Consider the following 56,299-nt stretch of genomic DNA (forward strand, 5'->3'; position numbering starts at 1 on the left):
CATCGCTTCGCTGGCGCTGGCAGCGCCGGGCAGCAGGGGTAGGCCCTCGGCCTCGCAGGCGGCAATCCGGGCGTCGGTTGCACCGGGCGAGACGCCGAACTGCGCGCCCGCTTCCTTCGCTGCTCGCACGTCATCGGGTGTGACCAGCGTACCCGCGCCAACAACACCGCCGGGCACCTGCGCCATGGCGCGGATGGCGTCCAACGCGGCAGGCGTACGCAAGGTAACCTCGAGCGCGGGCAGACCACCGGCCACGAGCGCTTCGGCCAGCGGGCGGGCCTGTGCCGCATCGTCGATCACAAGTACCGGGACAATGGGTGCCAGGGCGCAGATTTCGCGGGTACGTTGGGTTTTGGATGTCATGGCTCAGGCTCCGAAAATACTAGCGCCAGCATCGGCTGAGCCGACGTTGCCGCGGAACGCCGCAAACAGGTCCCGCCCGGTGCCGTGTTGGTTGGCCGAAAGGTCGGCGGTGACTGGTGTGCGGTCCAGAACGCCGGGCGTCAGAATCTCCAACTCCCCCTTCACTGCGTCGACGCGCAGCAGGTCGCCGTCCTGCAGATACGCGATGGCACCGCCATCCAGCGCCTCGGGGCAGACATGGATCGCAGCGGGGACTTTGCCGGACGCACCGGACATGCGGCCATCGGTGACCAGCGCCACCTTTTGTCCCCTGCCCTGCAGGATCGACAGGATCGGCGTCAGCGAGTGCAGTTCGGGCATGCCGTTGGCCTTTGGACCCTGAAAGCGGACGACGACAATGACGTCACCGGTGAATTCTCCGGCCTTGAAGGCGGCTTTGACCTCGTCCTGATCGTGGAACACGCGGACCGGAGCCTCGACCACCTGATGTTCGGGGGCGACGGCGGAGACCTTCATGACGGCGGTACCCAGATTGCCGGTCAGGCGGGACAGGCCGCCGGTGGGTTGGAACGGGTCTTTGGCCGGGCGCACGATCTTTTCGTTCAGGCTGTGGCCCGCGCCGTCTTCCCAGATCAGTTCGCCACCGACCAGCTTGGGTTCTTTGGTGTAGTTGTGCAGGCCCTGCCCCGCAACGGTCAGCGTATCGGGGTGCAGCAGGCCGTCTTCCAACAGGGTTCCGATACAATAGCCCAGACCGCCTGCGGCGTGGAAATGGTTTACGTCGGCCAGACCGTTTGGATAGACCCGCGCAACCAGGGGAACGACAGCGGAAATGTCGGAAAAATCCTGCCAATCTAAAACGATACCGCCTGCCCGCGCCATCGCGATCAGGTGGATCAGCAGGTTGGTCGAGCCGCCGGTGGCCATCAACCCGACGATGCCGTTCACAAAGGCGCGCTCGTCCAGGATCTGATAGACCGGCGTGTAGTTGTTGCCCAACGCACTCAGCGACAGGGCGCGACGGGCTCCCTCTTCGGTCAGCGCGTCGCGCAAGGGTGTGTTGGGATTGACGAAGCTGGAGCCCGGCAGATGCAGGCCCATGAATTCCATCAGCATCTGGTTGGTGTTGGCGGTGCCATAGAAGGTGCAGGTGCCGGGGCCGTGATAAGCGGCCATCTCAGCGGCCATGAGCGCATCGCGCCCGACCTCTCCGGCGGCGAATTGTTGGCGGACCTTGGCTTTTTCGTCGTTGGGCAACCCGCTGGTCATGGGACCGGCTGGCAGGAAGACCGCCGGCAAATGGCCAAATGATTGCGCACCGATCACCAGACCGGGGACGATCTTGTCACAGACACCCAGAAAGACGGCAGCGTCAAACGTGTTGTGGCTGAGGGCGACCCCTGTGGCCAGAGCGATGACATCGCGGGAAAACAGCGACAGCTCCATTCCGGCCTCGCCCTGCGTGACGCCATCGCACATGGCCGGTACGCCTCCCGCAACCTGCGCCGTGCCGCCTGCTGCGCGGATCGCATCGCGGATCAGGGCCGGGTAGCGTTCGAACGGCTGATGGGCGGAAAGCATGTCGTTATAGGCCGTAACGATCCCCAGATTCCCGGCGGTTCCGGTGACCATGGCCTGTTGATCCGGTCCCGCGCTCGCATAGGCGTGGGCCTGACCGCTGCAGGACAGATGTGCGCGGGCCGGGCCTTTTGATCTTGCCTGCTCCATCCGATCCAGATGAGGACCGCGCAGGGGCGCGCTGCGATCAATGATCCGTTGGGTGACATCGGTGATGACAGAGTGAACCATGTTTAACCTCCGATCTGACGCCAGCGGCGACCATCGCGATGCATCAGCATCAATGCTTCCTCGGGGCCAGAGCTGCCCTGATCGTAACGCGCCGGGCGGTCACCGCGGTTTTCCCAGCCCTGTATGATCGGGTCGACCCAGGCCCAGGCGGCCTCGGCCTCGTCCCCGCGCATGAAGAGGGTCTGATCGCCGCGGATGACGTCCATCACCAGACGCTCGTACGCGTCCGGCGCTTGTGCTTCGGCGCCCAGGGCGTCAGCAAAGCTCATGTCCAGCGCCACATCCGACAGGCGGAAACCGCCCGGACCGGGATCCTTGATGGTGGTTCGCAGTGTAATGCCTTCGTCCGGTTGCAGGCGGATCACCAATACGTTGCCGCGCAAGTGACCGACATTGGGGAAAATCGTGTGTGGCGGGTCACGGAAAAACACCGCGATCTCGGATTCACGGGCGCGCAGGCGTTTGCCGGTGCGCAGATAGAACGGCACGCCCGCCCAGCGCCAGTTGCCCAGATGGACCTTCAGCGCGATGAAGCTTTCGGTGCGGCTGGCTGGGTTGCCGACATGATCGACATAGCCGCCTTTGCCATGAACCGCCCGGTATTGACCGCGGGCAATGTCGGCCGGTGCGACGGGTTCCAGCGCCTCGATCACCTTGACCTTTTCGTCACGTACCGAATTGGGTGAGAATTTCGAAGGCGGCTCCATCGCCGTCAGGCACAGAAGCTGGACCAGGTGGTTCTGGATCATGTCACGCATGGCGCCGGACTGATCGTAGTACGCACCGCGCCCCTCGACCCCTACCGTTTCGGCCACGGTGATCTGAACGTGATCGATATGGGTGGAGTTCCAGAGCGGCTCGAACAGGGAATTGGCAAAGCGCAGGGCCATCAGGTTCTGCACGGTTTCCTTGCCCAGGTAATGGTCGATCCGATAGATCTGATGTTCCTCGAAACAGGCGCGCAGCCCCTCGTTCAGGGCGCGGGCCGAAGCCAGATCGTGGCCAAAGGGTTTTTCCACCACGATACGGCTGTCCGGTGTGGCCAGGCCGTTGTCCTGCAGCCGCTGCGCAATCCCGGCAAACAGGCTGGGCCCCACCGACAGATAGAACGCCCGGACAACATCGTCGCGCAGGACCTTGCCCAGCTTGTCCCAGCCCTTTTCACCCAGCGCGTCGACAGGTACGTATTCCACCCGCTCGAGAAAACGATCCAGCGTTTCTGCTTTGAACTCGGGCGCGAATTCCTGCATCGATGCTCGCACCTGATCGCGGAAACCGTCGCTGTCCATTTCCGTGCGGGCGGTGCCGATGATCCGCGCCTCGTCCGGCATCTGCCCGACTTCGAAACGGTGGTACAGGCCCGGAAGGATCTTGCGCTGCGCCAGATCGCCTGATGCACCAAACAGCACAAGGTCGAACGGGTTGACGGGAATTACGCGTGAAACCATGACCGGGCTCCTTCAGAACACATTCGGATCACCTTAGCACCAGATCGCTGCAATACCGGTATCGTAGGTTATGTTATCGCTAACACTCGTGAGGTGAATAGGCAAAGCAGGCGCAAAGATCAACCCTGATTTCGCAACCACTCCATAACCGAGGGCCGCACCGACTGTTCGCCGCGATGCCGGGCATCGGCGATGATCTTGCGCACTTCCTGCAGGTTTGCCCGCAGCAGAACGCTTTTGACCGGGCCGATCGAGGCAGGACGCATCGACAGCGACCGGATGCCCATGGCCGCAAGGCACAGCGCCTCGACCGGGCGCCCGGCGTCCTCACCGCAGAAACTGAGCGGTGTGTTCGAGATGTTGCAACGCTCGACAATACGTTCGATGAAGCTGAGGAAGCTGACGTTCAGCGTGTCATAACGGCGGCGCACCAGTTCGTTTTCGCGGTCGGCCGCAAAGAAGAACTGTTTCAGGTCGTTGCCGCCGATCGAAATGAAATCGACCTCGTCAAAGAATTTTTGCGGGGCGAAGGCCAGCGACGGCGTTTCAAGCATCGCGCCCACTTCAAGCGTCTCAGGCAGGACATGGCCCAGACGTTTTTCCCGCTCGATGGTCTTGTTGACCTCCCAGCGGGCTTCGCGGAATTCGTCGGCCTGCGCCACGAACGGGAACATGATGGTCAGCGGGCGGCCGTTGGCGGCGCGCAGCAGCGCCTGCAGCTGCATGCGCATCACGCCGCGCTTGTCCAGACCCACGCGGATCGCACGCCAACCCAAAGCCGGGTTCGGTTCGGCCACGTGCTTCATGTAAGGCAGAACCTTGTCGGACCCGATATCCAGCGTGCGGAACACAACGCGCTTTTCCCCCGCCGCATCCAGCACACGCTGATATTGCGTCACCAGCTCCGATCGTTTGGGCATCTGGTTGCGGATCAGGAATTGCAGCTCGGTCCGGAACAGGCCCACGCCTTCGGCCCCGGAATTACCCAGCGACGGCAGGTCGGCCATCAGGCCCGCGTTCATCACCAGATGGATCCGCTCTCCATCGCGGGTAACGGTCGGGGTATCGCGAATCGAGGCATAGCGTTCCTGCGCCTTGGCCTGCATGGCGATCTTGTCGCGGAAGGCGCTGACTACTGTGTCTTCGGGGCGCAGATGCACGACGCCGTTGTCGCCGTCGACCAGAATGTGGTCTCCGTTCAGGGCCTCGGTCGTGATGCGACCAACATGCACCACAAGCGGAATCGCCAGTGCCCGGGCGACGATGGTGGCGTGGCTGCCGACGGAGCCTTCCTCGAGAACGATGCCTTTCAGCGACCGCCCGTATTCCAGAAGATCGCCTGGACCGATATTGCGGGCAATCAGGATCGGATCGGGCGGCAGGTCCGCCCCGTTGGTGTTGCCCTGCCCGGTCAGAATGCGCAGCAGCCGATTGCTGAGATCGTCAAGGTCCGCCAGCCGTTCGCGCAGGTACGGGTCTGTCACCTGCTCCATCCGCGCGCGGGCCTGAGACTGTTCCTTTTCTACCGCAGCTTCGGCGCTGAGACCGCGGGCGATGTCTTCCTCCATCCGACGCATCCAGCCCTTGGAGTTGGCAAACATGCGATAGGCTTCCAAAACCTGCAACTGTTCCTTGTCGCCGCCCTGCGAGATTTCGAGCATCTTGTCGACGCCCACCCGCAATTCATCGACCGCTTCGGTCAGGCGCTCGCGTTCGCGGTGGGGGTCGTCCGCGATCGGGTTTGTCACGACAACGCGCGGTTCATGCAGCCAGACATGGCCTTCGGCCGATCCTTCCTGCGCCGGACCACCGGTCAGCTGGACCGATTGCTGGTGCAGCGGCGACAGGGCCGCGCCCTCGCCGACAAAGGCGCCAAGCTCGGCCATCTCGGCCAGAACCATTGCGACCACTTCCAGCGCATAAATCTCGTCGGCGGAAAACTCGCGCGCCTCGCGTGATTGCACGACCAGCACGCCCAGTTTTTCGCCAAGCCTTTGCACCGGAACGCCCAGGAAGGACGAAAACCGCTCTTCACCCGTTTCTGGCATGTAGCGGAAGCCCTTCGCCGAAGGGGCGTTTGCAGTGTTGACCACCTTGCCCGACTTCGCCACCCGGCCCACCAGACCTTCGCCCATGCGCATGCGGGTCTTGTGTACCGCCTCGGGCGACAACCCTTCGGTGGCGCACAGCTCCAGCGTTTCCTGATCGCGGAACAGGTAGATCGAGCAGACCTCGGCACGGATACTGTCGGCGATCAGATGCGTGATCCGGTCAAGACGTTCCTGACCGGCGGCCTCGCTCGCCATTTCTTCGCGCAGCCGCCCCAGCAGCTTGCGGGATTCAGTTTCGGTGCCGTCCGCCATGGCCAAACCAATTTACGGTGTCAGGCAAAACCCTTGGCTGAAATGCTCAGGCCGCCTTGTCCAGTTCAAAGGCATCATGCAGTGCCTGAACAGCAAGTTCCATGTATTTCCGGTCGACCAGAACAGAAATCTTGATCTCGGAGGTTGTAATGACCTTAATGTTGATCCCCTCATCCGAGAGTACCTTGAACATTTTCGCTGCCACACCCGATTGCGAACGCATACCGATACCGACAACCGATACCTTGCAGACGTCATTGTCGGTGACCAGCTCGGCGTAGTTCAGCTCGCCCTTTTCCTTGATGGCATGCAATGCCTTTTCGGCGCGGGCAACCTGGTCGGTCGGGCAAGAGAACGTCATGTCGGTCCGGCCTTCGTCCGAAATGTTCTGAACGATCATGTCGACATTCACGCCTTCGTCGCTGAGCGCGGTGAAGATGGTCGTGGCGATGCCGGGGCGGTCGGCCACGGACACCACGGTCATTTTGGCTTCGTCGCGGGAATAGGCCACACCGGCCACAACATTGGATTCCATGATATCCTCCTCGTCGCAGACCAGAGTGCCGGCCTCGTCGGATTGTTCTTCGAAACTTGAAAGAACGCGCAGTTTCACCTTGTAACGCATGGCCAGTTCGACCGAACGGGTCTGCAAGACCTTCGCCCCCAGCGAGGCAAGTTCCAGCATCTCTTCGAACGCGATCCGGTCCAGCTTGCGCGCTTTTTCACAGATGCGCGGATCCGTGGTGTAAACCCCGTCCACGTCCGTATAAATGTCGCAGCGTTCGGCATCGAAGGCTGCGGCAAAGGCCACTGCCGTGGTGTCCGAACCACCCCGGCCCAGCGTGGTGATCCGACCCTCGGGGCTGATGCCCTGAAAGCCCGCGACCACGGCAACTTTCATGCCTTCGGCGAATTTCTGGTTGATGTTGCCGGTCGGAATGTCTTCGATCCGGGCCTGGCTGTGTGCGCTTGTGGTCAGCAGCGGAACCTGCCAGCCCTGCCAGCTGCGCGCGGGCACGTCCATTTCCTGCAGTGTCAGCGCCATAAGGCCAGCAGTAACGTTTTCCCCTGAAGATACGACCGCATCATATTCGCGCGCGTCGTACAACGGCGATGTTTCGTCGACCCAGCCCACCAGTTCGTTGGTCTTGCCCGACATGGCCGAGACAATGACGATCACGTCATAGCCCTTTGCTACTTCAACGCCCACGCGCTTGGCCGCGCGGCGGATGCGGTCGAGATTGGCAACCGAAGTGCCACCGAATTTCATCACGAGTACGGGCATGGGGGCAGGTGTCTCCGCGCCTTTTATTTCTGGTCCCGAGCCTCATAAGCGAGGGGGGGCGCAAGGGCAAGGGCGCAAAGATGTCCTGATTGGCGCGCAGGCCGACTTTACAATGGGTTCCTGCGGTGCCAGCCTGCGTCTGACACATCCTTCACGAGGTTTTTTCATGTACCGTCTTGCTGCTGCCTTTGCCCTTTTGTCCTCGTCCGCTCTTGCACAATCCGCGACACTGGCCGGAACCGATGGCAAGAACGCATTGGGCACCGTTCCCTGCGCCGCCATTGCCGGTGAACCTCTGCGCTCGTGCAACGCCGAGCTGCGTCGCCGCGACGATGGAACCGCGACACTGGCCGTTCAACTGAGCACCGGCGAAGTGCGGCAAATCTATTTCACCAATGGCGAGCCGGAATCCAGCAGCTCGACATCGAAAATAACCTCCGAAACGCGTGGCGACATGATGGTGATCTTCATCGATCCCGGCGAGGTTTACGAGATTCCCAAGGCGGCACTGGCCACTCAGTAAGGGTGCGCCTGACCGTCATAGGTTTCAAAACACCCTGAACTGTCCAGGTTCAGCGTGTCGAAACGTTCGATCAGGCCCTCAACGGCCTGATCCACGGTGATGGCGGCCGCCGAGCCACCCATATCGGTCTGCACCCAGCCGGGGTGATAGATGCCGACGGCAATGCCCTCACCCTGCAGATCTGCCGCCAGATTCCGCCCCAAATTCAGCGCAGCGGCCTTGGATGCACGATAGATATAGCTGCCACCGGGCGCGCGCGTGTGCGAAGCCATTTGCGAGGACAGAATTGCGATCCTGCCTTTGGCCGCACGCAGGTTCGGCAACAGGGACTGGACCGTCAGAAAGACGCCGGTGACATTGGTCGCGAATGTCTGCGCCCACATGTCTGCCGGGTATTCTTCGATGCCGTGTCCTTTGTCGAGATAGACGCCTGCATTGCAGATCAGCAGATCAACAGGTTGACCAATCAGCCGTTCAGCCATGGCAGCGTGGTGAGCGGGTTCTGCGACGTCCAGCTTAATCTGCGCACTGTCATCGCGCGCGGTTCCGATGACGTCATCACCCCTGTTCCGGTACCTGTCGGCCAGAGCCTTTCCAATACCGCGGTTGGCCCCGGTGATAACAACCCGCACGGGTCAGTTCGTCTTTCGGCTGGGAACAAATGGCAGCGGGGCGACCGGAACACCGTCTTCGATCAGGGCTTTGGCCTCTTCCGCCTTGGCCTCGCCATAAATGGCACGGTCGGGCGCTTCGCCCAGGTGAATCTTGCGGGCCTCGGATGCGAAATCCTTACCGACGTAATCCGAATTCTCTTCCACCTGGCGGCGCAGTTGCGTCAGGATCTTTTCGATCTCAAGCGATGGTTTTGCAACATTGATCGGCGCGGGCTCGGCCGGCGCGGATTCCGGGCGCGCCACGGCATTGCGGGCGGGCCGGACACGGGGGGTCATGATCGCCTTTTCCACCTGCACACACCCGCAAACCGCGCATGTCACCATGCCCGCAGCTGCAAGTTTGTCGTAGGCGGCGGCCGATTGAAACCAACTTTCAAATGTATGGCCGTTGCTGCATTTCAATGCGTACTGAATCATGTTTCGCCCAAAATACGTGTTACAAAATAGATACCGACCAATACCGTAATATCAAGCCCTTCCGGCCAGAAGTTGGCAGGGATATTGCCCAAAATCTCGCAACAATACGGAAAGTTCCGGCGAATTGACCCTTAAAGCTGCCTTTTCCGGAACGCACCATTCCCGCTTACGCTCGTCGCTTTCCGGGAAATCCGAAGCCAGTGAGCTTACCAGCATCGCGAACACATCAACTTCGCACAAAAGTGTCCGTTTCTTGGAACGGTGCTTGATGTAAGTATACCGCCCCATCGCCTTTTTGTCGCACCGACCGACAGCGCCCGCTTCTTCCCACGCCTCCCGCTCGGCGGTTTCTGACGGGCTGAGCCCCAGGATTGGCCAGCCTCTGGGTATGATCCAGCGCCCGGAGCGGCGGGTGGTGATTAAAAGGATCTCGGGCCGGTTTTGATGGATCCGGTAGCACAGTGCTGCCGCCTGTGAATGGACAGGACAAGCCCCGGCCTTGCGCCGAGAAGTTGGCGAATGCTTCGCGTTGTTCACGCTACCGCCTTTCAAATGGTATTAACGCCTGTTTTTCAGACCGAATTTCTGCTCTTATTTTGGGTCTGCTGAGGGTAAACATACCACATGATGCGGTACTTACCAAGCGGGACTGCAAAAGTCGGGCGTTATTTCATTCGCGAAGCCAAGCGGCGCACAAGTTCGTCATGCGGGATGTCAGCATCCACCGCCAGTCGGCGCAATCCGAAATGGACACGGGCAATCTGTTGATAGTAACGGGAATAGACATAGTTCGTGCTGCCTCCGGCCAAAGCACCCAGAACCGGAATGGACTGGGCCGCCAGTTTCTGGCCCAGAACCACCGACAGGCGCGGTGCAACCGCCGCGATCAGGCGCTGCATGGCCGGTCCGGTCAACGTCAAGCGCACGGAATAGAACCCCAGATCAGCCCCGTCATCATCTGAAAGGGGCCCTGCGGCAGACAGGACCCGGACGCAATCGAATTTCACACCTTCCTCGGACGGATCAAATCCTTCGCGGGCAGCGGCCCCCTGAATGGCGCGCAGCAGCATGGCCGTTGTTGCGGGCAACTCCATCAGGGCCGTCGACAGACCGCCCATACCACCTGCCGCTCCCATGGCCGTGCTGACGACGGTATTCACCCAAGGTTGCTGGTCGGGTATCGCCCGGCGCGATCCTTCTGCGGCATGCATGGCAATCCAAAGCGCCTGCTCCGTCGCGCCGGTCAGACCCAGACGCACGGGCTCAGGCAACTGATCCAGCAGAGATTCTGCTGATCCGCCAAGCGCATTAAGCAGTTTCACCCCCGCGCCACCGGCGGACCGGTAATGCCCTGCAAGCCGATCCAGTTCAGCGTCGGCATCCAGTTCTTCAACAAGAACCACGTTCTGCATCTGCCTCCTCCTCAGTCAGAAAGATCGGCATTCAGCAGGGCCGTTTCAATAGTTCAGCGGGTCCAGCGTGATACGAGGCCCTGCACCCCGCCCCATTTTCCGGGCACAAGTTCCAGCCCCAAAACACGGTCAGGATTTGTTGGCGGCGGCATTTCCACATGCTTCAGCAGCGAAAAACCAAACCGCGAGTAATAGGGCGCGTCCCCCACCAGCATGACCCGCGCCCAGCCTTTCTCGCGCCCGGCCAGCAACCCCTCGTGGATCAGGAAACCGCCAAGACCCTCGCCCTGATGGGTCGGGTGAACCGCCACCGGACCCAGCAACAATGCATCATGATCGCCGACATGGACCGGCCAGAACCGGATCGCACCGGCCAGAATACCCTGCCCGTCGCGGGCAACAAGCGACAGGCCCGCCACCGGTGGCACATCATCGCGCAGACGATAGGAAGACAGAGCCTCACGACCGGGTGCAAAGCACAGGTCATAAAGCGCCTCGACCTCCCACCAGTCATCCGGCTGTTCCGGCCTGATCTTGAATTGCTGCACGCGCGCCCTCTTTTCCTTGCTGGAATTCGCCCTAGCACTTCGATACGCCTTGGGCAAACGCTTGGAGACCTTGATGTTCTATCGCCCCGAAGACGGCCACGGCCTGCCGCACAACCCCTTCAACGCCATCATCACCCCCCGCCCGATCGGCTGGATTTCGACGCGCGATGCGGAAGGGGTCAACAACCTGGCGCCTTATTCTTTCTTCAACGGGGTCGCCTATACGCCGCCTCAGGTAATGTTTGCCACAACCGGCACCAAGCACGATCAGGACGGTGGCAAGGACAGTATTGCCAATATCGAGGCCACCGGCGTTTTCTGCGTGAACGTCGTGGCGCATGCCCATCAGGATGCCATGAATGCCAGTTCGGCAGGTCTGCCGAAGGAAATTGACGAATTCGCCCATGCCGGGCTGACACCGATCGAGTGTGAAACCATCCCCTGCGCCCGGATCAAGGGCGCGCCTGCGGCTCTGGAATGCCGATTGACAAAGATCGTGACCCTGCCCGGAGAGGCCAACCGGGTGGTGTTCGGAGAAGTCATCGGTGTTCATCTCGATGACGCGCATATCCGCGACGGGCGATTTGACGTCACCTCGTTCAAACCGCTGGCCCGTCTTGGATATCGGGACTACTCGGTTGTTACTGAGCTGTTCGCGCTCGAACGCCCGGACGATTGAGGGCGCAGAACAAGGGGGGCGCTGCCCCCGCCGCGGCAAGCCGCGACTCCCCCGGGATATTTTCGGCCAGATGAAGAAACGGATCCTTCATTCATCTGGCCCCAAATATCCCGGAGCGCGAGGCAGAGCCTCGCAAAAATCAGTGGCCGCCCAATATGCCGGTACGGACCGAATAGTCGACCGCCAGTTCGTAATCCGGGTCGTCGTCGCTATCGACCATCAGATGTCCGGCTTTGTTGAGCAGTTTGTGGCAATCCCGGCTCAGGTGGCGCAGCATGACCCGCTTGTCTGCCGCCTCGTATTTGGCCGCGATATTCTCGATGGCCTGCAAGGCGGACTGATCCACAACCCGGCTGGCGGCGAAATCGATAATCACGGTTTCGGGGTCGTTCTGCACGTCGAAGATTTCAAGGAAGCCTTCCGACGACCCAAAGAAAAGCGGCCCCTGAATTTCATAGACCTTGGCGCCTTTTTCAGTCTCGGAATCGCGGGTGACCGCATGGATGCGTTTGGCGTTGTTCCAGGCATAGGCCAGCGCCGAGACAATCACGCCGACGACAACGGCGACCGCAAGGTCCTCCATCACTGTCACGACGGTGACCAGTACGATCACAAACGCGTCTGTCAGAGGCACTTTGCGCATGATGTTGAACGAGTTCCACGCAAAGGTGCCGATCACGACCATGAACATCACACCCACCAGTGCCGCCAGCGGGATCTGTTCGATCAGGGGGGCGGCAAACAGGATGAACACCAGCAGGAACAGGGCGGCCGCGATCCCCGCGACACGTGTGCGCCCTCCGGATTTCACGTTGATCATCGACTGGCCGATCATTGCACAGCCGCCCATGCCGCCGAAGAAACCGGTCACGACGTTGGCTGCGCCCTGCGCGATACATTCCTGCGATGCGCCACCGCGTTTGCCTGTTATCTCGCCCACGAGGTTCAGGGTCAGAAGGGATTCGATCAATCCGATCGCGGCCAGAATGACTGCATAAGGCAGAATGATCTCGAAGGTTTCCCAGTTCAACGGCACCATCGGGATGTGGAAGGCGGGCAAGCCGCCTTCGATCGAGGCCAGATCGCCGACGCGCGGCACGTCCAGCCCAAAGCCGATCACCAGTGCGGCGACAACCACGATGCCAGCCAGCGGGGCCGGCACAATACGCGTGATACGTGGCATCACCCAGATGACCGCCATGGTCAGAGCAACAAGGCCCAGCATGGTATAAAGTTGCATGCCCGACAGCCATTCACCGCCGCCCATGCCATGGCCGGTGTTTTCCATGGTTCCCGGCACCTTGAACTGCCCCATCTGGGCCAGAAAAATCACAATCGCCAGTCCGTTCACGAAGCCCAGCATCACCGGATGCGGCACCAGCCGGATAAACCGCCCCCAATGCATCGCCCCCGCAATGACTTGCAGGATACCCATCAGAACAACCGTGGCGAACAGGTACTCGACCCCGTGCTCCGCCACCAGCGCGACCATGACCACGGCCAGAGCGCCGGTTGCACCCGAGATCATGCCGGGGCGGCCGCCGATCAGAGCGGTGATCAGACCGACAAGGAACGCGGCGTACAATCCGACCAGGGGGTGTACGCCAGCAACGAAGGCAAAAGCCACGGCCTCGGGCACCAGTGCCAGGGCGACGGTCAGCCCCGAAAGCAGCTCGATCCGGATACGCGGCAGGGTGAAGCCTTCGTCCGGCATCCAGCGCAGATCGGGTATGGCAAGGCGATTGGCAAAACTTGCCAGCAAGGCTCGGGGCATTGGACGGTCCTGTCGGTTTTGATTGGTTCGCGCGAAGCGCGCCTTGTACCCGCCATTTCCCCCGCGAGGTACAGCATCTGGCGGGAACCTGCCATGCGCTGAGCACATAGCGAGATCACAGTCCACAGGGTCAGGCGCACAATCGGTTGAAACCACTTGTCAAATGGCCGCTGGCGGCTCAGAAATTTCAGGAAAGAAATTTTGGATCGGAGAAACGACGTGACCCAGACAAAGATTGCCGTCATTGGCGGATCGGGCATTTATGACATTGACGGGCTGGAAAATGCACAATGGGTCAGTGTCGAAACGCCATGGGGGGCACCGTCGGACCAGATTCTGACCGGATCTCTTGAGGGGATCGAGATGGCGTTCCTGCCCCGGCACGGACGGGGGCATGTGCATTCGCCGACCGAGGTGCCCTATCGCGCCAATATCGACGCGCTCAAGCGGCTGGGTGTGACGGATGTGATCTCGGTTTCGGCCTGCGGTTCGTTTCGCGAACACATGGCACCCGGCGATTTTGTTATTGTAGATCAGTTCATTGACCGAACTTTTGCGCGCGAGAAGAGCTTTTTCGGAACCGGCTGCGTGGCCCATGTCAGCGTTGCCCATCCCACCTGCCCGCGTCTGGGCGATGCGTGCGAGACCGCAGGCAAATCGGCTGGCATCACCGTGCATCGCGGCGGCACCTATCTGGCGATGGAGGGGCCGCAGTTCTCCTCGCTGGCGGAATCGAAGATGTATCGCAAGCACTGGGGCTGTGATGTCATCGGCATGACCAACATGCCCGAGGCCAAACTGGCCCGCGAGGCCGAGCTTTGTTACGCATCCGTTGCCATGGTCACGGACTACGACAGCTGGCATCCCGATCACGGCGAGGTTGACGTGACCACGATTATCGCCACCCTGACCGGCAATGCCGAAAAGGGCCGCGCGCTGGTCAAGGGGTTGCCGGCCTTGCTAGGGGCCGAGCGTGCGCCCTGCCCGCATGGCTGCGACCGGGCGCTGGAGTTTGCGATTCTGACCGCACCGGAAAAGCGCGACCCTGTGTTGCTTGCCAAACTGGATGCGGTCGCCGGGCGGGTCCTCTGACGTCAGTTTTTTGTCAGGCTCTGTTCGACCACGTCCCAAAGGCCGCGCGACCAGAGATCGTTATGCGTACCGTCGGGGATCACATGAAGCTGCGCCGTATCCCCGGCCAGAGCCGCCAATGCTTCAGCATGATGCAGCGGGATGGTTTCGTCCATCGTGCCGTGGAAGATCAGGGTCGGCACGGCAACATCGTCGATGATGTCCCGCGTCGCGAATTGATCTTTCATCAGGGTTGAGACCGGCAACCAGGGATACCGCTCGGCCGCGACGTCGACCGTTGCGGTAAACGGCGCCTCAAGCACGAGCAGTCTGGCATCCGGGCGCTGTTCGGCCACCGCGGCCGCGACCCCGGTTCCAAGGCTTTGGCCGTGCAGGACAACGGTCTCGCCAGCGCTGCTCAGCCTGTCGAACAGGTGCACCCCGTCGGAAATCAGCACCTGTTCGGATGGCTCGCCCCCGCTTCCGGGAAACCCGCGATAGCTGGGCGCAAGCAGCCCGTATCCGCTGTTCAGGATTTCGCGAAACCGTTCGGACCGGTCACCAAGATTCCCGGACTGACCATGAAAGAACAAAACGGTCGGCGCGTCGTCTATGGCCGAAGGCGCGGACCAGGCCGTCAATACCGTGCCGTAGGACATCGGCAGCGAGATCACATCGACATCCGCCAGCCCGATCGCAGCAGGTTCGGGCAGTTCGCCCTCGGGCTTGAACAGCAGTGACTTCTGGTTGAGGTACATGTAGCTGACCGCGCCGATATACAGAACGGCCCCGGCCAGAACGAGCCCGGTCAATGCGCGCCGGATCCGGGCGATACCCGGTACAGCAGCTTTTGCATCCGGTTTTGCGTGTTGCGTCTGTACCATTGGCCCCTCCGACACTCAGGCTTGCATGACAGGTCTGACGCTTTGAGCCGTATTTCAAGGCTCGGGTACAGTGCTTTATTGAATCTTAATCTGTTGCCACGAAGCCAGCCAGCGCAGGTTTCGCACTTTACATGGTTGAAACGCGCGGCGACCTCTCCATGTTGACGAAGATTATCGTGTGGCGGCAAATATTTAGCCGGCCACCGCCAAATGTGAGGACCGATGACACGTCTCAAGGCGCTGGATGCCGCCCGCTACTTGGCCTTTTGCGGCATGGTGCTGGTCAATTTCCGAATTGCAGCCGGCGTGGAACCGGGCCGTGACTGGGCCTCGGCTCTGGTCGATGCGCTGGAGGGGCGCGCGGCTGCGCTGTTTGTGGTGCTGGCTGGGGTTGGCATCGGGTTGTCGCAAATTTCTGCCAGTCTGCTGTTGCGCCGCGCCGCATTTCTATTCGGGCTGGGCCTGATCAACATGACCGTGTTCGACGCGGACATCCTGCATTTCTACGCGCTGTATTTTGTTGCCGGCGCGGCGTTCCTGACCGCCACGACGCGCGGCTTGTGGCTGGGCGCGTTTGGGATTGTCGCACTGTCGGTGCTTGCGATGCTCAGTTTCGACTATGACCGGGGCTGGGACCGGACCTCCCTGACCTACACCGACCTGTGGACCTTGCCCGGGTTCCTACGCAACGCACTGTTTAATGGCTGGCATCCGGTCCTGCCCTGGACCGCGTTCTTGTTGATCGGGATGGCGATCGGGAGGACACAGTTGCAAACTCTGTGCATTCAACACCGCCTGATCATCTGGGGTTTCGCCGCCGCCGTTCTGGCGCAATTTCCGCAAATGCTGATCCACGACCCCGAACTGAAGGCCTGGCTGGGCACTGAATCCATCCCGCCCGGTCCGTTCTATGTCATGGCGGGCGCGGGGACGGCATGTCTGATTATCGGGCTGTCACTCAAACTATGGCCAGTGATCGAGCGGGCAAAACTGGCCCCTGCCCTGGTGGCGCCGGGCAGGCAGAGCCTGACCCTGTACATGGCACATATCCTGATCGGGATGGGCATTCTTGATGAGGCCGGATTGCTGGACGGTTCCCTGACCGCGCCGCAGATCGTGGGGTACGCACTGCTGTTCTGCGCCGCATCGACACTTTTTGCACTGATGTGGTTCCGCCGCTTCAAGCGGGGCCCGCTTGAGGCGCTGATGCGATGGGCAACCGAACCACGTAAGGCTTGACGGCAACCGCGCGGCAAGTCTTTCTGTGAGACGAAATTACAGGATGCCTCATGTCGACAGATCTATGGCTGGCCTTTGTCGCCGCTTCCACCGCCCTGCTGCTGATCCCCGGGCCGACGGTTTTGCTGATACTCAGCTACGCCTTGTCGAAAGGGCGCAGCGTCGCCGTCGCCTCGGCCACCGGCGTGGCGCTTGGCGATCTGCTGGCGATGACGGCATCCCTGCTGGGACTTGGGGCGCTGGTTCTTGCCTCGGCCACCTTGTTTTCCGTTCTGAAATGGGTCGGGGCGGCCTATCTGGTCTGGCTGGGTATCAAACTTCTGCGCAGCGCCCCGTCTGGCGGGCTGAGCACCGTCCGCACAGAACGCGAGGTGACGGCGCGCGGCGTTTTTGGCCATGCGGCGGCCGTGACGGCGCTGAACCCCAAGTCCATCGCCTTTTTCATCGCTTTTGTGCCGCAGTTCCTGCGCCCGGATGACCCGCTGGGCCCGCAGTTCACGATCCTGATAGCTACATTTGTCGGGCTGGCCTGGCTGAACGCGCTGGCCTATGCGCTGCTGGCCGACCGACTGCGCCTGATGATCGGACGTGCCAATGTCATCACCGCAATGACCCGGTTCGGCGGATTGGCGTTGATCGGAATGGGATTTGCAACCGCCATTCTGCGCCGCCCCGCCTGACGCTACCCCTCGGCGTGTTCCTTCATGAACCCACGAATGAAGCGTCGGATTTCGCGCGCCGCCGAGGTGTCCAGCTCTTTACATAACTCGACAAAAGCGTCACGCTCATCTCTGTCCAGCCGCAGAACCAACTGACTGTTTTTCCTGGTAGAACCTTTACCGATTTTCTGTGTCACGCCTCTGGACCCTGTCAAATTCTCGATTCCTTTAGCTGCGCATTGTATATACATTGCATAGAGAATGTAGATATCGTGTGCATAACAATAAAACAGGACTTGTAGCAATGAACCTTAACGTCGCTCAGGCGTTTCTCCTGAAAGATCAGCCCAACTGGCGCAAGCCGCATCTGTCGTGGCTGCCTGTGGGACGTTACTGCTACTACGGCCTTCCCATGGCGCTGCCAAAGCGCCGCAGGTGAGCCCGAAAATCCAAACTTTGCTTGCGTGAAAGGCACGGATAGGCCAAACACCCCGCGTAGCACGAGGCAAGGGGTCGCGCATGCCCAAACACACTACGGTCAAGGATTATATCCGCACCATCGTTGATTTCCCCCATGAAGGGATCATGTTCCGGGACGTCACCACGCTGTTTGCAGACCCGCGTGGGTTTCGCATGGCCATCGACCAGATGCTGCACCCTTATGCGGGCGAGCAGATCGACAAGGTCGTGGGACTTGAGGCGCGCGGATTCATCCTGGGCGGAGCGATAGCGCATCAGCTGAGCGTCGGATTTGTCCCGATCCGCAAGAAAGGCAAGCTGCCCGGTACCACGATCAGCCAGGACTACAAACTGGAATACGGCGAGGCGATCGTCGAAATCCATGACGACGCCATTCAGCCCGGTGAAAAGATCCTTGTCGTCGATGACCTGCTGGCCACCGGCGGCACCGCCGCTGCCGGCATCAAGCTGATCGAACGGCTGGGCGGCGAGATCGTGTCATGCTCATTCATCATCGACCTGCCCGATCTGGGCGGCCGCAAGGTGCTGGAAGGCATGGGCATGGATGTCCACGTCCTGTGTGAATTCGAGGGGCTGTGAGCCTCGATTCAATCACAAAACCGTGAATGGAAATATGCGACCGCGCCGGCTTAGCGCGGTTCACATTGTGTTCAACCCAAACTTATCGACATATTCAGTGATCTCTTCTTGAGAGCGGCGCGTAGCCCAGAGGATGCCAACAACGGCATTCCATCAAGGGATTACAGACCATGTTTCGCAAACTCGCAATCGCCGGTGCAGCAAGCCTTTTCGTCGGAACAGCTGCTTACGCTGACGGCCATTCCAAGGACATCGTTGACACAGCGGTCGGCGCCGGAAGCTTTGAAACCCTCGTTGCAGCCGTTCAGGCCGCCGAGCTTGTCGACACGTTGAAAGGTGAAGGGCCGTTCACCGTTTTCGCCCCCACAGACGAGGCCTTTGCCGCCCTGCCCGAAGGCACGGTTGAGACCCTGCTGAAACCCGAGAACAAGGACCAGCTTGTCGCCGTTCTGACCTACCACGTGGTGCCCGGCAAGGTGATGTCCGGCGACCTGTCCGACGACATGAAAGCCGCAACCGTTCAGGGTGGCGAGGTCACGATCGATCTGGACAATGGCGTGATGATCAACGACGCGAATGTTGTTCAGGCCGATATCGAGACGTCCAATGGCGTCATCCACGTTATCGACAAGGTGATCCTGCCTGACTCTTAAGTGCAGTGCGCGGCCCGTATCACACGGGCCGCAGCTATGCCTTCAGGACAGCACCCGGGTTCATGATCCCATTGGGGTCAAGTGCCGCCTTGATCGCCCGCATTACTGACAGCTTGGCGGGCTCTCCATAGCGCTGAAGATCATCTGTTTTCAGCCGCCCGACCCCGTGTTCAGCGCTGACGGACCCTTCGAATTCGTGCACTAGCTCATGCACCGCATGCTTGACCTCGGCCCGTTGCGCATCGAATTCGGATCTGTCGCGGCCCTTTGGCGGGAACACGTTATAGTGCAGGTTCCCGTCCCCGAGATGTCCAAAACAATTGATCCGGTACGGCCCAAGCCCGGCCACAATCTCCGCGCCGCGCCGAATGAACTCGGGGACACGCGAAATCGGGATCGAGATATCGTGGCTGGAGACCGAGCCGATCATCCGGTTCGCCTCGGGGATGTCTTCGCGCACTGACCACAACTCGTGACGCTGTGTTTCGTTCTGGGCAATCACACCATCGCTGACCAAGCCGCGCTGACTTGCCTGTTCAAAAAGGTCCGCAAGCGTGTCTGTCGGAGAAAGCCCGCGCGACAAGCCCAGTTCGATCAGCACACACCATTCCGGCGGCACCGCAAAGGGTTGCCGGATGGCGGGCAGAACTTCGGACAGAAACTCCAGCCCCTGCCGGTGGATCAGTTCGAACGTCGATACCGCTTCGCCGAACTGGTCCCGCGCAAGCGCCAGAAGATCGATGGCGGCCTGCGCAGACGTCACCTGAAACATCGCGGTTCCAATACCGGCCGGGCGCGGAAACAGCTTCAGTGCGGCCGCCGTGATGATCCCCAGCGTCCCTTCCGACCCGATCAACAGGTTGCGCAGATCATAGCCGGTGTTGTCCTTGCGCAACCGGCTGAGCCCGTTCCAGATGTCGCCATTCGGCAGCACCGCCTCAAGACCCAGGCACAGATCACGCGCATTACCGTAGCGCAGCACGTTCACCCCACCTGCATTGGTCGCGAGATTCCCGCCGATGCGACAAGACCCCTGCGCGGCAAGGGACAGAGGGAACAGGCGGTCGGCGCTTTCGGCAGCTGCCTGGACATCGGCAAGAATCGCCCCAGCCTCGGCCACCAGCACGTTCTCGGACGGATAGACCGCCCGGATGGCCGTCATCCGCTCAAGCGATATTAGCAGCGGCGGCGGTCCGTCCGGCATCACTTGCCCGCCGACCAGTCCCGTTCCGCCGCCATAAGGAACAACCGACACCCGTGCGTCGGATGCGATGCGGATCAGGCCCGCCACCTCGTGAACCGTGCGCGGCGCGGCCAGCAGGCCGACATGCCCGGCAAACCGGCGGCGCGGTTCTTCCAGATATCGCGCCGCGACAGGGCGCAGGATCGCGTCACCCAGTTCAGCCTCGATCCTTCGGGCAAGGGTTTCATCGGCGGGATTAAATATCATGCCCCTTCCTTGCCCAACTCACGCGGCTGCAACAAGTCTTATTCCAGATCAATCAGGTACTGCGGCTCCAGCACCACGACGGTTGGCCGGTCGGGGAGCGTTTTGAGCGACACCGTGATCTCGGAAACCCCGTCACGCTCCACCGGGAATGTATCCCGGATGTCAATCAGGAACCGATCCAGCGAAAACCCCGAGAACCAGTGCATCGGTATGATAACCGAGCTTTTGAGGCGCTTGAGGACAGTGATCATCTCGGGCAGGGGCATGGTCGTGCCTCCATCCACGGCCGCCATCACCACATCCAAACGTCCCAACGCGGCAAACTGCTCGTCCGAAGGGACATGGTGCAGATGCCCCAGATGGCCGATGCACAGGCCTTCGACCTCGAATACGAAAATAGAATTGCCCTTGGTCTCGACCCCACCCAGGGTCGATCGGATATCGGTCGACACGTTGCGCACCACCAATTCACCAAGATCAAGATAGTGTTCGATCCCCTGCCCGAATTCGCCCCAACCCGGCAGGACATGGGGGATGGCAGGATCCGGATGCGCCGTCCAGTGCGTATTGTGGGCGTGGTTCATCGTCACCACGTCGGGGATCAGATCGGCGCTGCCGATGAAACCGGTGAAATCGGTGACCGAGTTCAAGCCACCCCGTGTCTGTATCAGAAACGATGCGTGGGCAATGTAACTGATGCGCACCGAAAACTCGGGCACCGGGTCGGTCCACGCAGCCTTATGCAGATACTCAATGCCCGGTGCCGCGTCTGCAATGGCAATACAATGGCTCGGTCGCCGCTCCTGCGCCGACACCGCTCCCGAGATTACCATCAATGCCAGAACCACCCAGCGCATGAGGAGAGTGTAGCGCAGAACGCGACCAAGTCATGCCCCTTGTTCATCTGGCCAAGAATATCCCGGGGTAGACGCGGCTTGCCGCGGCCGGGGGCAGAGCCCCCGATGGCCCCTTTGGGGCCACCTACCCGGCGTCGGTCTTGCCGCGCCGGTCCGAACGCAGGCTGGCATAAAGAACATGCGTCCGCCAGCGCCCGTTGATCTGCAGATATGACTGCGCCACGCCTTCGTATTTGAACCCCGAGCTTTCCAGCAACCCGCGCGAGGCATTGTTTTCAGGAAGGCAGGCAGCCTCGATCCGGCTCAGGTCAAGGCGTGTAAAGGCGTGGTGCACAACCGCGCCGATGGCCTCGCGCATATACCCCTGCCGGGCAAACGCCTGACCCGTCCAATAGCCAAGCGTTCCGGCCTGCGCCGGGCCACGCCGGATGTTGTCCAGCGTGATCGCCCCCAGCAGTACGTTGTCGCTGCGGCGAAACAGGAACAACGGGATCGCCGTACTGCTGCCGACCGAGCGCTGCGCCCAGTAGACCCGGTTGGTGAAGGATTTGCGGCTCAGGTGATCCTGGGCCCAGATCGGCTCCCACGGGGTCAGATAATCTCGCGACGCCCGCCGCAACGCGGCCCAGTCATTGAAATCGGAATGCACAGGCGGACGCAGGCTCAGCCGCTCGGTTTCGAGTTTCAGCTTGCGTCTGCCCAACAGCATCACGCCGCACGCCTCTCCTGCAATTGCGCCAGCGTAGGCGCGCCCGAGACCGGACCATAGAGCGCCAGCGCTGCCGGGGCCTGTACGGCCATCTGTTCGGCGAAGACGCGGACGTCCTCGGTGCTGACGGCGTCGATCTTGGCGACGGTATCTTCGAGCGAGGGCACCCTGCCCCAGATCTGCACCAGCCGCGCCAGACGTTCGGCGCGGTTCGAGGGGCTTTCCAGCCCCATCAGCATCCCCGCCTTCATCTGCGCACGGGCACGGGCGACCTCTTCCTCGCTCATATCTTCGGCGGCGCGCTTCATCTCGTCGATGGTGATCGTTGCCAGTTCGCCAACCTGATCGGCCGATGTTCCGGCATAGATCGTGGTTGTCCCGGTATCGGCATAGGCACCTGTCTGCGCGAAAATCGTGTAGCAAAGCCCGCGCGTCTCGCGCACTTCCTGAAACAGACGCGAGGACATGCCGCCACCCAGTGCGGTCGAGTAGATCTGTGCGGTATAGATCGCATCGTCACGATAGCCGGGGCTTTCCAGCGCCAGTGCGAAATGGGCCTGTTCCAGCGCTTTTTCCTGCCGCGCCTCACCGCCGGTGAACCGCGCAGGCTCGGCGATCAGGCCGGTTCTGGGTGTCAGATGGCCAAACATCTCCTCGGCCAGTTTCTTCAGCGCATCGTGATCCACAGCGCCGGCGGCGGACAGGATCATCTGATCCGGGCCGTAATGCTCTGCCACGAAGCCCGACAGATCCTCGCGCGAGAACGAACTGACCCTTTCGGTTGGGCCGAGAATGGTCCGGCCAAGGGGCTGGTCGTGATAGCTCTGCTCCTGCAACCAGTCAAAGATCACGTCGTCGGGCGTGTCATAGGCCTGACCGATCTCCTGCAGGATGACGCCGCGCTCGACTTCGATCTCGCGCGGGTCGAAAACCGGATTCAGGACAATGTCGCCGATGACATCCATGGCCAGCGCCACGTCGTCTTTCAGGACACGTGCGTAATAGGCCGTTACTTCGCGCGAGGTGTAGGCATTGATATAGCCGCCCACATCTTCGATCGCCTCGGCGATCTGCAGTGCGGAACGCCGCTTGGTTCCCTTGAACGCCATGTGTTCAAGGAAATGGGCGATGCCGTTCTGCTCGATCCGCTCGTGCCGCCCGCCGGCGGTTACCCAGATACCGATGGCCGCCGATTGCAGCCCCGGCATATGTTCACTGACGATACGAAACCCGTTCTTCAGTTGGTCCTGTCTGACAGTCACTCAGCAATATGCCTTCTGATATGATCCTCGAGGGCACCCAGATCGTTGGCAATGCGGGTCACCCGTTCCGGACGTTCATACAGATCAGACATGCGGGATGGAAGAGGCGGATGCACGCCGCTCGCCTTCTCGACCGCAGCCGGGAATTTCGCCGGGTGCGCGGTGGCCAGTGTGATCATCGGCACGTCCGCCGTGCGGTGCGCTTCGGCGACCCTGACGCCGACGGCGGTATGCGGGCAAACCAGCTCGGCGCTGTGGGCGAGCGTGTTCTTGATCGTCGCAAGCGTTTCGTCTTCGGACACGCGACCGGAGTCGAAGCTTTCACGCAAGGCCTCCATCGCGCCCTGGCTGACGTTGAAGCCGCCCGTCTTTAGTTCGTCCATCAATTGGGCCACTGCGGCGCCGTCTTCGCCATAGGCATAATACAACGCGCGTTCGAAGTTCGAGCTGACCTGAATATCCATCGACGGGCTGATCGAAGGGATGGTTTCGCCCTTGAAATACCCCTCGCCCGACAGGCAACGGTGCAGGATGTCGTTCTGGTTCGTGGCCACGACCAGACGGTCGATTGGAAGCCCCATGCGTTTGGCCAGATAGCCCGCGAAGATGTCACCGAAATTGCCGGTGGGGACGGTAAAGCTGACCTTGCGGTGCGGGGCTCCGAGGCTGACAGCCGCCGAAAAGTAATAGACGATCTGCGCCAGAACACGGGCAAAGTTGATCGAGTTCACGCCCGCCAGTTTCACACCATCGCGGAAGTCGAAATCGTTGAACATATCCTTCAGCGCGGCCTGGCAATCGTCGAAATCCCCATCCACGGCAAGCGCATGCACGTTGCCATCGGCGGGTGTGGTCATCTGACGGCGCTGCACCTCGGACACACGGCCATGCGGATACAAGATGAATACGTCCACGGCATCCAGACCCCGGAACGCCTCGATGGCCGCCGATCCGGTGTCGCCGCTGGTCGCGCCGACGATGGTCACCCGATCGCCCCGCCGTTTCAGAGCGACCTGGAACAGCTGACCGATCAACTGCATCGCGAAATCCTTGAATGCCAGCGTCGGGCCGTGGAACAATTCCAGCAGGAAATGGTTTTCGTTTAGCTGCTTCAATGGTGCCCGGGCATCATGGCCGAAACCTTCGTAAGCACGGGCGATGATTTCCTTGAACTCATCTTCGGCAAACGAGCCGCTGACATAGGGCCACATCACGCGGAACGCGATTTCTTCATAGGACAGACCGGCCAGAGCGGCGATCTCGTCCTGTGACATTACCGGAATTTCGGCAGGCAGGTACAGGCCGCCATCGCGGGCCAGTCCGGTCAGCATCGCCTCTTCAAAGGTCAGTTCGGGCGCCTGCCCACGGGTCGAGATGTATTTCATGTCGCGTCACTCTCAGTATTGGCACGGCTGCGCCACAGGAAGTACCCGGTCATCGCGGCCCAGACCAGAGCCAGACCAAACCAGGTGATTGCATATTGCAAATGATCGTTCGGGATACCCGCCGCATCCACTGGCAAAGGCGTTACATTCGGGTCGGTTTTCGTGCGGGCAATCAACAGCACCGGCTCCGCTCCCAGCGCTGCGGCCAGATTTGGCACATCCCGGGCAAACCAGATGTTGTCATCGATGTCCGGATCGGGCGTATAGCTGTCGATCTCATCGGGCCAGTGCAGATTGCCGGTGATCTCCATAGGCCCGGTCGAACGCTCCGCCTGCTTGGCAGTGGTCCGGACGAAACCCCGGTCCACCAGAATTGTCCGATCCGCGGTACTGAAGGACTGGATGATGCGATACCCGGCCCCAACCTGCTTGACCGAAACCAGAACATGGATTTCGCCCGGTTCCATTTCGCCAGAGACAGTGACCGGCAGATACTTGTCGGCATCCTCCGAAACCTGCGGAGGCAAAGCAACGGGCTCGGCTGAGATCCGGCTTTCGATCTCGGCCAGGATCCCCTGTTTCCACGCAAGTCTCTGCACCTGCCAGACGCCCAGCGACACCAGCACGCCCAGACCGGCAAGGCCGAAGATCAGCAGAAACAGAAAGCGGCGCATGGCTTGGGCAAACCTCATTGCAGGAACCGGCGTCTTGTTAAGGGGCGTGCGACCCGAATTGCAACCAAGCAATTGTATGGGGCGCAATCTTGCGCCCCGGATAGAGAAAAAGCCGCCCCAAAGGGCGGCTTTTGCAATTGGATCACCAAAGCGGAGTTACATCAGCGGGGCCTGACCCCAGATGTAGACGGCAAAGAACAGGAACAGCCAGACAACGTCCACGAAGTGCCAATACCAGGCGGCCGCTTCGAAACCGACGTGTTTCTCGGGCGTGAAATCGCCTTTCAGTGCGCGGATCAGACAGACCGTCAGGAAGATGGTGCCGATGATCACGTGTGCGCCATGGAACCCGGTTGCCATGAAGAAGTTCGAATAGAACTGATCGCCGCCGAATTCCCAACCACCGTGGGCCAGCAGTTCGTAATATTCGAAACCCTGCAGGAAGGTAAACGCAATACCCAGCGCGATACCGATTGCCAGACCCTGCACCAGTGCCTTTCGGTCATTGCCGTGCACAAGCGCGTGGTGCGCCCAGGTGATCGCGCAGCCCGACAACAGCAGAACCAGCGTGTTGATCAGCGGCAGGTGGAACGGGTCAACCGCGTGGATGTCCGGCTGGATGTATTCGGTGCCGGCATAGTCGTACATCGGGTACATCCGATGTTTGAAGAACGACCAGAACCAGGCAAAGAAGAACATCACCTCGGACATCACGAACAGGATGAAGCCATAGCGCAGACCGATACGGACAACTGGCGTGTGGTCGCCCTGACGGCTTTCAACCACCACTTCGGACCACCAGGCGAACATGGTGTAGAGAACGGCCACCAGACCGGCCCAGAATATCCACGGAGTGATTCCGTGCATCCACAGGACGGCTCCAAACAGCATCACAAAACCACCGACGGCGCCAACAAGCGGCCAGATCGAGGGGTTCAGAATGTGGTAGTCATGGTCTTTAGCGTGTGCCATCAGTGTCCCTCACCTTAAGGCGTTAGTTCGTATTTGTGTCTGCCTGCACGTCAAGGGCGGCATAGCCCTCGGGCAGGTCGATTTCGTAGAATGTATACGACAGAGTGATCGTATGAACATACTGTGCTTCGGGGTCTTCGACGATTTCGGGGTCGACAAAGAAGGTTACGGGCATCTCGACCCGCTCACCCGGCTGCAATACCTGCTCGTCAAAGCAGAAGCAGGCGATCTTCTGGAAATACCCGCCTGCCGAATACGGCGTCACGTTATAGGACGCCTGCCCGGCAATGGGTTTGTCGGTCGGATTGTAGGCCTCGTAAAAGGCCAGCCCGGTTTCCCCGATGCGGACCTTCATCTCGCGTTCGACGGGCTTGAACTCCCACGGCATGCCCTTGGCCTTGGAGCCGTCGAAACGGATCGTGACCATGCGGTCGAGAATATCATCAGGGGCTTGCTGCGCGACGCCGGTGGTGCCGCCAAAGCCCGTAACCCTGCAGAACCAGTTGTAAAACGGCACCGCAGCCCAGGCCAAACCGCCCATCAGGACGACCACACCGACCAGTTGCACAACCGTTTTTTGAGGACCCGACATCGCCATCAGTTCTGCACCTCGACAGCGGGACCCGTGAAGGAACTGCTGGAAACCTTGGCGATGGTCAGGCCGAAGATGATCACGATGAATGCGGCGAGGGTCAGCCCCACGCCCAGATTGCGGCTGAAACGGCGGTGGTGCAACTCGTGGCTCTTGCGCAGGCTCATGACCAGCCTCCCAGCCCATAGGGCTTCAGCAGCGCTTCCACGAGAATGGCGCCGAAATGCAGGAACAGATACAACAGCGACAGTTTGAAAAAGCCACGCTCGACCTTGAAATTGTCCGCCTCGGCATCGTCTTCGGTGCGGCGGGAAATCCGCCATGCGCCGCGCAGGAACAGCGCATTCAGAACAAGGGCGACGGTCAGATAGACCGGGCCGCCAATGCCCGAGAAGGCCGTGCCAACCGCTAGAATGGCCAGCAGCGCAGTATAGATCAGGATATGCACACGGGTCGCGCGTCGCCCATGAGTGACCGTCAGCATCGGAACACCGGCATCGTCGTAATCCGTGCGCATGAACAAGGCCAGCGCCCAGAAATGCGGCGGCGTCCACATGAAGGTCAGAGCGAACATCAGCCACGGCTCAAGCGTCATGGAGCCTGTGGCGGCAACCCAGCCGATCACCGGCGGGAACGCTCCGGCCGCGCCGCCGATCACGATGTTCTGCGGCGTCAGGCGCTTTAGCCACATCGTGTAGATCACGACATAGAAAAAGATAGTAAAGGCAAGAAACGCACCGGCAAAGATGTTCGTAGCCAGCGCCAGCATGATGACCGACATGCCCGACAACGCGAGGCCTAGCGCCATCGCCTCACCCGGTTCAACCTTGCCGGACGGGATGGGACGACCCTTGGTGCGTTTCATCACCTTGTCGATGTCCGCATCCCACCACATGTTCAGCGCGCCGGACGCACCGCCACCTATGGCAATGAACAGAATGGCGCAAAAACCGACCACGGGATTCACGGAAACCGGAGCCGCCAGCAGACCGACCAGCGCGGTGAACACGACCAGAGACATCACACGCGGCTTCAGCAGGGCGAAATAATCGCCAAAGCTGGCCTCGTCCGCGTATCCCTTCGCGGTCACGGTGCTGGCATTGAAGCTTGCGTCGCTCATTTCCGGTCCTTTGTGGGCGAAAGCTGCGCGATTACCGCGCAGCCTGCATGTTGTTTCAGGCGGGGCCAGCCCGCCCTGTCGCGTTTACTTGGCAGCAATCTGATAGGATTGCGGCAGGCCTGCGTATTCGTCGATCGCACTCTTCAGCCATTCATCATAGGCTTCCTGGCTGACGACCTTGACGGTGATCGGCATATAGGCGTGGTCTTTGCCGCACAGTTCCGAACACTGGCCGAAATAGATGCCTTCCTTGTCGGCCTCGAACCACAGCTCGGCCAGACGACCGGGTACACCGTCCTGCTTCACGCCGAAGGACGGGATCGTCCACGAGTGGATCACATCGGATGCGGTCACCTGCATGACGACGACCTTGTTCACCGGAACGACAACCGCAGTGTCGGTGGCCAACAGCCATTCATCGTCGCTGTATCCGGAATCGGCCAGCTTGGCGCGCATCGCGTCGTCCAAAACAAACGGCGTCACGTCAGCGTCAGCTGGGCGGGCACCTTCGTCCAGGGTGGCCGGGTGGCCCAGCAGGTAGCTGTCGAACGCAAAGTCGTGATCGACGTATTCATAGGTCCAGTACCACTGGTTGCCGACAACCTTGATCACCACGTCGCCTTCGGGAATTTCCTGCTGCTTGAACAGAACCGGCAGCGAGAAGGCGCCAATGAAGACCAGAATCAGGATCGGGCCAAGCGTCCAGGCGATCTCGACCGGGGTGTAGTGAGAGAAACCGGCTGGCTTCGGGTTAACGCGCTGATTGTAGCGCACGATGCAGTAAAGCAGCAGGCCACCAACCAGCAAGCAAACGGCGGTGATGATGACCAGAATCATCCCATCCAGATCCCGAATCCCTTCGGCCAGGCTGGTGGCGGCGGGCTGGAAACCCATGCCGCCATCGGTCGGCTTGCCGATAATCTCAAGCTCCTGAGCCATGGCGGGAAGGCTGGAGAGGGCTGTCATAAACCCCGAAAGCATCAAAGCATTCTTCATTTTCTGTCCTGATCGTTTGATCTTTGCGTCCCTGGCGAAAAGGTGTGAATCGGCCACACCTCTCCCGTTGTCTTTGGCCGCGTTAAAAACCATATTCCTGCGGGTAGATAAAGCAAAATGCTTGCGTCAAACAGACGCTATTTTTGATCTGGATCAAACCGGAAAGGCCCCAAGCCATGTCAAACGACCCGTTTCGCCCCTTTGAAACCGCAATTCCGCATGATGAAGCGCTTGCGGTGCTGCAATCGGCAACGGCGGGGGCCGAGGATGGCGAGCTGTTCGTGGAACGCCGCAAATCCGAATCTCTGGTCTTTGATGACGGTCGCCTGCGCACCGCGTCTTATGATGCGTCCGAAGGATTCGGACTGCGCGCCGTGCAGGGCGAAGTTGCCGGATATGCGCATTCCACGGACGTTTCGATCCCCGCGCTGAAACGGGCGGCCGAGACCGCGCGGCTGGCGGTCGGGGATGGCGGTGGCACGCTGGCCGAGGCACCGCGGGCGACCAACAAGCGGCTTTACACAGATGAGGATCCGATCGAAACCGCCAGCTTTCCGGTCAAAATCGAGACGCTGCGCGAGATTGATGCGTTTTCCCGCGATCTCGACCCCCGGGTGGTTCAGGTCAGCGCAACCATCGCAGCCGCAGTACAGGAGGTTGAGATTCTGCGCCCTGATGGCGTTCTGGTGCGCGACGTGCGCCCGATGACCCGTCTGAACATCTCGGTCATCGTGGAGCAGAACGGACGCCGCGAAAGCGGTTCGGCAGGCGGCGGTGGCCGTGTCGGTCTGGATGGGCTGATCGATCCGGCGGACTGGCAGGACAAGGCGCGCGAGGCATTGCGCATCGCTCTGGTCAACCTGGACGCAGTCCCTGCCCCGGCCGGTGTGATGGAAGTGGCCCTCGGCCCCGGCTGGCCCGGTATCCTGCTGCACGAGGCGATTGGGCACGGGCTTGAAGGGGATTTCAATCGCAAGGGCAGTTCAACCTTTGCCGGGCTGATGGGGCAACCGATCGCGTCCAGGGGTGTGACTGTCGTCGATGACGGCACCATCGCGGACCGGCGTGGCTCGATCACGGTGGACGACGAAGGCACGCCCAGTTCCCGCACGGTTCTGATCGAAGACGGAATACTGACGGGGTATATGCAGGACCGCCAGAACGCACGGCTGATGAATGTCGCGCCCACCGGCAACGGGCGGCGGCAAAGCTATGCGCACAAGCCAATGCCACGCATGACCAACACGATCATGCTGGGAGGCGATGCGGACCCTGCCGCCCTGGTTGCGGACATCAAGGACGGTATCTGGGCCGTGGGCTTCGGCGGTGGCCAGGTGGATATCACCAACGGCAAGTTCGTTTTCTCCTGCACCGAGGCGTATCGGGTCGAGAACGGCAAGATCGGTGCGCCAGTCAAGGGCGCGACGCTGATCGGGGATGGCCCTTCCGCCCTGAAGCGCATTCGCGGGCTTGGGAATGACATGGAGCTGGACCCGGGCATGGGCACCTGCGGCAAGGACGGGCAATGGGTGCCCGTAGGGGTCGGCCAACCAACCGTTCTGATGGATGGCCTGACAGTGGGCGGATCGGCCGCCTGAGCGGGAATCAATTGGAGACTCAAGGGCGCAGGGTTAACACTGCGCCTGATTTTTTGATTTCTGCATTGGAATGACCGCGAACTGCGCAAGGAAAGCTATCGCGGTTTTTCTTTTTACTTTCCGATGGTTATCCTGCAACCAAAGTACACCACCTGTGCAAATAGCATATAATTTTCAACGATTTACAGGCTGTTAACCCCGCATCCCGTAAACCAGTTCTGCAATCAGGCGGAGCAACGGATGACTGAAGAGCAGCTTTCTTCCTATCACCCCCCACTCCCACCCACCACGGAAGAGGACCGGTTTTCCTGGCTCCGTCTGTTGCGCTCACGCAAGGTTGGCCCGGCAACATTCCGGCGACTGTTGCGCGAACATGGCTCGGCGCAGAATGCGCTGGCCGCGTTGCCGGAAATGGCACGCGCCGCCGGGATCGAAGACTATGAAATATGCCCACCCGGCGTGATTGAGGCGGAACTCAGGGCTGCAAAAGCCGCAAAAGCGCGGCTTCTGTGCCTTGGGGCCGCTGACTTCCCCGCTTCCCTGTCGACCCTGTCTGATGCACCCCCGATGCTGTGGGCCATCGGTGACATCAGCGTACTGGCAAAACCCGCAATTGCTTTGGTCGGCGCGCGCAACTGCTCGTCCCTCGGGGGGCGTATGGCCCGGAACCTGACGAAAGAGCTTGGGGCGTGCGGTTATACGGTCGTCTCAGGCATGGCGCGCGGCATCGACACATCCGCGCACATCGCGTCGCTGGACACCGGGACGGTGGCTGTTCTGGCAGGCGGGGTCGACGTTGTTTATCCGGCGGAAAATACCGATCTTGCGAACGATATTGCACGCAAGGGCCTGCGATTGTCCGAACAGCCGATGGGGGTGACGCCGCAGGCACGGCATTTCCCGCGGCGCAACCGCATCATCTCGGGCCTCGCGCAGGCGGTTGTGGTGGTCGAGGCGGCGGCAAAATCCGGCAGTCTGATCACGGCGCGGGACGCGCTGGATCAGGGGCGCGAGGTTCTGGCCGTACCCGGCCACCCGTTCGATGCCCGCGCCGCCGGGTGCAATCTGCTGATCCGCGATGGCGCAACGCTGGTCCGTTCCGCGCAAGACGTGATTGACGCGCTGCCGCCGCAACAATCTGTGGCAGAGGCGCCGGAACTTCCGCTAAGCCTTCAACCTTCGTCTGACGCCCCTGCAATGCCAGAGGCGTCAGTCTTGCAGGCCGAAATTCTGGCGCGGCTGGGTCCTTCGCCAGTGGCCGAAGACCAGTTGATCCGGGACATTGCCGCCTCGGCCGAGGCCATCGCCCCGGCCTTGCTGGATCTGGAACTGGACGGACGAATCCAGCGGCAGGCGGGCGGCCTGCTTTCGCGAGTAGCCTGATCACCGGCTTTTGCTTGGCCCCGTCTGTTTGAAGAAATTTGGCCCGGCCAGAGCCCTGAAATTGCGGGAAAAACTGGATGCGGCAAGGTACGCATTGACAATTCGATCTTGCCGCACACATTTTGCACCGCCATACAAAGTGCAAAGCCTGTCGAGCAAGGATTCATCTTAAATGCCTGTAGTTGTTGTAGAATCTCCGGCCAAAGCAAAAACGATCAACAAATATCTGGGCCCCGACTACACCGTTCTGGCCTCGTACGGCCATGTACGCGACTTGCCGCCGAAGGATGGATCGGTTGATCCAGAGCATGAATTCTCGATGAAATGGGAAGTCGGCAATGACAGCCGCAAGCACGTCAAGGCCATCGCCGACGCACTTAAGGACGACAATGCGCTGATCCTGGCCACTGACCCCGATCGCGAGGGCGAAGCAATCAGCTGGCACCTGCAGGAAGCGCTGACCAAGCGGCGCTCGATCAAGAAAGACACACCGGTCAGCCGGGTTACATTCAACGCCATCACCAAAGAGGCTGTGACGCAGGCGATGCAGAACCCGCGTCAGGTGGACATGCCGCTGGTCGAGGCTTATCTGGCCCGCCGTGCGCTGGATTACCTGGTGGGGTTCAACCTGTCACCCGTTCTGTGGCGCAAGCTGCCCGGCGCGCGGTCGGCTGGCCGGGTGCAGTCGGTCTGTCTGCGGTTGATCGTCGAGCGCGAGATGGAGATCGAGGCGTTCAAGCCGGTCGAATACTGGTCGGTGCGGGCCTTGTTCGAAACGCCCCGCGGCCAGACCTACGAGGCCCGGCTGGTCACGCTGGCCGGAAAAAAGCTGGACAAGCACGACCTGACCAATTCGACACAAGCCGAATTGGCAGTTCAGGCCATCACCAGCCGCGCGTTGAGCGTGACATCAGTCGAGGCCAAGCCTGCCGCCCGCAACCCAAGCGCGCCGTTCATGACATCCACGCTGCAGCAGGAAGCCAGCCGCAAGTTCGGCATGGGAGCCCGCCACGCGATGCAGGTGGCGCAGCGGCTGTATGAGGCGGGTTACATTACATATATGCGGACTGACGGCATCGACATGGCACCCGAAGCTGTGACTGCCACCCGCGACGCCATCGCCGACCGATATGGCGCAGAATACGTGCCAGACAGCCCGCGCATGTATAAGAACAAGGCCAAGAACGCTCAGGAAGCGCATGAATGTATCCGCCCGACGGATATGACCCGCGATGCCAAGGCGCTGAAGGTCACGGATGAGGATCAGCGCAAGCTTTATGATCTGATCTGGAAACGTACAATCGCCTGCCAGATGGCCGCCGCCCGGCTGGAGCGGACCACGGTCGAGATTGGCAGCGCCGACGGTCAGGTCGGTCTGCGCGCCACCGGGCAGGTGGTTTTGTTCGACGGGTTCATGCGCGTCTATGAAGAGGGCCGCGATGACGTCACGGATGACGACGAAAAACGCCTGCCTCAGATCATGAAGGGGGACCCTGCCCCGTTTGCCAAGACCTCATTGCGGGATCAGCACACAAAGGCCACGAACGATGACAAGGCCGCCATCCTGTCCGAGAATGAAGCCGTTCTGGCCCTGCAACATCACACCCAACCGCCCCCGCGTTACACCGAGGCCACTTTGGTCAAACGGATGGAGGAATTGGGGATCGGTCGCCCTTCGACCTATGCCTCGATCGTGACGACGATCCAGGACCGGGAATATGTGCGCAAGGACAAAAACCGGCTGATCCCTGAAGAAAAGGGCCGCATCGTCACCATCTTCCTGCTGAATTTCTTCCGTCAGTACGTGGGCTATGAGTTCACCGCCAATCTGGAAGAACAGCTGGACGACGTCAGCGCCGGGGATCGCGACTACAAGGATCTGTTGGGCAAGTTCTGGCGCGAGTTTTCGGCTGCAATTGGCGAGACCTCGGAGCTGCGCATTTCGGAAGTGCTGGACAAGCTGGACGAAGCGCTGGCACCGCAGCTTTATCCGCCGCGCGAGGACGGGTCGGATCCGCGTATCTGCCCGAAATGCGGCGTGGGGCAATTGCACCTGAAGACGTCGCGCACCGGCGGATTCGTCGGGTGCGGCAACTACCCGGAATGCACGTATACCCGTCCGATCGCCGGTGAAGGCGCGGAAGGCGACGAACGTCTTCTGGGCGAGGATGCGGGTGATGAGATCTGGCTGAAATCCGGCCGCTTTGGTCCTTATGTCCAGCGTGGCGAGCCGACGCCGGAGAACAAAAAACCACCCCGTGCGTCGCTGCCGCGTGGCTGGAGCAAGGATGACATGGATTTGGACAAGGCGCTGACCCTTCTCAGCCTGCCCCGCCAGATCGGCGAACACCCCGAAGGCGGAATGATCAGCGCGAATTTCGGTCGCTTCGGGCCTTACCTGATGCATCAACTGGCCGATGAAGCCAAACCGGTTTACGCCAACCTCAAAGACCCTAATGACGTGTTCGAGATCGGGATGAACCGGGCCGTGGAACTGCTGGCCGAAAAACGGGCCAACCCCGGTCGGGGCCGTAGTGCGGCGGCCAAACCGCTGAAGGAACTGGGCGAGCATCCCGATGGCGGCGCGATGCAGGTTCTGGACGGGCGCTACGGGCCGTATGTGAAATGGGAGAAAGTCAACGCGACCATTCCCAAGGACGTAAAACCCGAAGACGTGACGCAGGAAATGGCCGTTGAACTGGTCAACGAGCGTGCGGCCAAGAAGGGCACCAAGAAAAAAGCTGCGCCAAAGAAGAAGGCCGCTGCCAAGAAGACAGCCAAGAAGGCGGGCTGAGACGGGGCTAGGTAGAAATACCATTGCCCTCTGGTTTCATTGACTTCCCCGTGACGTGGCGGCACAACCTGCCGCATCACCATGTCATTGGGGGAGTTTTCCATGAAGAAAATCTATGCCAATGCCACTGAAGCGCTCGATGGGGTGCTGTCGGATGGCATGCTGATTGCGGCGGGCGGTTTCGGCCTGTGCGGTATTCCCGAACTGCTGCTTGAGGCGATCCGGGAATCGGGCGCCAAGGATCTGACTTTTGCCAGCAACAACGCCGGGGTCGACGATTTCGGTATCGGCATCCTGCTGCAGACGAAGCAGGTCAAAAAGATGATCAGCTCGTATGTCGGTGAAAACGCCGAATTCATGCGCCAGTACCTGAGCGGCGAGTTGGAGCTGGAGTTCAACCCGCAAGGCACTCTGGCCGAGCGTATGCGCGCAGGCGGCGCGGGCATCCCCGGCTTTTACACCAAGACCGGCGTGGGTACCGTGATTGCCGACGGCAAGGAACACAAGGACTTCAACGGCGAGACCTACATCATGGAGGAAGGCATTTTTGCCGATCTCGCCATCGTCAAAGCCTGGAAGGCCGATGACACCGGCAACCTGATTTTCCGCAAGACTGCACGCAACTTCAATGTACCTGCCGCGACCTGCGGCAAGATCTGCATCGCCGAGGTTGAAGAGATCGTGCCGCGCGGCTCGCTCGACCCGGATGGGATCCATCTGCCCGGCATCTACGTGCACCGCATCATTCAGGGGAGCCACGAAAAGCGCATCGAACAGCGCACCACCCGCAAGAAGGAGGACGCATAATGCCCTGGGACCGCAATCAGATGGCCGCACGCGCGGCGGAAGAGCTGGAAGACGGCATGTATGTGAACCTCGGCATCGGCATTCCGACGCTGGTGGCAAACTATGTGGGGGACAAGGACATCACTCTGCAATCCGAGAACGGCATGCTGGGCATGGGTCCATTCCCGTTCGAGGGTGAAGAAGACCCCGACCTGATCAACGCGGGCAAGCAGACGATCACCGAACTGTCCCGCACGTCCTACTTCGACAGCGCCACGTCCTTTGCCATGATCCGGGGCGGCAAGATCGCTGCGGCGATTCTGGGTGCCATGGAAGTGGACGAAAAGGGCGATCTGGCCAACTGGATGATCCCCGGCAAGCTGGTCAAGGGTATGGGCGGCGCGATGGATCTGGTCGCCGGCGTCGGTCGTGTGATCGTGGTCATGGATCACACCAACAAACATGGCGATTCAAAAGTGCTTAAGGAATGCACCTTGCCGCTGACAGGTAAGGGCGTCGTTGATCGCATCATCACCAATCTGGGCGTGCTGGATGTGGTTGAAGGCGGCCTGAAGATTGTCGAACTGGCCGACGGTGTCAGTGAAGACGATATGCGGGCCTCGACCCAAGCCACGATCGTCGGCTGATTGACCTGATATTGAATGGCCCGCCGACTCGCGGGCCATTTTCAGTTTAGCGTCTGAAATACGCAGCCATCCGAGATCAGTTCCGGCGGGGTCGAGCACAACGCGCGCGCCACCTGAAACGCCGCAAGCACTTTTGGCACGTAATCGCGGGTTTCCGCATAAGGCGGCACACCACTGTGTTTGCGAACGGCTCCTTCGCCCGCATTATATCCGGCCAGCACCAAAATCGGGTCGTTTTTGAATTCCCCCATCAGCCAGTTCAGGTATTTCACACCGCCCGCGATATTCTGCGAGGGCTGAAAACTGTCCTCAACACCGAACCTTTCGGCCGTGGCGGGCATCAGTTGCATCAGTCCTTGCGCACCGGCTGAACTGACAGCATCCGCCCGGCCGGCCGATTCCACGGAAATCACCGCAAGGACAAGCGCCGGGGAAACCTTGGTTCCCACTGTCGAGCGCAGAATGTCGATCCCCTGCAGCTGTGCGATATTTTGAAGGGTCTGCAAACGTGGTGAAGCAACATTTGTGGATGAAAGCGCATTGATCGCCATATCCAGCCGCCCTGCCCCGGCCTCAGCCAGTTCCGGCGAGATCTTGTCCCAGAAGGCGGTGTAGGAGCCGACAGGTTTTTCAGGGCTGTTCGACCCCGGCAGGTTCTCGGGCGGAAGCGCGGTGCGCTTGACCACTTCAGGCGTTTCAAGCTCGGCCCCGGTGCTGGGGGCAAAAGGCTGGGATGCATGTTCTTCAGCCGTGATCTGAACGGTGATACGCGGGCGCGCGCCGGGCTTTGGCGCCTTGATCCTTTTATAGACGCCTCTCGGCTCGATATCGGCGGCGATCACCGGAACCGTGCCCGATATCAGAAATGCCGACACGCCGGCGCATGTGATTGCGTACCGGAGATTCATTTTTTGCCTGCCTCTTGTTTTCTTTTTATGAATTTGAACCTCGAATCCGGCCGCAAGGCCAGAAAAACAAAGCGAATTGGGGCAATTTCGCCTCATTTGGCGCAATTTTGCATCTCTTGCGAAGGTCATCACCGTCACTTTGAAAATTTTTTTTGTTATTTTTCAATGCGGTGCCGAATTCGTCACCAAAAAGTTAAGAGGAGGCGCAAAAAAACTGTGTTTGGCCCAATTCCTGCCACGCACAACGGTCAAACATATATCCATACCGAGACGGTCATGAGCGGACTGAGAGAGAAAGCTCTGAAAGACGCCAAGGTTAATTGACTTAGATCCTTTAGGAGGGACGTAACATGATCAAGTTCATCAAGAACTTCCGCAAAGACGAAGACGGCGCCGTAACAGTGGACTGGGTTGTTCTGACCGCAGCAGTCATCGGTCTGGGCACCGTGGCCTACCAGCAGATCGCTAACGGCGCACAGGGCATGGCAACCGATGTGAACACCGCGCTGAGCAGCGCAACCATTAACACCGGCACCAGCGATGGTACCGTTACAGGTGGTATCACCGGTTCGGGCACCAACTAAGCCAGACAATTCCCAGAAATGGAAACAGGCCGCGCCAACACTGGCGCGGCTTTTCTTTTGGAACCGTTAACTCAAGAACCGGCCAGGCAAGGCATCGGCGATTTGGCAACCGAGCGAAAATCAGGCGCGGTCACGGCCAGGCGCATCTCAAAGAAATCCAAATAAGTCATATTATTCAATGTTTTGCCCAATTCCCGCCATTCCGGCAAAGCAAAACATAATGAGTGCATCAGCAAAGGTTGTAAGTGAACAGATTCTATTGGTCGGTTCTGCCCCGACCCTGCTTTAATGGAGTGACCCGGAATGATCAGGTTCACGAAATCCTTTACCACCTCTGAAGACGGTGCTGTCACCGTCGACTGGGTCGTTCTGACTGCCATAATCATTGCGCTTGCGACACTGATTTACTTCGGTATCCAGACAGCAACCATCAGCCTGAGCGGGAACACCAGCTCGGCGATGTCCAGCGCGACCATCAGTACCGGATCCAACAACGCGCCTGGCGGGATCGTTGTTTCAGGGACCGCGGGCGGCGGTAGCTGAGCTACTGCCTAAGGTTTCCAAGCATAGTTCAGCCAACTCCGGGCTCTTCACGCTGGACGTTTGAAACGTAGCCCCCCGGGGCCTGCGCTTGACCTGAGTGTGTTGCCAACTCGCCCTACAATCGTGGAACAGTGATAGAAATGTCTTCTTTGTCCTACATTTCGACACAATTCCTGTTTAGGAAATAAGCTGTTTCAAAGTTTCCCACTGGCCGAAATGACTCTGGCCATCGAAAATATGAGGTGCACGCATGCGAGCTGTGTTTGGTCTTGTTCTGATCGTCGGGGTGGCTCTGGCCGGCGGCGCGGTTTACATGGCGCGCAACTATATCACCGCCTATCAGGATGCTCTCGCACGCGAGCGTTTGGCAGCCCAGGAAGCTTTGGCAAACGCGAACGTCAATGTAATTCCGACCGTCAGCGTCATCGTGTCCAACCGTTCGCTGAAGTATGGCGAACGCGTGAAGGAAGAAGATGTGCGTATCGTCGATTGGCCGGAAAACGCGATCCCCGAGGGCACATTCACGGAAATGACCGTCCTGTTCCCCGAGACCGGAGACAATGAGCGTTATGTCATGAGGGCCATGGAAAAAGACGAAGCGATCATGGAGGTCAAGATTACCCGGCCGGGCGAAGCCGCGGGTCTGACCTCGCGCCTGGAAAAAGGCAAGCGGGCCTTTGCCATCAGCGTTGATGTTGCGTCCGGCGTGTCCGGGTTTCTGCGCCCGGGAGACGACGTCGACATTATCTGGACCGGCTCGTTGCGGGGCGCGGTCGAGGGTGCCAGCGGTGAACTCACGCGTTTGATTCTTCCCAGTATCAGACTGGTTGCCATTGATCAGTCCGCAGGCTCGGACGTCACAGGCACAACAATTGCACGTACAGTTACGGTTGCCGTTACACCGGAACAGGCGATCTCGCTGGCCCAGGCCCAGAGCACCGGCCGCCTGTCCCTCGCCCTGGTTGGGGTCGAGGACGAGGCCATCACCGCGGCAATCGAAGTCGACCAGCGAAAACTGTTGGGTATTAAAGAGGCGGCTCCCGCTCCGAAGAAAGCCCAGGAAAGAGTGTGTACGATCCGGACCCGCCGCGGCGGAGAGATCGTCGAAACCCCAATTCCCTGCACAAACTGACGTTAAATCAGAGCGTTACGGATTTGAGCCGCGCAGTCTGCGCGGCTCTTTCTATTTTGATTGTTGCCCATTCCCCACATAAGGAACAATCCGGAAACCATTGATTATTGCAATAAATTCTGAATTCGCGCAGTGTTTCGTATCAGAGGGCGATAGACCCAAAAACGAGGCGTGATCGGAGAGGCAGGTCACATGACAATACGTTCCTGGATCAGCGCAACCCTGCTGGGGTTGGCGCTTGTTGTGAGCCCGGTCGGCGATGCCGCCTGGGCACAGAATCTTCGCGTGGTGAAAAAGGGCACGGCGGAAACGCTGGATGTCCCTATGAATCGCGCAATTGTTGTTGAGAGTGAAGAGCCGTTCGCAGAACTGAGCATCGCCAACGCGGGTATCGCCGACATCTCGTCGCTTTCGGACCGCACGATCTATGTTCTTGGTAAGGCTCCTGGCATCACAACGCTGACGTTGTTCGATGGCGTCGGCAATCTGATCACGAACGTTCGCGTTCGTGTGGCACCGGATGTGACCGAATTCAAGGAAAGGCTGCGCCAGATCCTGCCCGATGAGCGGGTCGAGGTGCGTACGGCAAATGACGGCATCGTGCTGTCCGGCACCGTGTCCAGCTCGGCAAAGCTGGCCCGCGCGCTGGAACTGGCGGAACGTTATGCCCCGGATCGCGTTTCGAACCTTATGAGCGTTGGCGGCGTGCAGCAGGTTATGCTGAAAGTCCGCTTTGCAGAGATGAACCGCTCGGTCGCCAAGAGCCTGTCAGCATCGCTGGGCTTCGGTGGCGGCGATGTGACCGGTGGTATCAACACGCTGAACAACTCGCTGGCATTGCAGAACGCACTGAGCAACAACATTCCCGCCGTGCAGTCCAACACGGGTGCCATCCTGTTTGGATTTGGCGCAGGTTCGACCCAGGTTCGCCTGTTGCTGGAGGCCCTTGAGGCCAAAGGCCTGGCCCGCAGCCTGGCTGAACCCAACCTGTCTGCACTGTCCGGGCAAGAAGCGACATTCCTGGCCGGCGGTGAAGTACCCATCCCGGTTCCGCAGGACGATGGTGTCGTTACCATTGAATACAAGGCCTTCGGTGTCGAAATCGACTTCATCCCGCGTGTTGTCGACGGTGAGCTGATCAATCTGGAGATGGCCGCGTCCGTCTCGGCGATCGATAACAGCTCGAACTTCACGATCAATGGCGACAACGTTCCAAGCTTTATCACACGCCAGACCAGCACGACGGTTGAACTGCGCGACGGTGAGAGCTTTGCCATCGCCGGGCTGATCCAGGACAACTTTGCCGACCTGAACAACCAGATCCCGTGGCTTGGCGACGTACCGGTCCTGGGCGCCCTGTTCCGCAGCGCAGAATATCAGCGCGAACAAAGCGAACTTGTTATTATCATCACCGCACATCTTGTGTCGCCGACGCGAGGTGAAGCCCTGGCTCTGCCCACCGATCGGGTCAAACCGCCCAGCGAATTCGATCTGTTCGTGAATGGCAAGACCGCCCGGACAACACGTGCCGGTGCAGGTGCCGCAACAGAAGTGGCCAAACAGGGCTATGGCAGCTCTTACGGCTACGTCCTGGATTGATGAGGAGGATAGGACCCATGCAAAAGTGGATGATGACACTATGTCTGTCGGTCGCTGTCGCAGGCTGTACACGGGAAGCGGGATACGAAATTGATTCGGGCGCTTTCGGCAACGCAACTCTCAACAATATCCAGGTGATGAACGGTGAGTTGTCCTATGCCCAGATCCTGGCTCAGCGGTTTGCGGCAGAGGTTCCAACCCAGATCAACTTTGCCTTCAACAGTTCGCAACTGGATGCTTCGGCGCAGCGGATCCTGGCGCAGCAGGCGGCCTGGATCAAGCAATTCCCCGAAGCCCGGTTCCGGGTCTATGGTCACACCGACAGGGTCGGTTCCGCGTCCTATAACCAAAGCCTGGGACAGCGTCGCGCAAACTCAGCGGTCGCATTCCTGGTCAATCAGGGCGTTTCCCGGTCGCGGCTTGAAGCTGTGGTTTCTTTCGGCAAGTCACGTCCTTTGATCGACACACCGAATCGCGACCGCCGCAACCGGCGTACCGTGACCGAAGTGTCCGGATTTGTAGATAACCACCCCAACTTGCTGGACGGCAAATACGCCGAGGTTATCTATCGCAGCTACGTGGAAAGCGCCATTCCGCCCTCGGGTCTGGCATCCCAGACCAGCGTTGGCACCACACAAGAACAATAAAGCACAATTGGGCGGCATCGTCGCCCAATTCCCTACAATTTGTTCTTTTACGCCCAATTCTCGCCCAACTTCCAAGAGACGTTGTCAACAATTGGGTGACCTGCGGCCAGATTTGACCGCATCGGGGCGACAGCCAATCCGACCAGACCGCTTGTGTTTGTAAGATTTGCCAAGCCCTCGCTACGAGGATTGTGTTAATGACAAGCGCCACGCCGCAAGACGAAAATAACGCCATTCTGGCCTGCACAATCAGCCGTGATGTCCAGAATTTCGATCTGTTGATCGAAGACATGGAAGTTGCGCTGGGTGAACGCTGGGGCGATCTTGGATTTGCTGAGGCACTGGCTTTTTTCAGCCAGCCCGAGGCAGATTCTCTTGAATTTGTGGCACTTGCAATCGACGGGGAAGACGAAGACAACCTGACGCTGATGGGTGAAATCATCACCCGCGCCAAGGACAAGAAAATCAAAGTTGTTCTGATCGCCGAAGATGTCACACCTGCGTCGCTGCATCAGCTATTGCGCAAAGGTGCCGATGAATTTGTCCCCTACCCGCTGCCCGAAGGCGAGTTGCAGGAGGCCATCGAGCGCATGAAACAGCCCGATCCGGTTGCCGCGCCCCAGGCGGCGGCAGTTCCGTTGACCCAGGGCGAATCAAAAGAAGGCGCGCTGTTTGTGGTGCACGGCCTGGCCGGAGGCGTAGGCTCGACCACTCTGGCGGTCAATCTTGCCTGGGAACTGGCTACGGTTTCGGACAAAGAAGCACCGACCGTCTGCCTGATTGACCTGGATCTGCAATTTGGCACAGTTTCCACCTATCTGGACCTGCCGCGTCGCGAGACAGTGTTTGAAATGCTGTCGGACACGGCGTCCATGGACGACGATGTTTTTTCCCAGGCGCTGCAGACATATGAAGAAAAACTGCAGGTTCTGACCTCGCCTTCCGACATTGTACCGCTGGACCTGATTACGCCTGAGGATATTCAGCGCGTCATCGACACCGCGCGCAAGCATTTCGACTATGTGGTCGTGGATATGCCAAAAACGCTGGTGCACTGGTCCGAAACGGTGCTGGCGGCGGCGCATGTCTATTTTGCACTGATCGAGCTGGATATGCGGTCCGCCCAGAACGCGCTGCGCCTGAAGCGTGCCTTGCAGGCCGAGGAGCTGCCGTTCAACAAGCTGCGCTTTGCATTGAACCGGGCGCCAAAATTCACGGATCTGAACGGCAAGGGCCGGGTCAAGCGCATGGGCGAAAGCCTGGGAATCTCCATCGATCTGCAGCTGCCCGAAGGTGGCAAACCGGTGCTGCAAGCCGGCGATCACGGCCTGCCGCTTGCAAAATCTGCCGCCAAGAACCCACTGCGGCGGGAAATCGCCAAACTGGCCAAGTCGCTTCACAGCCTGGGCTCGAGCAACGCGGAAGCCGCGTAACAACTTCTCAAGGGGACAGCCGTCATGTTTTCGAGATACAAGAAGCAGCCTGATGCGCAGCCGGTCAAGACAGCGGCCAAAGCCCCCGAGGCCGCCCCGGCCGCGGCAAACGCTCCTGCCTCTGCCACAACGGCGGTTGTCCGCAAACCGGTGCAAAAAAAGGCCGCCGAGGCCTCATCTTCCGACCGTGACCGCAAGCGCAAGGAACGCTTGAGTGAAATCAAGATTGATCTGCATCGCGAATTGCTTGAAAACCTGAACCTCTCGGCGCTGGAATCTGCCGCCGAGGCAGAACTTCGGGCCGAGATCAGCGCCATTGCCAGCGAAGTTCTCGAATCGCGCAACATCGTTCTGAACCGCGAAGACCGTTCGCAGCTCAACAAGGAACTTTATGACGAGGTCACAGGGCTTGGGCCTTTGGAGACCTTGCTGCAGGATGACACGGTCAACGATATTCTGGTGAACGGTCCGCAGCAGATCTTCGTAGAACGCGACGGCAAGCTGCAACTCAGCGACATCACCTTCAAGGACGAAAAGCACCTGATGCGGATCATCGACAAGATCGTGTCCGCCGTGGGTCGCCGGGTCGATGAATCCAACCCTTATGTTGACGCCCGTCTTGCTGACGGATCGCGTTTCAACGCCATGGTGCCGCCGATTGCGGTGGACGGATCTCTGGTATCCATTCGTAAGTTCAAAAAGGACAAGCTGGGCATCGATGATCTGGTCAATTTCGGTGCGTTCAGCGAAGAAATGGCTGCCTATCTTCAAGCTGCGGTATCTACGCGCCTGAACGTTATCGTATCGGGCGGTACTGGTTCCGGAAAAACGACCACATTGAACGCCTTGTCCAGCTTCATTGACGACGCCGAACGCATCCTGACGATCGAGGATACAGCCGAACTTCAGCTGCAGCAGACCCATGTGGGCCGGATGGAAAGTCGCCCGCCCAACGTGGAAGGCAAAGGTGAGGTCAGCCCGCGAGACTGTCTCAAAAACGCCCTGCGGATGCGCCCCGACCGTATCATCGTGGGTGAGACGCGTGGTGCCGAGGTGATCGACATGTTGCAGGCCATGAACACTGGCCACGACGGGTCAATGACTACGATCCACGCCAACTCGGCCCGCGACGGGATCTCGCGTCTGGAAAACATGATCGCGATGGCCGGGATCGAGATGCCGATCAAGGCCGTGCGCAGCCAGATTGCCAGCGCTGTGAACCTGATCGTACAGGCCAGCCGCTTGCAGGACGGTTCGCGCCGCATGACATCGATCACCGAGATCACCGGGATGGAAGGCGATGTGATTTCCATGCAGGAAATCTTTCGTTTTCAACGTGTTGGCCTGACACCTGACAACAAGATTATCGGTCACTTCACCGCAACCGGCGTGCGCAGCCACTACTCCGAGCGCTTCCGCCTGTGGGGCTTTGACCTGCCCGCGTCCATTTACGACCCAACCACAATGTAGGAGATCAAGGATATGCAACTGCCTATGGAGGCATTGATCTATGTCGCGATCTTCGTGGGCGTTCTGGCCCTGGTCGAAGGTATCTACCTGGTCGCGTTCGGCAAATCCATCAGCCTTAACAGCCGGGTAAACCGCCGCCTCGACATGCTCGACAAAGGTGTCGGGCGTGAACAGGTTCTGGAACAGCTGCGCAAGGAAATGCAGCAGCATATGAAATCGCAGAGCATCCCGCTCTATTCCCTTCTGGCCGACAAGGCGCAGAAGGCGGCGATTGCGTTTTCGCCCCGGCAATTGATCATGATCATGTGCCTTGTATCCGGGGTCGCGTTCATGGGGCTTAGCATCGGCACAGCCACCGATACCGCCTTACGGGCGGCCATTTCCGTCGCAATCGGTGTTGGCAGCGTTTATGCGTGGGTGAACCAAAAGGCCAAGAAACGCATGGGCATGATCGAAGAACAATTGCCCGAAGCCGTGGAACTGATGGTTCGCTCGCTGCGTGTCGGCAACCCCTTCGTCTCAACGATTCAGGTTGTTGCCACCGAGGTTCAGGACCCGCTGGGAACCGAGTTTGGCGTCATCGCCGATGAATGCGCCTATGGCCGCGACGTTGGCGAAGCCTTGAAAGACATGGCCGAACGTCTGGACATGCAGGATTTGCGGTTTTTGGCGGTTGCCGTGGGCATCCAGCAGCAATCCGGCGGTAACCTCGCAGAGATTCTGGCCGGTCTTGCACAGGTTATCCGTGCCCGATTCCGCCTGTTTCGCCGCGTCAAGGCGATCACGGCCGAGGCACAGTGGTCCGGTAAATTCCTGTCGGCCTTCCCGCTGGGCTGTCTGGCTTTCATACTGGTCAAGGATCCCGGTTATTACGACGGCGTTCTCGACCATCCCTGGTTCATTCCGATGTGTTTCTTTGTTGGCATCACGCTGACGCTGAACCTGATCGTCATGAAAATCATCACCAACATCAAGGTTTGAGGGCACGGCAATGGAATTCCTGACCCGCATCAATGACTTGCTGACCGAGCATCTGGGCGAGTTCGGACCACTGATCGTGGTCGGTGTTCTGGGGTTGTTCATGATCCTGGTCACTATCCCTCTGATGCTGAACCAGCCCGAGGATCCGCTCAAGAAGTTGCAGCGTTCGAATGCCGCGCCCAAGAAGGGAAAAAAGGCCAAGAAAGACCAGTTGCGGAACGCCGGTCGGAACGAGCAGCTTGAAAAATTCGCGACCTTTCTGGAACCGAAAGATCAGGAAGAGCTGTCGGCAATGCAGCTCAAGCTGCGGCAGGCAGGGTACCAGACCAAGGATGCGGTGCGGTTTTTCCACTTTGCACAGTTCTCCCTTGGGATCATCGGCATCATTGTCGGCGTTCTGCTGGTAACGGTGTTCGCGGGAACGCAGGAATTCACCACCCAGCAAATTCTGGTGCGCGTGCTGGTGCCCGGCGGTGTCGGCTACATGATCCCCAAATACTGGATCACGCGCCGCATCGAAGAGCGGAAAGAGAAGATTACGCAAGCCTTTCCCGACACGCTTGACCTGATGCTGGTCTGTGTGGAGGCCGGTCAGTCCCTCGATCAGGCCATTGTTCGGGTGTCAAACGAAATGAAAGCCTCGTACCCCGACATTGCGCAGGAGTTCGAGATCGTCGCTTACGAGATGAAAGCGGGTAAGGACAAGGATACCGTCCTGCGTGACTTTGGCACCCGTTGTGGCGTGCAGGACGTCAACTCGTTCGTCACGGTGATGATCCAGTCGGCAACCTTCGGTACATCAATTGCAGAAGCCCTGCGGGTGTATGCGGGCGAGATGCGCGACAAGCGCGTCATGCGCGCGGAAGAGGCTGCGAACAAGCTGCCAACCAAAATGACGCTTGTCACAATGGGACTGACAGTTCCGCCTTTGCTGGTTATTCTTGTCGGGCCTTCGGCAAACGTTATTTCGACTTTCGGCCGGTAGTAACCTGATGAACCCATTTCGATGCTGCGCCCGGACCGGGCTCCGCCGCATCTTTCAGGTCACCCTGGTTTTCGCCATGGTGGCCTCTTGCACAGAGACCGATCGTTCCGGCGATCTGGAGGCTCCGGGCATTGACCGCGGGGGACAGGCCGAAGACGAAATTGAGGTTGGAAACCGCTTGATGGCCGCCGGCGAGTACGAACTGGCGCTCAAGTCCTTTACCCGCGCCGCTCTGGAACAGGGGATGACGCCGCAAATCCTGACATCGATGGGCACGGCAAATCTGGGCCTGAAGCGCCTTGGCCAAGCCGAAACCCTGCTGAGACGAGCCGTCAAGGATGATACCGATTGGCCGGTGGCCTGGAACAATCTGGGCGTTCTGCTGATGGAAACCGGGCAATATCCCGAAGCGGCCCAGGTGTTTCAGCGCGCCTATGCGCTGGACAATGGCGAAAGTGACGCAATCCGCGACAATCTGCGGTTAGCACTCGCAAAAATGGAAAATCCTGATAATAATACCTCACAAGAACAAGAATATACGCTGGAGCAGCAAGGCGACGGGCAATTTACGCTTCGCAAGCTCCCGTAACCAGAGGCAAGAGCAGTAAAGGACGCAAAAATGCGCCAACAATTCTTGATTCCGTCGATCGTCATATGCGGATTGATTGTATCGGCATGCGCCAAAGAGACCGAAGAAGAAAAGGTCGAGCGTACATTTCAGGAAGTAAACGTCATTGATGAAACCAATCTGAATGACGTGTTGCTGAGTGCGGCCGACCCGAACGAGGCGGTCACATATTTCCACAATGCGGCCACCAAGAACCCTGATCGCATCGACCTGCAGCGGGGTCTGGCGATATCCCTGTCACGCGCCAAACGCACAACCGAAGCTTCTACCGCGTGGAAGAAGGTTACAGGCATGAAAGGCTCGACCAACGCGGACAAGGTCGAGTATGCAGACGCTCTGGTTCGCGGCGGCAACTGGAAAGAGGCCGAGGCTGTGCTGGATTCGGTTCCACCCACATTTGAGACATTCAAGCGCTATCGTCTCGAGGCGTTGGTGGCGGATTCGCAGGAAAGCTGGAAGCGGTCGGATCATTTCTACGAAACCGCCGTGGGCCTGACGACGCGCCCGGGCAGTGTGATGAACAACTGGGGTTATTCCAAGCTGACACGCGGCCAGTATGCCGAGGCCGAACGCCTGTTTACTGAAGCGATCCGGCACGACAAATCCCTGTTCACCGCCAAGAACAACCTTGTCCTGGCCAGATCGGCCCAGAGAAACTACACCATGCCGGTTATTCCGATGACCCAAATCGAGCGCGCCCAGTTGCTGAATACGATGGGGATCTCGGCGGTCAAGCAAGGCGATGTGAACACGGCCAAGAACCTGTTCCGCGAGGCCATTGCCACCCACCCGCAACATTTCGACGAAGCCGTCCGTTCGCTGCGTGCGCTCGAGGAAGCCTGATTGATGCATATCCCTGCGGTTGCAGCTGCGTGGTTCCTGCCATTTGTGCTGCCAATCTGCTTTTACGTCGCTTTCACTGATATGCGTGAAATGCGGATCAAGAATCACGCGGTTCTGGCGCTGGCGATTGTTTATGTCGTCATCGGTCTGTTTGTCCTGCCGCCGTGGTCGCAGGAGTGGTTAAGCGGGAATATTGGCCCCCTATCCGTCACTTTGCCCCTCTATCTGTGGCAACTGCTGCATATTGTCATTGTTCTGCTTGTTGGCATCGTCCTGAACGCGGCAGGGGTCATGGGTGCGGGAGACGCCAAGTTCCTGGCTGCGGCCTCTCCTTTCGTCTGGTTTGCCGACGCTTTTATCCTGTTGGCCGTTCTGACAGCGACCCTTCTGGCCGCCGTGGCAACCCATCGTCTGGCCAAAAACACCCGTCTGCGCAGCATCGCACCGCATTGGGAAAGCTGGGACCGTGGCCGGCAATTTCCAATGGGTCTGGCCCTGGCAGGCGCTTTGGCCATGTATCTGATTTTGGGAACTGTTTACGGTTCGTGAACTATCATCAGCGCGCCTTGCCCCCGCCTTGGTCCTGCCACAAAGGCGGGCCAAATTTTCCGCAAGCGGCCCTTTCAGGGCCCGTTGACGTGAAACCGGGATAGACGAGCCACGCTCATGAATATGCAGACCACTTCCGTTATGGCCCCCCCTGCCCCAAAGGGGCTGGGTGAAATGCAGCTTCCGCTGGTGATGATGCGGGACATTTTGCTCAAGACGATCTTTCGCAAGAACGTCGACACCGTGTCCGAGATCGCCGCAGCCATCTGTCTTCCGGGTTCCGTTACGCAGGAACTGGTTGATATCACCCGCGATCAGAAACTGCTTGAGGCGACCGGCACCCTGAACGCCAACAGCGGCAACGAAATGGGGTACCAACTGACCGATGCGGGAAAGGCGCGTGCGCTGGACGCGTTGAGCCAGTCGGAGTATTTCGGCGCCATGCCAGTACCGCTGGACGTGTATCGCGAGCAGGTCAAGCGCCAGTCGATTCGCAACATTCAGGTTACGCGTGAACAACTGACCGGTGCGATGGGTCATCTGGTTCTGCCCGACAGCCTGCTTGACCATTTGGGCCCGGCGGTCAGCGCCGGCCGGTCGATCCTGATGTATGGCCCGCCGGGCAATGGTAAATCCTCGATCTCGAACGGTATCCGCGACGCGCTGGGGGACAATGTCTATGTGCCCTGGGCCATCGAATATGCCGGGCAGGTGATCACCGTCTATGACCCGATCGTCCATACCGCCATCGAACAGGAACCCGATGACCCCAACAGCCTGCGCCGCCGCAAACGGTTCGATTCGCGCTATGTTCAGTGCGAGCGCCCGACGGTTGTGACCGGGGGCGAACTGTCTCTCAGCATGCTTGATCTGGTCTACAACCCGACCGCGCGCACCTACCAGGCGCCGCTGCAGTTGAAATCGACAGGTGGCATCTTCATCGTCGACGACCTTGGCCGTCAGGCGGAACCACCTCAGGCGCTGGTCAACCGCTGGATCGTTCCGCTGGAAGAAAACAAGGACATCCTTGGCCTTCAATCGGGTGAAAAGTTCGAAGTTCCCTTTGACACGCTGGTCATCTTCTCGACCAACTTCCACCCGAACGAGATCTTTGACCAGGCCGCCCTGCGCCGTATCTTCTTCAAGATCAAGATCGACGGTCCGAACCAGGAAAACTTCCTGAAAATCTTCGCCATGGTCGCCCGCAAACGCGGCATGCCGCTGGACGAGGCCGCGCTGGTGCATCTGTTGAAAGTCAAATACCCGACGATCAACAACATCTATGCGAACTATCAGCCGATCTTCCTGATCGATCAGATGATCGCAATCTGCGAATTCGAAGGTATTCCTTATCAGATGAGCCCCGACCTGATCGACCGGGCCTGGGCAAACATGTTCGTCAAGGACGAGAAAATCGTCAAATAACGCCGTGCCAATCAGGCGCGAGGGCGGTTAATCTGCGCAAATGACGCAGATTCCCGCCCGGATCACCGACTGGTTTTCAGCCAAAGGCTGGTCCATCCACCCGCATCAGCAGGACATGTTCGACCGGGCACAAGACCCGGCGACATTGCTGATCGCACCCACAGGTGGCGGCAAGACCATGGCCGGCTTCCTGCCGACGCTGGCGGAACTGGCCGATGGCACGCATGAGGGCCTGCACACACTCTATGTCTCGCCGCTCAAGGCGCTGGCTGCGGATATCCGGCGCAATCTGCGTGGCCCGGCGGACGAAATCGGCCTGCCGATCCGGATCGAAGACCGGACCGGCGACACCTCGGCCACGCAAAAGAAACGCCAGCGCGTGGATCCTCCGCATATCCTGCTGACGACGCCCGAAAGTTTGGCGCTGCTAACCTCGTACGAGGACGCGCCGCGCATGTTCAAAGGCGTGCAGCGGGTGATCGTTGACGAGATCCACGCCCTTTCCGAAAGCAAACGCGGCGATCAGTTGATGCTGGCACTGGCGCGCCTGCAAAGCCTGTGCCCTGCCCTGCGTCGTGTGGGCCTGTCGGCAACTGTCGAAGACCCCGATGCCATCGCCCGGTTTCTTGCCCGCCACCCTGACACCTGCCGGATCATTCAGGCCGACCCCGGCCCTGACCCGGATATCTCGATGCTGGAAACGACCGAGATGCCACCATGGTCCGGCGGCGGCGCGGCCTATGCCATTCCGGCCGTGCTGGAGCAGGTCCGGCAACACAAGACGACATTGATCTTTCATAACACCCGCGCACAGGCCGAGATCTTTTTTCACAACCTGTGGCTCGCAAATGACGAAGGTCTGCCCATCGGCATTCATCATGGCAGTCTGGACCGGCAGCAACGCGAAAGGGTTGAAGCCGCAATGGTGCGCGGAGAGTTGCGCGCCATTGTCTGCACTGGCAGCCTGGATCTGGGCATCGACTGGGGTGATGTGGATCTGGTGATCCAGATCGGCGCGCCCAAGAACGTCAAGCGACTGGTGCAACGCATTGGTCGCGCCAATCATCGATACAACGCCCCCTCCAAGGCTTTGCTGGTGCCTGCCAACCGGTTCGAGGTTGTCGAATGCGTCGCAGCGCTTGAAGCCGTCCAGGCGCATGATCTGGATGGCGAACCGCGCGGGCGCGGCCCAAGGGACGTGTTGTGCCAGCACATTCTGATTGCCGCCGCCGCAGGGCCGTTCGATGCGGACGACCTTTATGCGGAAATGACGATGGCAGGGCCTTTTGCCCAACTGTCGCGTCCTGAGTTCGACGCCTGTCTGGAGTTCTGTGCCACTGGGGGATACGCCCTGCGCGCCTATGACCGCTGGCAACGACTGCAGCAGCGCCCCGATGGCCGTTGGCAACTGCGCGACCCGCGCGCGGCGCAGCGCATCCGTATGAATCTGGGCACGATTCAGGATACCGACACCCTGAAAGTGCGCCTGAAACGCAACCGGGGCGGCAAACCCCTGGGTGAGGTCGAAGAGGGCTTTGCCGCTTCGCTGACGCAGGGTGATACCTTTCTGATCGGCGGGCAGATCGTCCGCTATGAAGGCCTCCGCGAGATGGTTGTCGAGGTCAGTCGCCGCGCTGATCGCAAACCCAAGATCGCAACGTTTTCCGGCACGAAGTTTGCCACTTCCACGCAGTTAAGCGACCGCATCCTGCGGATGTTTGCCCAGGACAACTGGCCGCAATTGCCGCCGCACACCGCCGAGTGGCTGGCCCTGCAACGCAACATGTCCCGTCTGCCCCAACGCGACCGGCTGCTGATCGAAAGTTTTCCCAATGACAGGCGCGAAAACCTGTGTGTCTACGGATTTGCCGGGCGAAACGCCCAGCAAACGCTGGGCCTGCTGCTGACCAAACGGATGGAGGAAACCGGGCTGGCACCATTGGGCTTTGTCGCCACCGACTATGCCACGCTGATCTGGGGACTGGATGCGGTGACCGATCCGCGCCCCCTGTTCGAACACAGAGCATTGCGGGCGGGGCTCGAGACATGGCTGGCGGGCAACGCGGTGATGAAGCGTACCTTTCGCGCCTCGGCGACAATCGCGGGGCTGATCGAACGGAACACCGGCGGCCAGCGCAAGAGCGGGCGGCAGGCAACGTTCTCGTCTGACATACTGTATGACACGCTGCTGAAATATGACCCGGACCACCTGTTGATGCAGATCACACGCGAAGAGGCCATGCGTGGTCTGGTAGATTTCGGACGGATCGAGGAAATGATTGCGCGCATCGGCGACCGCATCGATCTTCTTCGGCTGGACAGAGTTTCCCCCCTGGCCGCGCCGCTGTTTCTTGAGGTCGGCAAAGTGCCCGTCAAAGGGGCCGCCGAAGAACGGCTATTGGCCGAGGAAAGCGCGCGGCTTTTGCAGGCTGCGGGATTAGAGAGCGGTTAATCCGCTTGCCTTGGGTCGGGAAAAAGGCAAAGAACGGATCATGAACAGCCTGTTGTTTACCTTTGCCGGTCTATCCCTGCACGCTTTGGGGTCCGGGGCGTTGTGGTGGCCCGATCGGAAATTGCTGTGCGTGTCCGACCTGCATCTGGGCAAGTCCGAGCGGATGGCCCGGCGCGGCGGGGCCGCGCTGCCGCCCTATGACACACAGGACACGCTGACGCGGCTGGCGGCGGACCTGCACCACACCCGCGCCGAGACGGTCATTTGCCTGGGTGACAGCTTCGACGATCTGGACGCCGCACAGTCATTGATCCCGGACCATCAATTGCAGATCGTCACCCTGCAGGCCGGCCGGGACTGGATCTGGATCGAAGGCAACCACGATCCCGGACCTGTCGAACTGGGCGGAACGCATTTGTCCGAGTGCTCCTTTGGACCGTTGGTATTCCGCCACATCGCCGAACCCTCTGGCCGGGCCGAGGTTTCGGGCCACTACCACCCCAAGGCGAGCTTACGCGTGCGTGGCCGGTCCATCACCCGGCCGGCGTTCCTGCTGGATCAGGCGCGTTTGATAATGCCGGCCTACGGTACGTTTACGGGCGGTCTGCGCAGTACCGACGCGGCCTTGGCCGGCTTGATGGACAAACAGGCCAAAGCCATTCTGACCGGGCCACAGCCACAGATCATTCCCATGCCGCGCTAGTTCAGATCAGCCCGTCCTGTTCCAACATGGGTCTGTATTTTCGGCTGACCGGCACAAGGTCGCCGTTACGCAGCCGGACGAAAGTCTTTCCGTCGGTCCGTTCGGTGCTGACAATTGCATCATCAGTCACCCAATGGGATCGGTGTGTGCAATGACCGGGGATCGGCTCCATCTCGTCGATCGCATCCGTAAAACGCGATCGAATGGTAAACGTACCCTCAGAGGTGACGACATCCACATTGTGATCCCGAACCGTCAGACGATAGATCCGGCCTTGAAAACCCGCCGGAAGACGTCTGACCAGACGCGGCATCTGCTCTGGCACTCCGGTCGGCTTTGGATGTCCGGGTTCCGTCCGGCCGACCAGAATCAGGCCGGTCGAGAACAGCACCCCGTAAGGTAAGACCGCCAGCGCACCTGGGGCTTCCTGTCCGCCAATCGTGAACAGCAGCCAGGCCAAAAGCCACAATGCCGGTGTAAACAGGATCAGGATGACGGCAGAGAAGACAACGTCTCGGGCCGAAAGATAGTCCTGAGACAGATGTTCATAGATGAACTTTCTGGAAAGCCATGTCGCGGCGATTGCCAGTGCCATGACACCGGCCCAGAATGTCAATCGCATGCCGAACGGCAATGCGACGTCCAAAAAAGGTGGAAAAGTGTAAGCCAGCAGCGGAACGAAAACCAATCCAGCCACCACGCGTTGAAGGGTGCAAGCGGCTATGATCAGGTTCAGTTTTGACTTCATATTGTTCCGACGGGCAATCCGCTGAGGTCCGTTACAATCACTTCGAGCGGCATGCATTTCGCATTTAACCAACTGGATTTAATAACTTATCACCGATTTGATCACATTCAAACCCGTTTATTCAAAATTAATGTTGTCTCTCAATGAGGAAACGGCCGGGAAGGTTTCCCCTGCCCGGCCGTTCCAAAGCATCGGTTGCGCGCTTAAATTGCGCGGAATCTTTCGCGATCAGGCGGTCAGACCCTCGGGTTCAGGTAAACCGTTCGCGCGGCAGCACGCTGTCAGCGTGTTGGCCAGCAAGCAAGCGATGGTCATCGGGCCAACGCCGCCCGGAACCGGCGTGATCGCACCGGCGCGTTCGGCCGCACTGGCATAGTCGACGTCTCCGACCAGCTTGTTCTTGCCGTCGCGCTCGATCCGGTTGATGCCCACATCGATCACGGTCGCCCCTTCCTTGATCCAGTCGCCCGGCACCATCTCGGGGCGGCCCACGGCGGCAACCACGATATCGGCGCGGCGCACGACGTCCGGCAGGTCCTTGGTGCGCGAATGCGCGATGGTCACGGTGCAGCTGTCACCCAGCAACAGTTGCGCCATCGGCTTGCCGACGATGTTCGACCGGCCGATCACAACAGCATCCATACCCGACAGTGACCCATGGTGGTCGCGCAGCATCATCAGGCAACCCAGCGGGGTGCAGGGCACCATCGACTTCTGACCGGTACCCAACAGGCCCACATTCGAGATATGGAACCCATCCACGTCCTTGGCCGGGTCGATCGAGTTGATCACCAGATCCTCGTTCAGATGCTTGGGCAGCGGAAGCTGAACCAGAATCCCGTGCACGGCGGGATCGTTGTTCAGCTTGTCGATCAACGCCAGCAGGTCTGCCTCCGAGGTCTCGGCATCCAGCTTGTGCTCGTACGAGTTCATGCCGACCTCGACGGTCATTTTGCCCTTTGAACGGACATAGACCTGGCTTGCCGGGTCCTCGCCCACCAGAACCACGGCCAGGCCGGGCGTGATGCCGTTTTCCTCTTTCAGCTTTGCAACCTGATCGGCCACCTGCGCGCGGACTTTGGCCGCAAAGGCCTTGCCGTCGATGACTTGAGCTACCATCCTTTGATCCCTTCTTTCAAAAGCGGATCGGGCGCCAGAAGCGCCCGGTCATTCAGTCAGGGCCGAGCACACTTTCTTCGCGTGCAATCGACCAATCAATCAAGATACGCCACAGATTTTCGGCAAGATCAGGGTCCATACCCAGTCTGTCCGAGCTCACACGTACCTTTTGCACCACATCTTCAACTCGATCAGGAATTCGGGCCGGAAGACCCTCGCCCGGTTTCAGCTCGGACGCGCGGTCAATGTAAGTTGCGCGCGTCACCAACATCTCAATCAGTTGGCGGTCTAGCTTGTCGATCTGAACCCGCAATTCCTGCATGGAAAGACAGTCTTGCGGCAGTGTCAGAGTGGGCATCGCAATCTCCTCATGGCCCGGGGATTCCCCGGACCACGAGATGTCTCATTCAGCGGCTTAGAACAAGCCCTCGATCTCACCTGCGTCATTGAGGCAGATGGTTTCCGCGGCGGGATTGCGCGGCAGACCGGGCATGGTCATGATCTCACCACAGACAACCACGATGAAACCGGCACCCGCGGACAGGCGAACCTCGCGCACCGGAACCGAGTGGCCGGTGGGCGCGCCACGCAGGGACGGATCGGTCGAGAACGAATACTGGGTTTTTGCCATGCAGACCGGCAAGTTGCCGTAACCGGCGGCTTCCCATTCCTTCAGCTGGTTGCGGATCTTGGAATCCGCCAGCACCTCGTCAGCGCGGTAGATGCGCTTGGCGATGGTCTCGACTTTTTCGAACAGCGGCATGTCGTCCGGATAGATCGGCGAGAAGTTCGCAGTACCGGCATCGGCGATTTCCACAACCTTTTTGGCCAGATCCTCGGATCCCTCCGAGCCCAGTTCCCAGTGACGGGACAAAACCGCCTCAACCCCGTGCTCGGCACAATAGTCCTTGACGGCCTGCACTTCGGCGTCGGTGTCGGTGACGAAGTGGTTGATCGCGACGACGACCGGCACACCGAAGGACTTCACGTTCTCGATATGGCGGCCCAGGTTGGCACAGCCCGACTTCACGGCATCAACATTCTCGGCACCCAGATCGGCCTTGGCAACGCCGCCGTTCATCTTCATCGCGCGCACGGTGGCAACCAGCACGACAGCAGACGGAGCGATGCCCGCCTTGCGGCATTTGATGTTCATGAACTTTTCGGCACCCAGATCGGCACCAAAGCCCGCTTCGGTCACGACATAGTCGGCGACTTTCAGAGCGGTCTTTGTGGCGATGACCGAGTTACAGCCGTGCGCGATGTTCGCGAAAGGACCGCCGTGAACGAAGGCCGGGTTGTTTTCCAGCGTCTGCACCAGGTTCGGCTGCATGGCGTCCTTCAGCAGAACGGTCATTGCGCCCTCAGCCTTGATGTCGCGGCAGTAGACCGGCGTCTTGTCGCGGCGGTAAGCGACGATGATGTCGCCCAGGCGTTTCTCCAGGTCCTTCAGATCGTTTGCCAG

58 protein-coding genes (1 of these 58 cut by a window edge) are annotated in these 56,299 nt (G+C 59.8%); 28 read left to right on the forward strand and 30 right to left on the reverse strand.

The window, feature by feature from the left end; translation table 11 throughout:
• The 5 genes from ACR0MI_RS05905 to ACR0MI_RS05925 all read right to left on the reverse strand — a co-directional run.
• Positions 1-363: beta/alpha barrel domain-containing protein (locus ACR0MI_RS05905; protein ID WP_480853898.1), on the reverse strand; the 363-nt coding region annotated here is incomplete at its 3' end.
• A gap of 3 nt (positions 364-366) precedes the next feature.
• Positions 367-2,172: a phosphogluconate dehydratase gene (gene edd / locus ACR0MI_RS05910; protein ID WP_170613199.1), complete on the reverse strand. Its 1,806-nt coding sequence runs from the start codon at positions 2,170-2,172 to the stop codon at positions 367-369.
• A gap of 2 nt (positions 2,173-2,174) precedes the next feature.
• A complete protein-coding gene (zwf, locus tag ACR0MI_RS05915; RefSeq protein WP_170613200.1) occupies positions 2,175-3,620 on the reverse strand; it encodes a glucose-6-phosphate dehydrogenase in 1,446 nt (481 codons plus the stop codon).
• Positions 3,621-3,739: 119 nt separating this feature from the next.
• Positions 3,740-5,983 (reverse strand): phosphoenolpyruvate--protein phosphotransferase, encoded by a 2,244-nt coding sequence (ptsP, locus tag ACR0MI_RS05920; protein ID WP_170613202.1) that lies wholly within the window; start codon positions 5,981-5,983, stop codon positions 3,740-3,742.
• Positions 5,984-6,029: 46 nt separating this feature from the next.
• Positions 6,030-7,268 carry an aspartate kinase gene (locus ACR0MI_RS05925; RefSeq protein WP_170613204.1) on the reverse strand — a complete coding sequence of 413 codons (1,239 nt, stop codon included), beginning with the start codon at positions 7,266-7,268 and terminating at the stop codon, positions 6,030-6,032.
• 166 nt (positions 7,269-7,434) lie between these two features.
• On the opposite strand from ACR0MI_RS05925, the gene ACR0MI_RS05930 reads away from it, so the two are divergent.
• A complete protein-coding gene (locus ACR0MI_RS05930; RefSeq protein ID WP_170613206.1) occupies positions 7,435-7,791 on the forward strand; it encodes a hypothetical protein in 357 nt (118 codons plus the stop codon).
• Here ACR0MI_RS05930 and ACR0MI_RS05935 read toward each other — a convergent pair.
• From ACR0MI_RS05935 to ACR0MI_RS05955, 5 genes are all read right to left on the reverse strand, one after another.
• Complete coding sequence (locus tag ACR0MI_RS05935) at positions 7,785-8,423, reverse strand: SDR family oxidoreductase (RefSeq protein ID WP_170613208.1); 639 nt, start codon at positions 8,421-8,423, stop codon at positions 7,785-7,787. The genes ACR0MI_RS05930 and ACR0MI_RS05935 overlap by 7 nt on opposite strands.
• A 3-nt stretch (positions 8,424-8,426) precedes the next feature.
• Positions 8,427-8,882, reverse strand: coding sequence for a DUF1178 family protein (locus tag ACR0MI_RS05940; protein WP_170613210.1), 456 nt, complete (start codon positions 8,880-8,882; stop codon positions 8,427-8,429).
• Positions 8,883-8,933: 51 nt separating this feature from the next.
• Positions 8,934-9,419, reverse strand: coding sequence for an NUDIX hydrolase (locus ACR0MI_RS05945; protein WP_170816798.1), 486 nt, complete (start codon positions 9,417-9,419; stop codon positions 8,934-8,936).
• A gap of 128 nt (positions 9,420-9,547) precedes the next feature.
• Positions 9,548-10,294, reverse strand: a complete 747-nt coding sequence (locus tag ACR0MI_RS05950) for an EcsC family protein (RefSeq protein ID WP_170613214.1) — start codon at positions 10,292-10,294, stop codon at positions 9,548-9,550.
• Positions 10,295-10,347: 53 nt separating this feature from the next.
• Positions 10,348-10,842, reverse strand: coding sequence for a GNAT family N-acetyltransferase (locus tag ACR0MI_RS05955; RefSeq protein WP_170816797.1), 495 nt, complete (start codon positions 10,840-10,842; stop codon positions 10,348-10,350).
• A gap of 73 nt (positions 10,843-10,915) precedes the next feature.
• On the opposite strand from ACR0MI_RS05955, the gene ACR0MI_RS05960 reads away from it, so the two are divergent.
• The gene (locus ACR0MI_RS05960) at positions 10,916-11,521 is read left to right on the forward strand and encodes a flavin reductase family protein (RefSeq protein ID WP_170816796.1); all 606 of its coding nucleotides are present in this window, start codon (positions 10,916-10,918) and stop codon (positions 11,519-11,521) included.
• 139 nt (positions 11,522-11,660) lie between these two features.
• Here the strand turns inward: ACR0MI_RS05960 and ACR0MI_RS05965 are convergent, their stop codons facing one another.
• Entirely contained in the window at positions 11,661-13,295 is a 1,635-nt protein-coding gene (locus ACR0MI_RS05965; protein WP_170816795.1) for a SulP family inorganic anion transporter, read from the reverse strand.
• A gap of 219 nt (positions 13,296-13,514) precedes the next feature.
• Here ACR0MI_RS05965 and ACR0MI_RS05970 point away from each other — a divergent pair, with 219 nt between their 5' ends.
• Positions 13,515-14,387, forward strand: coding sequence for an S-methyl-5'-thioadenosine phosphorylase (locus ACR0MI_RS05970; protein ID WP_170613222.1), 873 nt, complete (start codon positions 13,515-13,517; stop codon positions 14,385-14,387).
• A 2-nt stretch (positions 14,388-14,389) separates the two neighbouring features.
• Here the strand turns inward: ACR0MI_RS05970 and ACR0MI_RS05975 are convergent, their stop codons facing one another.
• Positions 14,390-15,250, reverse strand: coding sequence for an alpha/beta hydrolase (locus ACR0MI_RS05975; protein ID WP_170613224.1), 861 nt, complete (start codon positions 15,248-15,250; stop codon positions 14,390-14,392).
• Positions 15,251-15,472: 222 nt separating this feature from the next.
• On the opposite strand from ACR0MI_RS05975, the gene ACR0MI_RS05980 reads away from it, so the two are divergent.
• On the forward strand, positions 15,473-16,489 hold the full coding sequence (locus tag ACR0MI_RS05980; protein ID WP_170613226.1) for a DUF418 domain-containing protein: 1,017 nt from the start codon (positions 15,473-15,475) through the stop codon (positions 16,487-16,489).
• 50 nt (positions 16,490-16,539) lie between these two features.
• Positions 16,540-17,169: a LysE family translocator gene (locus ACR0MI_RS05985; protein ID WP_170613228.1), complete on the forward strand. Its 630-nt coding sequence runs from the start codon at positions 16,540-16,542 to the stop codon at positions 17,167-17,169.
• Positions 17,170-17,171: 2 nt separating this feature from the next.
• On the opposite strand, the gene ACR0MI_RS05990 is transcribed toward ACR0MI_RS05985, so the two are convergent.
• Positions 17,172-17,345, reverse strand: coding sequence for a hypothetical protein (locus ACR0MI_RS05990; protein ID WP_170613230.1), 174 nt, complete (start codon positions 17,343-17,345; stop codon positions 17,172-17,174).
• Between the two features lie 107 nt (positions 17,346-17,452).
• Between ACR0MI_RS05990 and ACR0MI_RS05995 the strand changes: the two genes are divergently transcribed.
• The 3 genes from ACR0MI_RS05995 (at position 17,453) to ACR0MI_RS06005 (ending at position 18,860) form a co-directional block, all read left to right on the forward strand.
• Positions 17,453-17,587: a hypothetical protein gene (locus ACR0MI_RS05995; RefSeq protein WP_480440744.1), complete on the forward strand. Its 135-nt coding sequence runs from the start codon at positions 17,453-17,455 to the stop codon at positions 17,585-17,587.
• Between the two features lie 80 nt (positions 17,588-17,667).
• Positions 17,668-18,207, forward strand: a complete 540-nt coding sequence (locus tag ACR0MI_RS06000; RefSeq protein ID WP_170619414.1) for an adenine phosphoribosyltransferase — start codon at positions 17,668-17,670, stop codon at positions 18,205-18,207.
• A gap of 170 nt (positions 18,208-18,377) precedes the next feature.
• Positions 18,378-18,860, forward strand: coding sequence for a fasciclin domain-containing protein (locus tag ACR0MI_RS06005; protein ID WP_170613234.1), 483 nt, complete (start codon positions 18,378-18,380; stop codon positions 18,858-18,860).
• Positions 18,861-18,894: 34 nt separating this feature from the next.
• Here the strand turns inward: ACR0MI_RS06005 and ACR0MI_RS06010 are convergent, their stop codons facing one another.
• From ACR0MI_RS06010 to coxB, 11 genes are all read right to left on the reverse strand, one after another.
• A complete protein-coding gene (locus tag ACR0MI_RS06010; protein WP_170619415.1) occupies positions 18,895-20,310 on the reverse strand; it encodes an FAD-binding oxidoreductase in 1,416 nt (471 codons plus the stop codon).
• Positions 20,311-20,348: 38 nt separating this feature from the next.
• Positions 20,349-21,167 (reverse strand): MBL fold metallo-hydrolase, encoded by an 819-nt coding sequence (locus tag ACR0MI_RS06015; RefSeq protein ID WP_170815908.1) that lies wholly within the window; start codon positions 21,165-21,167, stop codon positions 20,349-20,351.
• A 124-nt stretch (positions 21,168-21,291) separates the two neighbouring features.
• Positions 21,292-21,876 carry a GNAT family N-acetyltransferase gene (locus ACR0MI_RS06020; protein WP_170613774.1) on the reverse strand — a complete coding sequence of 195 codons (585 nt, stop codon included), beginning with the start codon at positions 21,874-21,876 and terminating at the stop codon, positions 21,292-21,294.
• Positions 21,876-23,138: a M16 family metallopeptidase gene (locus tag ACR0MI_RS06025; RefSeq protein ID WP_170613240.1), complete on the reverse strand. Its 1,263-nt coding sequence runs from the start codon at positions 23,136-23,138 to the stop codon at positions 21,876-21,878. The genes ACR0MI_RS06020 and ACR0MI_RS06025 overlap by 1 nt, the downstream gene beginning before the upstream one ends.
• On the reverse strand, positions 23,135-24,523 hold the full coding sequence (thrC, locus tag ACR0MI_RS06030; RefSeq protein WP_170613242.1) for a threonine synthase: 1,389 nt from the start codon (positions 24,521-24,523) through the stop codon (positions 23,135-23,137). The genes ACR0MI_RS06025 and thrC overlap by 4 nt, the downstream gene beginning before the upstream one ends.
• Positions 24,520-25,197 carry an SURF1 family protein gene (locus tag ACR0MI_RS06035; protein WP_170613244.1) on the reverse strand — a complete coding sequence of 226 codons (678 nt, stop codon included), beginning with the start codon at positions 25,195-25,197 and terminating at the stop codon, positions 24,520-24,522. The genes thrC and ACR0MI_RS06035 overlap by 4 nt, the downstream gene beginning before the upstream one ends.
• A gap of 156 nt (positions 25,198-25,353) precedes the next feature.
• On the reverse strand, positions 25,354-26,169 hold the full coding sequence (locus tag ACR0MI_RS06040) for a cytochrome c oxidase subunit 3 (protein ID WP_170613246.1): 816 nt from the start codon (positions 26,167-26,169) through the stop codon (positions 25,354-25,356).
• A gap of 22 nt (positions 26,170-26,191) precedes the next feature.
• Positions 26,192-26,767 (reverse strand): cytochrome c oxidase assembly protein, encoded by a 576-nt coding sequence (locus tag ACR0MI_RS06045; RefSeq protein WP_170619417.1) that lies wholly within the window; start codon positions 26,765-26,767, stop codon positions 26,192-26,194.
• Positions 26,767-26,928, reverse strand: a complete 162-nt coding sequence (locus ACR0MI_RS06050) for a hypothetical protein (protein WP_170613250.1) — start codon at positions 26,926-26,928, stop codon at positions 26,767-26,769. Before ACR0MI_RS06050 ends, ACR0MI_RS06045 begins: the two co-directional genes overlap by 1 nt.
• On the reverse strand, positions 26,925-27,881 hold the full coding sequence (cyoE, locus tag ACR0MI_RS06055; RefSeq protein ID WP_170613252.1) for a heme o synthase: 957 nt from the start codon (positions 27,879-27,881) through the stop codon (positions 26,925-26,927). Before cyoE ends, ACR0MI_RS06050 begins: the two co-directional genes overlap by 4 nt.
• An 84-nt stretch (positions 27,882-27,965) precedes the next feature.
• On the reverse strand, positions 27,966-28,877 hold the full coding sequence (coxB, locus tag ACR0MI_RS06060; protein WP_170613254.1) for a cytochrome c oxidase subunit II: 912 nt from the start codon (positions 28,875-28,877) through the stop codon (positions 27,966-27,968).
• Between the two features lie 176 nt (positions 28,878-29,053).
• Between coxB and tldD the strand changes: the two genes are divergently transcribed.
• The 5 genes from tldD to ACR0MI_RS06085 all read left to right on the forward strand — a co-directional run bounded on the left by tldD (position 29,054) and on the right by ACR0MI_RS06085 (position 36,085).
• On the forward strand, positions 29,054-30,475 hold the full coding sequence (tldD, locus tag ACR0MI_RS06065) for a metalloprotease TldD (RefSeq protein ID WP_170816794.1): 1,422 nt from the start codon (positions 29,054-29,056) through the stop codon (positions 30,473-30,475).
• A 240-nt stretch (positions 30,476-30,715) separates the two neighbouring features.
• Positions 30,716-31,858, forward strand: coding sequence for a DNA-processing protein DprA (dprA, locus tag ACR0MI_RS06070; RefSeq protein WP_170815906.1), 1,143 nt, complete (start codon positions 30,716-30,718; stop codon positions 31,856-31,858).
• A 172-nt stretch (positions 31,859-32,030) separates the two neighbouring features.
• Positions 32,031-34,652, forward strand: a complete 2,622-nt coding sequence (topA, locus tag ACR0MI_RS06075) for a type I DNA topoisomerase (RefSeq protein WP_170613260.1) — start codon at positions 32,031-32,033, stop codon at positions 34,650-34,652.
• Positions 34,653-34,754: 102 nt separating this feature from the next.
• The gene (locus ACR0MI_RS06080; protein ID WP_170613262.1) at positions 34,755-35,459 is read left to right on the forward strand and encodes a CoA transferase subunit A; all 705 of its coding nucleotides are present in this window, start codon (positions 34,755-34,757) and stop codon (positions 35,457-35,459) included.
• Positions 35,459-36,085, forward strand: coding sequence for a 3-oxoacid CoA-transferase subunit B (locus tag ACR0MI_RS06085; RefSeq protein ID WP_170613264.1), 627 nt, complete (start codon positions 35,459-35,461; stop codon positions 36,083-36,085). The genes ACR0MI_RS06080 and ACR0MI_RS06085 overlap by 1 nt, the downstream gene beginning before the upstream one ends.
• A 41-nt stretch (positions 36,086-36,126) precedes the next feature.
• Here ACR0MI_RS06085 and ACR0MI_RS06090 read toward each other — a convergent pair whose 3' ends face one another.
• Complete coding sequence (locus ACR0MI_RS06090; RefSeq protein ID WP_170613266.1) at positions 36,127-36,993, reverse strand: lytic transglycosylase domain-containing protein; 867 nt, start codon at positions 36,991-36,993, stop codon at positions 36,127-36,129.
• A 350-nt stretch (positions 36,994-37,343) separates the two neighbouring features.
• Here ACR0MI_RS06090 and ACR0MI_RS06095 point away from each other — a divergent pair, with 350 nt between their 5' ends.
• Positions 37,344-37,577 (forward strand): hypothetical protein, encoded by a 234-nt coding sequence (locus ACR0MI_RS06095; protein ID WP_170816793.1) that lies wholly within the window; start codon positions 37,344-37,346, stop codon positions 37,575-37,577.
• Between the two features lie 71 nt (positions 37,578-37,648).
• Here ACR0MI_RS06095 and ACR0MI_RS06100 read toward each other — a convergent pair whose 3' ends face one another.
• A complete protein-coding gene (locus ACR0MI_RS06100; protein ID WP_170613270.1) occupies positions 37,649-37,894 on the reverse strand; it encodes a hypothetical protein in 246 nt (81 codons plus the stop codon).
• Between ACR0MI_RS06100 and ACR0MI_RS06105 the strand changes: the two genes are divergently transcribed.
• From ACR0MI_RS06105 to pdeM, 14 genes are all read left to right on the forward strand, one after another.
• The gene (locus ACR0MI_RS06105) at positions 37,881-38,120 is read left to right on the forward strand and encodes a hypothetical protein (protein ID WP_170613272.1); all 240 of its coding nucleotides are present in this window, start codon (positions 37,881-37,883) and stop codon (positions 38,118-38,120) included. The two genes, ACR0MI_RS06100 and ACR0MI_RS06105, sit on opposite strands and share 14 nt — an antisense overlap.
• A 250-nt stretch (positions 38,121-38,370) precedes the next feature.
• Complete coding sequence (gene cpaB / locus ACR0MI_RS06110) at positions 38,371-39,252, forward strand: Flp pilus assembly protein CpaB (protein ID WP_170613274.1); 882 nt, start codon at positions 38,371-38,373, stop codon at positions 39,250-39,252.
• A gap of 192 nt (positions 39,253-39,444) precedes the next feature.
• Positions 39,445-40,851 (forward strand): type II and III secretion system protein family protein, encoded by a 1,407-nt coding sequence (locus tag ACR0MI_RS06115; protein ID WP_170613276.1) that lies wholly within the window; start codon positions 39,445-39,447, stop codon positions 40,849-40,851.
• A 17-nt stretch (positions 40,852-40,868) separates the two neighbouring features.
• On the forward strand, positions 40,869-41,498 hold the full coding sequence (locus ACR0MI_RS06120; RefSeq protein ID WP_170613278.1) for an OmpA family protein: 630 nt from the start codon (positions 40,869-40,871) through the stop codon (positions 41,496-41,498).
• Positions 41,499-41,695: 197 nt separating this feature from the next.
• Positions 41,696-42,931, forward strand: coding sequence for an AAA family ATPase (locus ACR0MI_RS06125; protein ID WP_170613280.1), 1,236 nt, complete (start codon positions 41,696-41,698; stop codon positions 42,929-42,931).
• Positions 42,932-42,955: 24 nt separating this feature from the next.
• Positions 42,956-44,401: a TadA family conjugal transfer-associated ATPase gene (locus ACR0MI_RS06130; protein WP_170613282.1), complete on the forward strand. Its 1,446-nt coding sequence runs from the start codon at positions 42,956-42,958 to the stop codon at positions 44,399-44,401.
• 12 nt (positions 44,402-44,413) lie between these two features.
• Positions 44,414-45,382 (forward strand): type II secretion system F family protein, encoded by a 969-nt coding sequence (locus ACR0MI_RS06135; RefSeq protein WP_170678144.1) that lies wholly within the window; start codon positions 44,414-44,416, stop codon positions 45,380-45,382.
• 10 nt (positions 45,383-45,392) lie between these two features.
• Positions 45,393-46,367, forward strand: a complete 975-nt coding sequence (locus ACR0MI_RS06140; RefSeq protein ID WP_170816792.1) for a type II secretion system F family protein — start codon at positions 45,393-45,395, stop codon at positions 46,365-46,367.
• A 7-nt stretch (positions 46,368-46,374) separates the two neighbouring features.
• Positions 46,375-46,956 carry a tetratricopeptide repeat protein gene (locus ACR0MI_RS06145; protein ID WP_170816791.1) on the forward strand — a complete coding sequence of 194 codons (582 nt, stop codon included), beginning with the start codon at positions 46,375-46,377 and terminating at the stop codon, positions 46,954-46,956.
• A 30-nt stretch (positions 46,957-46,986) separates the two neighbouring features.
• On the forward strand, positions 46,987-47,838 hold the full coding sequence (locus tag ACR0MI_RS06150) for a tetratricopeptide repeat protein (RefSeq protein WP_170816790.1): 852 nt from the start codon (positions 46,987-46,989) through the stop codon (positions 47,836-47,838).
• A gap of 3 nt (positions 47,839-47,841) precedes the next feature.
• Entirely contained in the window at positions 47,842-48,387 is a 546-nt protein-coding gene (locus ACR0MI_RS06155; protein ID WP_170613776.1) for a prepilin peptidase, read from the forward strand.
• Positions 48,388-48,504: 117 nt separating this feature from the next.
• Positions 48,505-49,812, forward strand: a complete 1,308-nt coding sequence (locus tag ACR0MI_RS06160) for an ATPase (RefSeq protein ID WP_170613292.1) — start codon at positions 48,505-48,507, stop codon at positions 49,810-49,812.
• A 40-nt stretch (positions 49,813-49,852) separates the two neighbouring features.
• On the forward strand, positions 49,853-52,264 hold the full coding sequence (locus tag ACR0MI_RS06165; protein ID WP_170619419.1) for a ligase-associated DNA damage response DEXH box helicase: 2,412 nt from the start codon (positions 49,853-49,855) through the stop codon (positions 52,262-52,264).
• A gap of 40 nt (positions 52,265-52,304) precedes the next feature.
• Positions 52,305-52,967 carry a ligase-associated DNA damage response endonuclease PdeM gene (gene pdeM, locus ACR0MI_RS06170; RefSeq protein WP_170613296.1) on the forward strand — a complete coding sequence of 221 codons (663 nt, stop codon included), beginning with the start codon at positions 52,305-52,307 and terminating at the stop codon, positions 52,965-52,967.
• A gap of 1 nt (position 52,968) precedes the next feature.
• Here pdeM and ACR0MI_RS06175 read toward each other — a convergent pair whose 3' ends face one another.
• From ACR0MI_RS06175 to ACR0MI_RS06190, 4 genes are all read right to left on the reverse strand, one after another.
• Positions 52,969-53,715: a LytTR family DNA-binding domain-containing protein gene (locus ACR0MI_RS06175; RefSeq protein WP_170613298.1), complete on the reverse strand. Its 747-nt coding sequence runs from the start codon at positions 53,713-53,715 to the stop codon at positions 52,969-52,971.
• 228 nt (positions 53,716-53,943) lie between these two features.
• Positions 53,944-54,834 (reverse strand): bifunctional methylenetetrahydrofolate dehydrogenase/methenyltetrahydrofolate cyclohydrolase FolD, encoded by an 891-nt coding sequence (gene folD / locus ACR0MI_RS06180; RefSeq protein WP_170613300.1) that lies wholly within the window; start codon positions 54,832-54,834, stop codon positions 53,944-53,946.
• Positions 54,835-54,886: 52 nt separating this feature from the next.
• On the reverse strand, positions 54,887-55,192 hold the full coding sequence (locus ACR0MI_RS06185; RefSeq protein WP_170613302.1) for a chorismate mutase: 306 nt from the start codon (positions 55,190-55,192) through the stop codon (positions 54,887-54,889).
• Between the two features lie 57 nt (positions 55,193-55,249).
• Positions 55,250-56,299: the 3' portion of a formate--tetrahydrofolate ligase gene (locus ACR0MI_RS06190; RefSeq protein WP_170613304.1), read on the reverse strand. It continues 627 nt past the right edge of the window; only the last 1,050 of its 1,677 coding nucleotides appear in the window; the start codon falls outside the window, past its right edge — the gene reads right to left on this strand; its stop codon occupies positions 55,250-55,252.

The organism is Ruegeria sp. D4 (genome assembly GCF_056534475.1).

Excerpts from the sequence above, each read along its gene's own strand:
- ACR0MI_RS06015 (WP_170815908.1), bottom strand. The coding sequence starts at position 21,167 with ATGCGCTGGGTGGTTCTGGCATTGATGGTAATCTCGGGAGCGGTGTCG.
- ACR0MI_RS06135 (WP_170678144.1), top strand. The coding sequence starts at position 44,414 with ATGCAACTGCCTATGGAGGCATTGATCTATGTCGCGATCTTCGTGGGC.
- ACR0MI_RS06155 (WP_170613776.1), top strand. The coding sequence starts at position 47,842 with ATGCATATCCCTGCGGTTGCAGCTGCGTGGTTCCTGCCATTTGTGCTG.
- ACR0MI_RS06175 (WP_170613298.1), bottom strand. The coding sequence starts at position 53,715 with ATGAAGTCAAAACTGAACCTGATCATAGCCGCTTGCACCCTTCAACGC.
- ACR0MI_RS06050 (WP_170613250.1), bottom strand. The coding sequence starts at position 26,928 with ATGAGCCTGCGCAAGAGCCACGAGTTGCACCACCGCCGTTTCAGCCGC.
- ACR0MI_RS06165 (WP_170619419.1), top strand. The coding sequence starts at position 49,853 with ATGACGCAGATTCCCGCCCGGATCACCGACTGGTTTTCAGCCAAAGGC.
- topA (WP_170613260.1), top strand. The coding sequence starts at position 32,031 with ATGCCTGTAGTTGTTGTAGAATCTCCGGCCAAAGCAAAAACGATCAAC.
- ACR0MI_RS05980 (WP_170613226.1), top strand. The coding sequence starts at position 15,473 with ATGACACGTCTCAAGGCGCTGGATGCCGCCCGCTACTTGGCCTTTTGC.
- ACR0MI_RS06095 (WP_170816793.1), top strand. The coding sequence starts at position 37,344 with ATGATCAAGTTCATCAAGAACTTCCGCAAAGACGAAGACGGCGCCGTA.
- dprA (WP_170815906.1), top strand. The coding sequence starts at position 30,716 with ATGACTGAAGAGCAGCTTTCTTCCTATCACCCCCCACTCCCACCCACC.
- ACR0MI_RS06115 (WP_170613276.1), top strand. The coding sequence starts at position 39,445 with ATGACAATACGTTCCTGGATCAGCGCAACCCTGCTGGGGTTGGCGCTT.
- ptsP (WP_170613202.1), bottom strand. The coding sequence starts at position 5,983 with ATGGCGGACGGCACCGAAACTGAATCCCGCAAGCTGCTGGGGCGGCTG.
- ACR0MI_RS06010 (WP_170619415.1), bottom strand. The coding sequence starts at position 20,310 with ATGATATTTAATCCCGCCGATGAAACCCTTGCCCGAAGGATCGAGGCT.
- thrC (WP_170613242.1), bottom strand. The coding sequence starts at position 24,523 with ATGAAATACATCTCGACCCGTGGGCAGGCGCCCGAACTGACCTTTGAA.
- ACR0MI_RS06035 (WP_170613244.1), bottom strand. The coding sequence starts at position 25,197 with ATGCGCCGCTTTCTGTTTCTGCTGATCTTCGGCCTTGCCGGTCTGGGC.
- ACR0MI_RS05925 (WP_170613204.1), bottom strand. The coding sequence starts at position 7,268 with ATGCCCGTACTCGTGATGAAATTCGGTGGCACTTCGGTTGCCAATCTC.
- cyoE (WP_170613252.1), bottom strand. The coding sequence starts at position 27,881 with ATGAGCGACGCAAGCTTCAATGCCAGCACCGTGACCGCGAAGGGATAC.
- ACR0MI_RS05930 (WP_170613206.1), top strand. The coding sequence starts at position 7,435 with ATGTACCGTCTTGCTGCTGCCTTTGCCCTTTTGTCCTCGTCCGCTCTT.
- cpaB (WP_170613274.1), top strand. The coding sequence starts at position 38,371 with ATGCGAGCTGTGTTTGGTCTTGTTCTGATCGTCGGGGTGGCTCTGGCC.
- ACR0MI_RS05960 (WP_170816796.1), top strand. The coding sequence starts at position 10,916 with ATGTTCTATCGCCCCGAAGACGGCCACGGCCTGCCGCACAACCCCTTC.
- ACR0MI_RS06150 (WP_170816790.1), top strand. The coding sequence starts at position 46,987 with ATGCGCCAACAATTCTTGATTCCGTCGATCGTCATATGCGGATTGATT.
- ACR0MI_RS06005 (WP_170613234.1), top strand. The coding sequence starts at position 18,378 with ATGTTTCGCAAACTCGCAATCGCCGGTGCAGCAAGCCTTTTCGTCGGA.
- ACR0MI_RS06125 (WP_170613280.1), top strand. The coding sequence starts at position 41,696 with ATGACAAGCGCCACGCCGCAAGACGAAAATAACGCCATTCTGGCCTGC.
- ACR0MI_RS06040 (WP_170613246.1), bottom strand. The coding sequence starts at position 26,169 with ATGGCACACGCTAAAGACCATGACTACCACATTCTGAACCCCTCGATC.
- folD (WP_170613300.1), bottom strand. The coding sequence starts at position 54,834 with ATGGTAGCTCAAGTCATCGACGGCAAGGCCTTTGCGGCCAAAGTCCGC.
- edd (WP_170613199.1), bottom strand. The coding sequence starts at position 2,172 with ATGGTTCACTCTGTCATCACCGATGTCACCCAACGGATCATTGATCGC.
- ACR0MI_RS06105 (WP_170613272.1), top strand. The coding sequence starts at position 37,881 with ATGATCAGGTTCACGAAATCCTTTACCACCTCTGAAGACGGTGCTGTC.
- ACR0MI_RS06145 (WP_170816791.1), top strand. The coding sequence starts at position 46,375 with ATGAACCCATTTCGATGCTGCGCCCGGACCGGGCTCCGCCGCATCTTT.
- ACR0MI_RS06085 (WP_170613264.1), top strand. The coding sequence starts at position 35,459 with ATGCCCTGGGACCGCAATCAGATGGCCGCACGCGCGGCGGAAGAGCTG.
- ACR0MI_RS05950 (WP_170613214.1), bottom strand. The coding sequence starts at position 10,294 with ATGCAGAACGTGGTTCTTGTTGAAGAACTGGATGCCGACGCTGAACTG.
- ACR0MI_RS06020 (WP_170613774.1), bottom strand. The coding sequence starts at position 21,876 with ATGCTGTTGGGCAGACGCAAGCTGAAACTCGAAACCGAGCGGCTGAGC.
- ACR0MI_RS05965 (WP_170816795.1), bottom strand. The coding sequence starts at position 13,295 with ATGCCCCGAGCCTTGCTGGCAAGTTTTGCCAATCGCCTTGCCATACCC.
- ACR0MI_RS05940 (WP_170613210.1), bottom strand. The coding sequence starts at position 8,882 with ATGATTCAGTACGCATTGAAATGCAGCAACGGCCATACATTTGAAAGT.
- ACR0MI_RS06120 (WP_170613278.1), top strand. The coding sequence starts at position 40,869 with ATGCAAAAGTGGATGATGACACTATGTCTGTCGGTCGCTGTCGCAGGC.
- ACR0MI_RS06090 (WP_170613266.1), bottom strand. The coding sequence starts at position 36,993 with ATGAATCTCCGGTACGCAATCACATGCGCCGGCGTGTCGGCATTTCTG.
- tldD (WP_170816794.1), top strand. The coding sequence starts at position 29,054 with ATGTCAAACGACCCGTTTCGCCCCTTTGAAACCGCAATTCCGCATGAT.
- ACR0MI_RS06045 (WP_170619417.1), bottom strand. The coding sequence starts at position 26,767 with ATGGCGATGTCGGGTCCTCAAAAAACGGTTGTGCAACTGGTCGGTGTG.
- ACR0MI_RS05975 (WP_170613224.1), bottom strand. The coding sequence starts at position 15,250 with ATGGTACAGACGCAACACGCAAAACCGGATGCAAAAGCTGCTGTACCG.
- ACR0MI_RS06080 (WP_170613262.1), top strand. The coding sequence starts at position 34,755 with ATGAAGAAAATCTATGCCAATGCCACTGAAGCGCTCGATGGGGTGCTG.
- ACR0MI_RS06185 (WP_170613302.1), bottom strand. The coding sequence starts at position 55,192 with ATGCCCACTCTGACACTGCCGCAAGACTGTCTTTCCATGCAGGAATTG.
- pdeM (WP_170613296.1), top strand. The coding sequence starts at position 52,305 with ATGAACAGCCTGTTGTTTACCTTTGCCGGTCTATCCCTGCACGCTTTG.
- ACR0MI_RS06160 (WP_170613292.1), top strand. The coding sequence starts at position 48,505 with ATGAATATGCAGACCACTTCCGTTATGGCCCCCCCTGCCCCAAAGGGG.
- ACR0MI_RS06140 (WP_170816792.1), top strand. The coding sequence starts at position 45,393 with ATGGAATTCCTGACCCGCATCAATGACTTGCTGACCGAGCATCTGGGC.
- ACR0MI_RS05995 (WP_480440744.1), top strand. The coding sequence starts at position 17,453 with ATGAACCTTAACGTCGCTCAGGCGTTTCTCCTGAAAGATCAGCCCAAC.
- ACR0MI_RS06000 (WP_170619414.1), top strand. The coding sequence starts at position 17,668 with ATGCCCAAACACACTACGGTCAAGGATTATATCCGCACCATCGTTGAT.
- zwf (WP_170613200.1), bottom strand. The coding sequence starts at position 3,620 with ATGGTTTCACGCGTAATTCCCGTCAACCCGTTCGACCTTGTGCTGTTT.
- coxB (WP_170613254.1), bottom strand. The coding sequence starts at position 28,877 with ATGAAGAATGCTTTGATGCTTTCGGGGTTTATGACAGCCCTCTCCAGC.
- ACR0MI_RS05985 (WP_170613228.1), top strand. The coding sequence starts at position 16,540 with ATGTCGACAGATCTATGGCTGGCCTTTGTCGCCGCTTCCACCGCCCTG.
- ACR0MI_RS06130 (WP_170613282.1), top strand. The coding sequence starts at position 42,956 with ATGTTTTCGAGATACAAGAAGCAGCCTGATGCGCAGCCGGTCAAGACA.